Annotated in this window: 51 protein-coding genes, 2 tRNA genes and 2 pseudogenes (1 of these 55 cut by a window edge); 31 read left to right on the top strand and 24 right to left on the bottom strand. The window is 65.1% G+C overall.

Going from position 1 to position 56386, the window contains the following annotated elements:
• From PIGHUM_RS23270 to PIGHUM_RS23210, 13 genes are all read left to right on the top strand, one after another.
• Nucleotides 1–1076 carry the 3' portion of an ABC transporter substrate-binding protein gene (locus PIGHUM_RS23270; protein WP_124082095.1) on the top strand. It extends 136 nt beyond the left edge of the window, so the window shows 1076 of its 1212 coding nt (coding positions 137–1212); the start codon falls outside the window, past its left edge; the stop codon is at nucleotides 1074–1076.
• Nucleotides 1077–1079: 3 nt separating this feature from the next.
• Nucleotides 1080–2990, top strand: a complete 1911-nt coding sequence (locus PIGHUM_RS23265) for an ABC transporter permease (RefSeq protein ID WP_124082093.1) — start codon at nucleotides 1080–1082, stop codon at nucleotides 2988–2990.
• A complete protein-coding gene (locus tag PIGHUM_RS23260; protein WP_124082091.1) occupies nucleotides 2987–3742 on the top strand; it encodes an ABC transporter ATP-binding protein in 756 nt (251 codons plus the stop codon). The genes PIGHUM_RS23265 and PIGHUM_RS23260 overlap by 4 nt, the downstream gene beginning before the upstream one ends.
• Nucleotides 3739–4413 (top strand): ABC transporter ATP-binding protein, encoded by a 675-nt coding sequence (locus PIGHUM_RS23255; RefSeq protein WP_124082089.1) that lies wholly within the window; start codon nucleotides 3739–3741, stop codon nucleotides 4411–4413. Before PIGHUM_RS23260 ends, PIGHUM_RS23255 begins: the two co-directional genes overlap by 4 nt.
• A gap of 100 nt (nucleotides 4414–4513) precedes the next feature.
• Nucleotides 4514–5281, top strand: a complete 768-nt coding sequence (locus tag PIGHUM_RS23250; RefSeq protein WP_124082087.1) for an enoyl-CoA hydratase/isomerase family protein — start codon at nucleotides 4514–4516, stop codon at nucleotides 5279–5281.
• Nucleotides 5274–6923: an AMP-binding protein gene (locus PIGHUM_RS23245; RefSeq protein ID WP_124082085.1), complete on the top strand. Its 1650-nt coding sequence runs from the start codon at nucleotides 5274–5276 to the stop codon at nucleotides 6921–6923. The genes PIGHUM_RS23250 and PIGHUM_RS23245 overlap by 8 nt, the downstream gene beginning before the upstream one ends.
• Nucleotides 6920–7903 (top strand): hydroxymethylglutaryl-CoA lyase, encoded by a 984-nt coding sequence (locus tag PIGHUM_RS23240; RefSeq protein ID WP_124082083.1) that lies wholly within the window; start codon nucleotides 6920–6922, stop codon nucleotides 7901–7903. Before PIGHUM_RS23245 ends, PIGHUM_RS23240 begins: the two co-directional genes overlap by 4 nt.
• Nucleotides 7896–8366 carry a PaaI family thioesterase gene (locus tag PIGHUM_RS23235; RefSeq protein ID WP_124082081.1) on the top strand — a complete coding sequence of 157 codons (471 nt, stop codon included), beginning with the start codon at nucleotides 7896–7898 and terminating at the stop codon, nucleotides 8364–8366. Before PIGHUM_RS23240 ends, PIGHUM_RS23235 begins: the two co-directional genes overlap by 8 nt.
• Before the next feature lie 79 nt (nucleotides 8367–8445).
• On the top strand, nucleotides 8446–8946 hold the full coding sequence (locus PIGHUM_RS23230) for a MarR family winged helix-turn-helix transcriptional regulator (RefSeq protein WP_124082079.1): 501 nt from the start codon (nucleotides 8446–8448) through the stop codon (nucleotides 8944–8946).
• A 151-nt stretch (nucleotides 8947–9097) separates the two neighbouring features.
• Nucleotides 9098–9829 (top strand): enoyl-CoA hydratase/isomerase family protein, encoded by a 732-nt coding sequence (locus PIGHUM_RS23225; protein WP_124082077.1) that lies wholly within the window; start codon nucleotides 9098–9100, stop codon nucleotides 9827–9829.
• Nucleotides 9826–11025, top strand: coding sequence for a CaiB/BaiF CoA transferase family protein (locus PIGHUM_RS23220; RefSeq protein ID WP_124082075.1), 1200 nt, complete (start codon nucleotides 9826–9828; stop codon nucleotides 11023–11025). The genes PIGHUM_RS23225 and PIGHUM_RS23220 overlap by 4 nt, the downstream gene beginning before the upstream one ends.
• Nucleotides 11026–11120: 95 nt before the next feature.
• Nucleotides 11121–12083, top strand: a complete 963-nt coding sequence (locus PIGHUM_RS23215; protein ID WP_124082073.1) for a Bug family tripartite tricarboxylate transporter substrate binding protein — start codon at nucleotides 11121–11123, stop codon at nucleotides 12081–12083.
• Between the two features lie 141 nt (nucleotides 12084–12224).
• A complete protein-coding gene (locus tag PIGHUM_RS23210; RefSeq protein ID WP_124082071.1) occupies nucleotides 12225–13352 on the top strand; it encodes a mandelate racemase/muconate lactonizing enzyme family protein in 1128 nt (375 codons plus the stop codon).
• Between the two features lie 104 nt (nucleotides 13353–13456).
• Here PIGHUM_RS23210 and PIGHUM_RS23205 read toward each other — a convergent pair whose 3' ends face one another.
• From PIGHUM_RS23205 to PIGHUM_RS23190, 4 genes are all read right to left on the bottom strand, one after another.
• Nucleotides 13457–14410: an NAD(P)H-dependent flavin oxidoreductase gene (locus tag PIGHUM_RS23205; RefSeq protein WP_124082070.1), complete on the bottom strand. Its 954-nt coding sequence runs from the start codon at nucleotides 14408–14410 to the stop codon at nucleotides 13457–13459.
• Between the two features lie 159 nt (nucleotides 14411–14569).
• On the bottom strand, nucleotides 14570–15316 hold the full coding sequence (locus PIGHUM_RS23200) for an enoyl-CoA hydratase/isomerase family protein (protein ID WP_124082069.1): 747 nt from the start codon (nucleotides 15314–15316) through the stop codon (nucleotides 14570–14572).
• A gap of 89 nt (nucleotides 15317–15405) precedes the next feature.
• Nucleotides 15406–16275 (bottom strand): alpha/beta hydrolase, encoded by an 870-nt coding sequence (locus PIGHUM_RS23195; protein ID WP_124082068.1) that lies wholly within the window; start codon nucleotides 16273–16275, stop codon nucleotides 15406–15408.
• 108 nt (nucleotides 16276–16383) lie between these two features.
• Nucleotides 16384–16794, bottom strand: coding sequence for a YchJ family protein (locus PIGHUM_RS23190; protein WP_124082066.1), 411 nt, complete (start codon nucleotides 16792–16794; stop codon nucleotides 16384–16386).
• A 17-nt stretch (nucleotides 16795–16811) separates the two neighbouring features.
• Here PIGHUM_RS23190 and yaaA point away from each other — a divergent pair, with 17 nt between their 5' ends.
• Complete coding sequence (gene yaaA / locus PIGHUM_RS23185) at nucleotides 16812–17585, top strand: peroxide stress protein YaaA (protein ID WP_124082064.1); 774 nt, start codon at nucleotides 16812–16814, stop codon at nucleotides 17583–17585.
• A gap of 22 nt (nucleotides 17586–17607) precedes the next feature.
• Here the strand turns inward: yaaA and PIGHUM_RS23180 are convergent, their stop codons facing one another.
• Nucleotides 17608–19860: a heavy metal translocating P-type ATPase gene (locus PIGHUM_RS23180; RefSeq protein ID WP_246013462.1), complete on the bottom strand. Its 2253-nt coding sequence runs from the start codon at nucleotides 19858–19860 to the stop codon at nucleotides 17608–17610.
• Nucleotides 19861–19977: 117 nt separating this feature from the next.
• Between PIGHUM_RS23180 and cadR the strand changes: the two genes are divergently transcribed.
• Nucleotides 19978–20430, top strand: a complete 453-nt coding sequence (gene cadR, locus PIGHUM_RS23175) for a Cd(II)/Pb(II)-responsive transcriptional regulator (RefSeq protein ID WP_124082061.1) — start codon at nucleotides 19978–19980, stop codon at nucleotides 20428–20430.
• A 20-nt stretch (nucleotides 20431–20450) separates the two neighbouring features.
• Here the strand turns inward: cadR and PIGHUM_RS23170 are convergent, their stop codons facing one another.
• From PIGHUM_RS23170 to PIGHUM_RS23990, 3 genes are all read right to left on the bottom strand, one after another.
• Nucleotides 20451–22670 (bottom strand): FUSC family protein, encoded by a 2220-nt coding sequence (locus PIGHUM_RS23170; protein WP_124082059.1) that lies wholly within the window; start codon nucleotides 22668–22670, stop codon nucleotides 20451–20453.
• A gap of 79 nt (nucleotides 22671–22749) precedes the next feature.
• Complete coding sequence (locus PIGHUM_RS23165) at nucleotides 22750–23952, bottom strand: MFS transporter (RefSeq protein WP_124082058.1); 1203 nt, start codon at nucleotides 23950–23952, stop codon at nucleotides 22750–22752.
• Between the two features lie 104 nt (nucleotides 23953–24056).
• The gene (locus PIGHUM_RS23990; protein WP_160142403.1) at nucleotides 24057–24227 is read right to left on the bottom strand and encodes a hypothetical protein; all 171 of its coding nucleotides are present in this window, start codon (nucleotides 24225–24227) and stop codon (nucleotides 24057–24059) included.
• Between the two features lie 14 nt (nucleotides 24228–24241).
• Between PIGHUM_RS23990 and PIGHUM_RS23160 the strand changes: the two genes are divergently transcribed.
• Nucleotides 24242–24790, top strand: coding sequence for a Dps family protein (locus PIGHUM_RS23160; protein WP_124082057.1), 549 nt, complete (start codon nucleotides 24242–24244; stop codon nucleotides 24788–24790).
• Nucleotides 24791–24844: 54 nt separating this feature from the next.
• Here PIGHUM_RS23160 and PIGHUM_RS23155 read toward each other — a convergent pair whose 3' ends face one another.
• From PIGHUM_RS23155 to PIGHUM_RS23985, 8 genes are all read right to left on the bottom strand, one after another.
• Entirely contained in the window at nucleotides 24845–26059 is a 1215-nt protein-coding gene (locus tag PIGHUM_RS23155) for a glycosyltransferase family 4 protein (RefSeq protein WP_124082056.1), read from the bottom strand.
• Between the two features lie 210 nt (nucleotides 26060–26269).
• Nucleotides 26270–26345: transfer RNA gene (locus tag PIGHUM_RS23150), tRNA-Ala, on the bottom strand.
• Between the two features lie 144 nt (nucleotides 26346–26489).
• Nucleotides 26490–26621 (bottom strand): hypothetical protein, encoded by a 132-nt coding sequence (locus tag PIGHUM_RS24375; protein WP_281279094.1) that lies wholly within the window; start codon nucleotides 26619–26621, stop codon nucleotides 26490–26492.
• Complete coding sequence (locus PIGHUM_RS23145; RefSeq protein ID WP_124082055.1) at nucleotides 26618–27514, bottom strand: recombination directionality factor; 897 nt, start codon at nucleotides 27512–27514, stop codon at nucleotides 26618–26620. Before PIGHUM_RS23145 ends, PIGHUM_RS24375 begins: the two co-directional genes overlap by 4 nt.
• A gap of 13 nt (nucleotides 27515–27527) precedes the next feature.
• On the bottom strand, nucleotides 27528–28529 hold the full coding sequence (locus tag PIGHUM_RS23140; protein WP_187697820.1) for a YqaJ viral recombinase family nuclease: 1002 nt from the start codon (nucleotides 28527–28529) through the stop codon (nucleotides 27528–27530).
• A 76-nt stretch (nucleotides 28530–28605) separates the two neighbouring features.
• On the bottom strand, nucleotides 28606–28860 hold the full coding sequence (locus PIGHUM_RS23135; RefSeq protein ID WP_124082054.1) for a hypothetical protein: 255 nt from the start codon (nucleotides 28858–28860) through the stop codon (nucleotides 28606–28608).
• A 33-nt stretch (nucleotides 28861–28893) separates the two neighbouring features.
• Nucleotides 28894–29856: a DUF932 domain-containing protein gene (locus PIGHUM_RS23130; RefSeq protein WP_124082053.1), complete on the bottom strand. Its 963-nt coding sequence runs from the start codon at nucleotides 29854–29856 to the stop codon at nucleotides 28894–28896.
• A gap of 102 nt (nucleotides 29857–29958) precedes the next feature.
• Complete coding sequence (locus PIGHUM_RS23985) at nucleotides 29959–30102, bottom strand: hypothetical protein (RefSeq protein ID WP_160142402.1); 144 nt, start codon at nucleotides 30100–30102, stop codon at nucleotides 29959–29961.
• A gap of 331 nt (nucleotides 30103–30433) precedes the next feature.
• Here PIGHUM_RS23985 and PIGHUM_RS23125 point away from each other — a divergent pair, with 331 nt between their 5' ends.
• The 4 genes and pseudogenes from PIGHUM_RS23125 to PIGHUM_RS23110 form a co-directional block, all read left to right on the top strand.
• Nucleotides 30434–31591 (top strand): DUF3800 domain-containing protein, encoded by a 1158-nt coding sequence (locus tag PIGHUM_RS23125; protein ID WP_160142401.1) that lies wholly within the window; start codon nucleotides 30434–30436, stop codon nucleotides 31589–31591.
• Between the two features lie 63 nt (nucleotides 31592–31654).
• The gene (locus PIGHUM_RS23120; RefSeq protein ID WP_124082051.1) at nucleotides 31655–32920 is read left to right on the top strand and encodes a RelA/SpoT domain-containing protein; all 1266 of its coding nucleotides are present in this window, start codon (nucleotides 31655–31657) and stop codon (nucleotides 32918–32920) included.
• A 289-nt stretch (nucleotides 32921–33209) separates the two neighbouring features.
• Nucleotides 33210–33818, top strand: a complete 609-nt coding sequence (locus tag PIGHUM_RS23115; protein WP_160142400.1) for a DUF445 domain-containing protein — start codon at nucleotides 33210–33212, stop codon at nucleotides 33816–33818.
• A gap of 454 nt (nucleotides 33819–34272) precedes the next feature.
• Nucleotides 34273–35224: pseudogene (locus PIGHUM_RS23110) on the top strand (transposase); the annotation flags it as partial.
• Nucleotides 35225–35228: 4 nt separating this feature from the next.
• Here PIGHUM_RS23110 and PIGHUM_RS24470 read toward each other — a convergent pair.
• The 6 genes and pseudogenes from PIGHUM_RS24470 to PIGHUM_RS23085 all read right to left on the bottom strand — a co-directional run bounded on the left by PIGHUM_RS24470 (nucleotide 35229) and on the right by PIGHUM_RS23085 (nucleotide 41007).
• Entirely contained in the window at nucleotides 35229–38243 is a 3015-nt protein-coding gene (locus PIGHUM_RS24470) for a DUF927 domain-containing protein (protein WP_124082049.1), read from the bottom strand.
• Nucleotides 38240–38590 (bottom strand): helix-turn-helix domain-containing protein, encoded by a 351-nt coding sequence (locus tag PIGHUM_RS23100; RefSeq protein WP_124082048.1) that lies wholly within the window; start codon nucleotides 38588–38590, stop codon nucleotides 38240–38242. The genes PIGHUM_RS24470 and PIGHUM_RS23100 overlap by 4 nt, the downstream gene beginning before the upstream one ends.
• A 113-nt stretch (nucleotides 38591–38703) precedes the next feature.
• Nucleotides 38704–39501: a DUF6387 family protein gene (locus PIGHUM_RS23095; RefSeq protein WP_124082047.1), complete on the bottom strand. Its 798-nt coding sequence runs from the start codon at nucleotides 39499–39501 to the stop codon at nucleotides 38704–38706.
• Between the two features lie 13 nt (nucleotides 39502–39514).
• On the bottom strand, nucleotides 39515–40534 hold the full coding sequence (locus PIGHUM_RS23090; RefSeq protein ID WP_160142399.1) for a site-specific integrase: 1020 nt from the start codon (nucleotides 40532–40534) through the stop codon (nucleotides 39515–39517).
• 114 nt (nucleotides 40535–40648) lie between these two features.
• A pseudogene (locus PIGHUM_RS24390) lies at nucleotides 40649–40822 on the bottom strand (DUF6538 domain-containing protein); the annotation flags it as partial.
• A gap of 109 nt (nucleotides 40823–40931) precedes the next feature.
• Nucleotides 40932–41007 (bottom strand) — tRNA-Ala (locus PIGHUM_RS23085).
• A 278-nt stretch (nucleotides 41008–41285) separates the two neighbouring features.
• Here PIGHUM_RS23085 and PIGHUM_RS23080 point away from each other — a divergent pair.
• The gene (locus PIGHUM_RS23080; protein ID WP_124082045.1) at nucleotides 41286–42062 is read left to right on the top strand and encodes a ferredoxin--NADP reductase; all 777 of its coding nucleotides are present in this window, start codon (nucleotides 41286–41288) and stop codon (nucleotides 42060–42062) included.
• A 1-nt stretch (nucleotide 42063) separates the two neighbouring features.
• Here PIGHUM_RS23080 and PIGHUM_RS23075 read toward each other — a convergent pair whose 3' ends face one another.
• On the bottom strand, nucleotides 42064–42552 hold the full coding sequence (locus PIGHUM_RS23075) for an SRPBCC family protein (RefSeq protein ID WP_124082044.1): 489 nt from the start codon (nucleotides 42550–42552) through the stop codon (nucleotides 42064–42066).
• Between the two features lie 62 nt (nucleotides 42553–42614).
• A complete protein-coding gene (locus PIGHUM_RS23070; RefSeq protein WP_124082043.1) occupies nucleotides 42615–44585 on the bottom strand; it encodes an APC family permease in 1971 nt (656 codons plus the stop codon).
• Nucleotides 44586–44781: 196 nt separating this feature from the next.
• Here PIGHUM_RS23070 and PIGHUM_RS23065 point away from each other — a divergent pair, with 196 nt between their 5' ends.
• The 10 genes from PIGHUM_RS23065 to edd form a co-directional block, all read left to right on the top strand.
• Entirely contained in the window at nucleotides 44782–45171 is a 390-nt protein-coding gene (locus PIGHUM_RS23065; RefSeq protein WP_124082042.1) for a Rid family detoxifying hydrolase, read from the top strand.
• Between the two features lie 28 nt (nucleotides 45172–45199).
• A complete protein-coding gene (gene recG, locus PIGHUM_RS23060; protein ID WP_124082041.1) occupies nucleotides 45200–47260 on the top strand; it encodes an ATP-dependent DNA helicase RecG in 2061 nt (686 codons plus the stop codon).
• A gap of 163 nt (nucleotides 47261–47423) precedes the next feature.
• On the top strand, nucleotides 47424–48368 hold the full coding sequence (locus tag PIGHUM_RS23055; RefSeq protein ID WP_124082040.1) for a LysR substrate-binding domain-containing protein: 945 nt from the start codon (nucleotides 47424–47426) through the stop codon (nucleotides 48366–48368).
• A gap of 106 nt (nucleotides 48369–48474) precedes the next feature.
• Complete coding sequence (locus PIGHUM_RS23050; protein WP_124082039.1) at nucleotides 48475–49011, top strand: Dps family protein; 537 nt, start codon at nucleotides 48475–48477, stop codon at nucleotides 49009–49011.
• Between the two features lie 208 nt (nucleotides 49012–49219).
• Nucleotides 49220–50854 carry an AMP-binding protein gene (locus tag PIGHUM_RS23045; RefSeq protein ID WP_124082038.1) on the top strand — a complete coding sequence of 545 codons (1635 nt, stop codon included), beginning with the start codon at nucleotides 49220–49222 and terminating at the stop codon, nucleotides 50852–50854.
• A gap of 49 nt (nucleotides 50855–50903) precedes the next feature.
• On the top strand, nucleotides 50904–51788 hold the full coding sequence (gene ubiA, locus PIGHUM_RS23040; RefSeq protein WP_124082037.1) for a 4-hydroxybenzoate octaprenyltransferase: 885 nt from the start codon (nucleotides 50904–50906) through the stop codon (nucleotides 51786–51788).
• A gap of 71 nt (nucleotides 51789–51859) precedes the next feature.
• Complete coding sequence (locus PIGHUM_RS23035) at nucleotides 51860–52558, top strand: YggS family pyridoxal phosphate-dependent enzyme (protein WP_124082036.1); 699 nt, start codon at nucleotides 51860–51862, stop codon at nucleotides 52556–52558.
• A gap of 13 nt (nucleotides 52559–52571) precedes the next feature.
• Complete coding sequence (gene proC / locus PIGHUM_RS23030; RefSeq protein WP_124082035.1) at nucleotides 52572–53402, top strand: pyrroline-5-carboxylate reductase; 831 nt, start codon at nucleotides 52572–52574, stop codon at nucleotides 53400–53402.
• On the top strand, nucleotides 53386–54627 hold the full coding sequence (locus PIGHUM_RS23025; RefSeq protein WP_124082034.1) for an MFS transporter: 1242 nt from the start codon (nucleotides 53386–53388) through the stop codon (nucleotides 54625–54627). The genes proC and PIGHUM_RS23025 overlap by 17 nt, the downstream gene beginning before the upstream one ends.
• Nucleotides 54628–54672: 45 nt before the next feature.
• The coding region (gene edd, locus PIGHUM_RS23020; RefSeq protein ID WP_124082033.1) for a phosphogluconate dehydratase at nucleotides 54673–56386 on the top strand (1714 nt) is incomplete at its 3' end.

Genomic DNA, 56386 nt, shown 5'->3' with positions numbered 1-56386 from the left:
GCAAGGCCATGATGCTCGCGCTCGAGGAGGTCAACGCCGCGGGCGGAGTGCACGGACGCCCCCTGGAACTGGTCATCCGCGACGACAACGGCACGCCGGGGGATGCGGTGCGCGCCGCCGAAGAACTGGTGTCGCGCGAGCGGGTGGCGATGCTGGCGGGGGGCTTCCTGTCGAATGTGGGGCTGGCGCTGGGCGACTATGCCCGCCAGCGCAAGATGCCCTTCCTGGCCAGCGAGCCGCTCACGGACAAGATCACCTGGGCCAACGGCAACCGCTATACCTTCCGCCTGCGCCCTTCGACCTGGATGCAGGTGTCCATGCTGGTGCCGGAGGCGGCCAAGCTGGGCAAGAAGCGCTGGGCCATCGTCTATCCCAACTATGAGTACGGCCAGTCGGCGGTGCAGACTTTCAAGTCCCTGCTCAAGGCGGCGCAGCCCGACGTGGAGTTCGTGAGCGAGCAGGCCACGCCGCTGGGCAAGCTGGACGCGGGTCCGGTGGTCCAGGCGCTGGAGGCCAGCAAGCCCGACGCGATTTTCAACGTGCTGTTCGCCACCGACCTGACCAAGTTCGTGCGCGAAGGAAGCACACGCGGCCTGTTCAAGGGCAGGGAGGTGGTGAGCCTGTTGTCGGGCGAGCCGGAGTATCTCGAGCCCTTGAAGGACGAGGCTCCCGTGGGGTGGGTCGTGACCGGCTATCCCTGGTATGCGATCAAGACGCCGGAGCATCAGCGCTTCCTGGACGCCTATCGGAAGAAATACGGCGAGCCGCCGCGCCAGGGGTCGGTGGTCGGCTATGTGACCATCCATGCGGCCGCCGAGGCACTGAAGCGGGCGCGCAGCACCGACCCCGAGAAGATCGTCGAGGCGTTCCATAACATGCCGCTGTCGTCGCCCTGGGGCCCGATCGTGTTCCGCGCGCAGGATAACCAATCGACGCTGGGCGCCTATGTGGGCCGCACCGCGCTGCAAGGCAGCGGCGCGCAGCGCACCGGGGTGATGGTGGATTTCCACTATGCCGATGGCGCCAAGTACCAGCCCTCCGATGCCGAGGTGGTCAAGCTGCGCCCGGCTCGTTGACCGGTGCTGGCGCAACTGCTGAACGGGCTGGCCAGCGCCAGCAGCCTGTTTCTGCTATCGCTCGGCCTGACGCTGATCTTCGGTGTTTCCCGGGTGGTGAATTTTGCCCACGGCTCGCTTGCGATGCTCGGGCTGTACCTGGGCGTGAGCCTGGCGGGCTGGATGATGCCCTGGCTGGGCGGGGCCGGATTCTGGGGCGCCGTAGCCGGGGCGACGGTGGCGGTGGCGCTCGTGGGCGCGCTGGTCGAGCGCCTGCTGCTGCGGCGCCTGTATGGCCGCCCCGAATTGTTCCAACTGGTGGCGACGTTCGCGCTGGTGCTGATCGTGCGCGACGCGACCCTTTGGTTCTGGGGAGCCGACGATTTGCTCGGGCCCAAGGCGCCTGGGCTGGATGGGGTGTTCGCGCCCGGGGCGCTCAACCTGCCTTGGTACGACCTGGCGCTGATGGCGGCCGGTGTGGCGGTATTGGCGGCCGTGCGCTGGGTCATGGCGTCGACGCGCTGGGGCCTGCAATTGCGCGCCGCGACCGAAGACCGCGAGATGGCGCTGGCGATAGGCGTGGATGAACGCCGCCTGTTCACGCAGGTATTCGCGCTCGGCGCCGGGCTGGCGGGCCTGGCCGGCGCCTTGCAGATGCCGCGCGAGCCGGCGGCCCTGACCTACGACTTGCAGGTCGTTGCCGAAGCCTTCGTCGTGACGGTGGTTGGCGGCATGGGCAGCGTCGCCGGGGCTTTCGTGGCGGCCATGCTGATCGGCGTCATCAAGGCCGCCTGCGTGGCGCTGGGAACGCTTCAGGTGGGCGGGTTCGAGCTGGTCTTGCCCAAGCTCACGCTGGTCATCGAATTCCTGTTGATGGCCGTGGTGCTGGCCTTCCGGCCCTGGGGCCTGTTCGGCCGCCCGGCCGCGCCGGCCCGTGCCGCGCGCGCGGAATGGACGCCGCTGCCGGCGCCGGCGCCGCGCGCCGTGTGGGGGGCGCTGGCGCTGCTGGCCGTGCTCGCCGCGCTGCCATGGATGGCGGCGGATGCGCCCTACGTACTCGTGTTGGCGGTCGATGTGCTGATTGCCGGCCTGTTCGCCGCCAGCCTGTTTGCGCTGATGGGGCCGGGCGGCATCCATTCGTTCGGCCATGCCGCGTTCCTGGGCCTGGGCGCCTACGGAGCGGCGCTGGCCGCGCCGTTGCTGGCGGACGCCTTGCCTGGAATGGAAGGCGCCGGCGGAATGCTGCAGGTCGTGCTGGCCATGTGCGCGGGCATGGCGCTGGCGGTGGCCGGCGCCGCGCTCTATGGCTTCGTGGTGTTGCGCGCGGCGGGCGTCTATGCGGCGATGCTGACCCTGGCCTTCGCGCAGATCACCTGGTCCATCGCTTTCCAGTGGGACGGCGTGACGGGCGGCAGCAACGGCCTGTTCGGGTTCTGGCCGCAGGGGTGGCTGGGCAGCCGCGAGGGCTATTACTGGTTCGTGCTGGGTATCGCCGCGCTGGCGGCCTGGCTGCTGCGGCAGGTATTGCATGCGCCGTTCGGCGTGACGCTGCGCATGGTCAGGGATGCGCCGCTGCGGGCCGAGAGCCTGGGGCTGCCGGTGTTCGCGGTCCGTTGGACGGCGTTCATGCTGGCGGGCGCGCTGGCCGGCGCCGCGGGGGCGCTGACGGTGTTCGCCAAAGGTTCGCTGTCGCCCGACCTGCTGGCGATACCGCGCTCGGTCGATGCGCTCGTCATGGTGCTGCTGGGCGGCCTGCAGTCGCTGGCCGGGCCTTGGCTGGGCGCGCTGGCGTATACGGTAGGGCAAGATTTCCTGGCGCGCGCGACCGAATACTGGCGCGCGGCCATCGGCTTTGCCATGCTGGTCCTGGTGCTGCTTGCTCCCGGCGGGTTGACCGGCTGGCGCTGGCCGGCCGCGGCAAGGAGGCAGGCATGAGACTGGAGGTGGAACACCTGTCCCGTTCGTTCGGCGCGGTCAAGGCGGTGAGCGATGTCAGCTTCGGCCTGGCGGCGGGCCGGATGCTGGCCTTGATCGGCCCCAACGGCGCGGGCAAGAGCACGTGCTTTCAATGCATCAACGGTCAATTGCGCCCGGATGCAGGCCGAGTGGCGCTGGAAGGGCGCGACATCACGCATGCCAGCGTGGCGTCCCGGGCGCGGCTGGGCATGGGACGCACGTTCCAGATCGCGCAGGTGGCCGCTTCGCTGACGGTGCGCCAGCATATGGCGCTGGCGCTGGCCGCGCGCGACCCGGCTGTATGGCGCAGCGTGACCGGCCGTGCGCAGCGCGAGGCGCTCGAGCAGGCAGACGCCTGGCTGGCGCGTTTCGGCCTGGCAGGGCAGGCCGAGCGCTTGTGCGCGGAGCTTCCCTACCCCGAACTCAAGCGGGTGGAGCTGGCGAGCGCGCTGGCCCTGCGGCCGCGCGTGCTGCTGATGGACGAACCCACCGCCGGCATGACCCGGGCGGACCGGCGCGCGCTGATGGCGCTGGTCAGGCAGGAGGTCGAGGCATCGGGGCTGGCCGTGCTGTTCACCGAGCACAGCATGGACGTGGTGTTCGGTTTCGCGGACGCCGTCCTGGTGCTGGTGCGCGGCCGCGTCATCGCGTCGGGCACGCCGCAGGAGGTCGCAGCGGATCCCGCCGTGCGCGCGGCCTACCTGGGAACGGCGGCGGAGACGGCGGCATGACGGCTCTGCTGCGGGTGCGCGGCCTGAACGCTTTCCACGGACGCGCGCAGGCTTTGTTCGACGTCTCGCTGGACGTGCGGGGGGGCGAGATCGTCGCCCTGGTCGGGCGCAACGGCGCGGGCAAGACCACGCTGATGCGCGCGCTGGCGGGGCTGGTGCAGGCCACGGGCGAGATCCGGCTGGATGGCCGCCGCATCGATGGCTGGCGCGCCGACCGGCGCGTGCGCGCCGGCCTGGCCTGGGTGCCGGAGGACAGGCGCATCTTCCAGCAACTGACCGTGGCGCAGAACCTGGAAGTGGCCGAAGCCGCGGCGCGGGACGGCGCGCCGGCCTGGAGCGCGGCGCGGGTCTACGGCCTGTTTCCGGAACTGGCGCCGTTGGCGCGCCGCCTGGGGGGAGCGCTCAGCGGCGGCGAGCAGCAGATGCTGGCCATCGGCCGGGCGCTGATGACCCAGCCGCGCGTGGTCATGCTCGACGAGCCCTCCGAGGGGGTGGCGCCCATCGTCGTCGAACGCCTGGTGCAGGCCATCCGGGCCTTGCGCGGCGAGGGACTGGCGGTGCTCTTGTCCGAGCAGAACGAGGCGCTGGCCGCGCCGCTGGCGGACCGGGCGCTGGCGCTGGAAGACGGGATGCTGGCCACGGTCAGCGGGGCGGACGCGGGCCGGCCATGAGGCCGGTGCCGCCGGATGTGCTTCCGCATATAGTTGTTAACGTCAACAAGATAGTGTATAAAAACAACTATCAATGGCGACACAACATGCAGGGGTACGTATGGGCAGTGCATTTTCCACCATCAGGCTCGAGGTAGACGACCACGTCGCCACGCTGACGCTGAACCGGCCCGAGAGCCGCAATGCGCTCAACGTCGCCATGTGCGGCGAACTGCTCGCGGCGACCGAGCGGCTGGCGGCCGACGAGTCCGTCCACGTGGTGCTGATCCGCGGCGAGGGACCGGTCTTCTGCGCCGGCGCCGACCTGAAAGAGCGGCAGGGCATGTCCACTGCCGAGCTGACGGCGCGCCGCGTCAAGGGGTTCATGGCCTATGCCGCGATCGAGCGCCTGCCGCAGGCCGTCATTTCGGTGGTGCACGGTCCCGCCTTCGGTTCCGGCTGCGAGATCGCCGGCGCCAGCGATTTCATCCTGGCCTCGACCGAGGCGAAGTTCCGCTATCCCGAAGTGAGCTGGGGCACCATAGGCGCGACCCAGCGCCTGCCGCGCATGGTCGGCACCCGCATGGCCAAGGAGCTGCTGTTCACCGGCCGTACGTTCGATGCCCAGGAGGCCAAGGAGATCGGCCTGGTGAACCACGTCTACGCGCCCGACCAACTGGTAGCCGAGGCCGTGGCCATGGCCCGCCATATCGCGGCCGCGGCGCCGCTGACGGTGCGCCTGACCAAGCGCTGCGTGGACCAGGGCGTGGAAACGACGCGCGAAGGGGCGATGGCGGTCGAGCTGCTCGCCATCGAGGAAAACCTGCGCAACAGCGACTGGAAGCGCGCCATTGCCGGTTTCGGTTCGGGAGCGAAACAAAATGCTTGAGCGTCCGACCACGCTTTACCGCGCCCTGGAACGCACGGCCAGCCAGTATGGCGAGCGCGATGCCTTCATCTGCCAGTCCGACCGGCTGAATTGGAACGAAGTGCTGGCGGGCACGCGCCGCGTCGCCGCCGCCTTGCACGCCAGCGGCATCCGCAAGGGCGACCACGTCGGCATCATGCTGGGCAACGGCGCGACCTGGCTGCAGATATTCTTCGCCTGCGCGACCGTCGGCGCCGTAACGGTGCCGGTCAACACCCGCTTCAAGACCGATGAGCTGCAGTTCTGCCTGAAGCAGGCCGACGTGAAGATGCTGTTCTTCGCCGACCAGTTCCTCGGCATCGATTTCGTCGAATTGCTGACCGCGGTCGAGCCGGCGTTCGAGGGCAGCCTGCCCGGCGCGGCGCTGCCGGAGCTGCGCCAGGCCGTGATGGTGGGCAACGGTCCGTGCCCGGCGGGCGCCGGCCGCTATGTGGATTTCCTGGCGCGCGGCGAGAGCGTGCCGGCCGGCGAACTGGAGGCCGCGGCCGGCCAGGTCGAGCCCGGCGACGTGCTGCTGATGCAGTTCACGTCCGGCACGACGTCCTTCCCCAAGGGCGTCATGCTGACCCACGCCAACATGCTGACCAATGCCTGGGCCGCGGGCCAGCGCATCGGCGCGCGCTACGACGACCGCTACTTCAGCATCCGACCGTTCTTCCACGTGTCGGGCTCGACGCTGTCGGTGCTCATGAGCCTGGTGTTCGGCTGCTGCCTGCTGACCCTGCCCAAGTTCGACGTGGCCGAGACGCTGCGCATCATGGACGTCGAGCGCTGCACGCTGACCTCGGGCAACGACACGATTTTCCTGATGATGATGGGCCATCCCGACTTCGACCGGAACAAGCTGCATCTGCGCGGCGGCTGGGCGGCGGCGGGGCCGGAGGTCATGCAGCAGATCCGCGACGTCATGGGCGTGGACGGCGTATGCAACGCCTACGGGCAATCGGAGGCGTCGCCCAACGTCATCATGTCGTCGTGGGACGATCCCTTCGAGTTCCGCGCGCACGGCTGGGGCCTGCCGCATCCGGGCACCGAGGTGCGCATCGTCGACGAGGAAACCGGCCAGGTGCTGCCGCCGGGCGGCCAGGGCGAGATCCAGGTGCGCGGCTGGCACGTGATGCGCGGCTACTACAAGATGCCCGAGGCGACCGCCAAGGCGCTGACGCCCGAAGGCTGGCTGCGTACCGGCGACCTGGGCGAAATGCGTCCGGACGGCCGGCTGCGCATGGTGGGCCGCCTCAAGGACATGTACCGCGTGGGCGGCGAGAACGTCGCGCCCGCCGAGGTGGAAGAGACCCTGCACGCGCATCCCGCGGTCCAGATGGCGCAGGTGGTCGGCGTGCCCGATGCGCGGCTGGGCGAGGTGACGGCGGCTTTCGTGCTGCTCAAGGAGGACAAGCATGCCGAGCGCCAGGAGCTGATCGACTGGTGCAAGGCGCGCTGCGCCAACTTCAAGGTGCCGCGTTATCTCGACATCGTCGAATCGTTCGACAATATCGGCATGACCGGCAGTTCCAAGGTGCAGAAGAACAAGCTCAAGGCGCACGCCATCGAGCTGTTCGGGCTGGGCGGCGTGAAGGCCGCGGACGGAGGAAAGGCATGAGTGTTGCCCAAGGCGGAGCGGGCGCGCGCGCAGGCGCCGACGTGGTTCTGTGCGAATGCTTCGCGCGCGACGGTATGCAGCACGAAGAGGGCTTCATCCCCACGGCCACCAAGGTGGCCTTGATCGACCGCTTCGCGCGGATCGGCTTCCAGCGCGTGGAGGCCACGTCCTACTCGAACCCCAAGGTGGTGCCGCAGTTCGCCGACGCCAGCGAGCTGCTGCGCACGCTGCCGCGGCGCGAGGGCGTCTGGTACAAGGCGACCTGCGCCAACGTGCGCGCGGTGGAGCGCGCGGTGGCCGACCTGGAGGCCGGCTTCGGCGCCAACGAAATCAGCCTGCTGGTCTCCGCCAGCGAGTCGCACTCGATGAAGAACCTGCGGCGCACGCGCGCCGACCAGTGGCAGAACGTGGCCGACATGGTGGCGGCTTCGCAGGGGCGCTTCCGGATGATAGGCACGGTGTCGGTCGCCTGGGGCTGCCCGTTCGAAGGCCGGGTGTCGGCGGACAGCGTGGTCGAAGACGTGAAGCGCTTCGCCAGGCTGGGGGTGATGCACGTGGCGCTGGGCGACACCACCGGCATGGCGGCGCCGCAGACGGTTCGCCGGCTGATGGAGGCCGTGCATGCCGAGGCGCCCGAGGTCACGGCGGTGGCGCATTTCCACGATACGCGCGGCACGGGCCTGGTCAACTACGTCGCGGCGCTGGAGGCCGGCTGTCGCTATTTCGACTGCGCCTTCGGCGGAGTCGGCGGCCATCCGGCCAAGGTCAAGTACGGCGGCGGCCATACCGGCAACGTATCGACCGAGGACCTGGTCAACCTGTTCGAATCCATGGGCGTGGCGACCGGGATCGACCTGGCCGGCCTGATGGAGACGGCCGAGCTGTGCGAGCAGGCGCTGGGTCGCAGCCTGCACAGCCGCGTGGCGCAGAGCGGCCTGAACCCGCTGCTGGCCGCCGCGCGGGAGGCCGCGCATGGATAACCGGCAAGCCACGGCGGACGCAACGGTGTCCGGGGACGAAGCGATCCAGCCCGGCGTGATCCAGGTCGGACCGTTGACCGGATCCGCGATCGCGCCGTTCGCGACCTGGCTGGGCATCGAGGTGCTCGAGGCCGACCACGGCAAGTCCGTGCTGGCCATGCGCGCGAGCCAGCGCCTGGCCAATCGCCGCGGCGTGGTCCATGGCGGCGCGATCGCCACGCTGGTCGATTCGAGCATGGCGATCGCCACGCGCACCATCGAAGCCGGCATGGAGACCAGCGGGACGGTAGACTTGAACATCCATTTCGTTGCGCCCGGCCGCGGCGAATTGATCGCCCGGGCGGAGGTCAAGCATGCGGGCGGCTCGATTTCGTTCTGCCAGTGCGAGGTGCGCGACCTGGACGGCACGCTGGTGGCCACGGCCATGAGCAGTTTCAAGCTCAGGCGCCCCAAGCACGCCTGAGCGCCCGCGCCGGGCGGTGCGGCGCCGCCTGGCCGACTGAGGTACATTGCTGCGGTCAACTTTTCGAGAAGCACACAGCATGGCACGACCCGCTCCCGAGAATCTGAAGGAGTTGTTTTCCTACCGCCTGAACCGCCTGGCATTCGTTTCCAGCCGCATCGCCGCGCGGGTGAACGAAACCCAGTACGAGCTGGGGTCGCGCGACTGGCGCATCATCGGTCTGCTGGGCGCCTTCGCGCCGCTGTCGCTCAATGCGCTGGCGCACGAGGCCAACATCGACAAGAGCCAGGCCAGCCGCAGCGTGGGCGAGCTGATCGAGCGCGGCTACGTCAAGCGCGGTGCGGACGAGTCCGACGGCCGGGGTGTGCGGCTGGATCTGACGCCGCAGGGGCGCGCCCTTTACCGCAAGGTCTTTCCCAAGGCCGTCGAGCGCAACGACCGCATGCTCTCCATCCTGACCGAGGAGGAGCGCGACGTGCTCGAGCGCGCCCTCGACAAGCTCACCGACCATACGATCGCGCTGCTCGACGAACTCAAGCCCCGCACGCCCAAAGAGAAGAAGTCCGCCCGGGGTCGCTAGGGAAGCGGTGCGAGGCCGCCTTTCGCGTTGACGGGCCCCCGGCCTCGCCTGTCTTGTCTGGTCCGCCCGAAGCCGTCCGCGCTTATAGTTGAAATTGTCAATTAGATAGTATATAAAATCAACTATATTGCAGACGAGGCAAGACCAGAGCATGAGCGAACTCCTGATAGAAAATCACGGCGCCGTCCGGGTGCTGACCATGAACCGGCCGGAAAAGCACAATGCGCTCAACACGGCCCTGACGCAGTCGCTGCTGGACGCCTTGCTGCAGGCCGATGCCGATCCCGGCGTGCACGCCGTGGTGCTGACCGGCGCCGGCAAATCCTTCTGCGCTGGGGCGGATACCTCGGAGTTCAGCGCGCTGGTGCCCGAGGATCCCCTGGCCGTCAACGCGCGCGCCGACCTGACCACGCGCCTGCACCTGACCTTCTCGCGCATGGCCAAGCCGGTGGTGGCGGCGGTGCGCGGCAACGCGCTGGGCGGCGGAGCGGGGCTGGCCATCGCCTGCGACCTCGCCGTCATGGCCGACAACGTCCGTTTCGGCTATCCCGAACTCAAGCACGGCATCGTCGCCGCGGTGGTGATGTCCAACCTGGCCCGGCAATTGGGGCGCAAGCACGCGTTCGAACTGCTGTCCATGGGCGAGCCCATCGATGGCGCGCGCGCCCTGGCGCTGGGGCTGGCCAACCGGGTGGAGCCCGCCGAGCAGGTGCTCGACGCCGCCATGGAGGTCGCCGCCAAGCTGGCGAGCTGGAGCCCGATCGCGATGGGCACGACCAAGAAGCTGTTTCACCGCGTCGCCGACCTGACGCTGGAGGAAGGCCTGGCCGCGGGGCGCGACGCCAACGTGATCATGCGGGGCTTCCGCAAGGCGGCCAAATGACGCGGCCGCTGGAGAACATCACCATCCTGGACCTGTCGCGGGTGCTGGCGTGCCCGTTCGCCAGCATGATCCTGGCCGAACTGGGCGCCACGGTGATCAAGGTCGAACAGCCGGGCGCGGGCGACGAGACGCGCAGCTTCGAACCCCAGGTGGAAGGCGAGGGCGGCACGGAGTCGGCCTATTACATGGCCTTCAACCGCAGCAAGCAGTCCATTACCGTCAACCTGCGCAGCCCGGAAGGGCAGGAACTGGTCCGCAAGCTGAGCGCGCAGGCCGACGTGGTGCTGGAGAACTTCCCGGTCGGCACGCTCAAGCGCTACGGCCTGGACTATGCGCGGCTGTCGGAGCACAACCCGGGGCTGGTCTATGTCTCGTGCACGGGATTCGGCATGACGGGCCCCTATGCGCCGCGCAAAGGCTACGACACGGTGTTCCAGGCCATGGGCGGCATCATGAGCCTGACCGGGGAGCGCGGCGGCGGCCCGGTCAAGCCGGGGCTGCCGGTGGCCGACCTGACCTCGGGCCTGTGGGTGGCCATCGCCATCCTGTCCAGCCTGATGGGCCGCCATGCCACTGGCAAGGGCTGTCACGTCGATTTCTCCATGTTCGACGGGCAGGTCGGCCTGCTGTCGCTGGCCGCGGCGCGCTTCTTCGCGCTGGGCGAGGTGCCGCCGCGCCTGGGGACCGAGCATCCGGGACGGGTGCCGTCGGCGGCGTTCCGCTGCCGCGACGGCAAATGGGTGCAGGTCACCGGCAGCGACCAGCACTGGAAGCCGCTGTGCGACCTGCTGGGCCTGCACGACTGGGCCGAGGATCCGGCGCTGTCCAGGAACATCGAGCGCGTGCGCCGCCGCGAAGAGGTCATGGCGGCGCTGTCCGCGGCGATCGGCCAACTGGACCGCGACGAGTTCTGCCGCCTGTGCGATGCGGCCAAGGTGCCCGCCGGCCCCATCCTGAACGTCGACGAGGTGCTGACCAACGAGCATGTGCTGGCGCGCGGCATGGTGCGCGAATTCGACCATCCGCAGGTCGGCGCGTTCAAGGCCGTGCCGGTGCCGTTCAAGTTCTCCGGCTACGACGATCCCAGCCTGGCCCGCCCGCCCTTGCTCGGCGAGCATACCGACCAGGTGCTGGCAGGCCGGCTGGGCATGACGCGGGAACAGATCGCCGCCTTGAGAGACAAGCAGGTCATTTAACTCAACGGCGCCTCCGCGGGAGCGGCCGCCTCCCGTGGATGGCGCATCAGCCGGAAACGCCGGCCATCCACAAAACGATCCACCAGGAGCGAGACATGAAATACCTCAAGCATTCCATGCTGCTGGCCGCGCTGGCCATGGCCGGCGCGGTACAGGCCCAGTCCTATCCCAGCAAGCCCATCGTGCTGATCAACCCCTACGCCGCGGGCGGCCCGGCCGACCTGGTCGCGCGCAGCCTGGCCAAGGAGCTGGGCACCGAACTGGGGCAGCAAGTGGTCATCGAGAACAAGGCCGGCGGCGGAGCGACCATCGGCGCGGCCCTGGTGGCGCGCGCCGAGGCGGACGGCTACACGCTGCTGTTCGGCACTGCCGCCGCGCACATCGTGACGCCGCTGATCCAGGCCACGCCGTACGACGGCATCAAGGATTTCGCCTTCATCGCCCTGGCTGCCAACCAGCCCAACCTGCTGGTGGTGAATCCCTCCGTCAAGGCCAATAGCGCCAAGGAGCTGATCGAACTGGCCCGCAGCGCGCCCGGCAAGCTGAACTACGGCTCGTCCGGCACGGGCACCTCGCCCCACCTGGGCGGCGAACTGATCAAGCAGCAGGCCAAGATCGATATGGCGCACATCCCCTATGGCGGCGCGGCGCCGGCGATCACCGACCTGGTCGCGGGCCGCCTGCAGGTCGGCGTGATGAACCTGTCGGGCGAACTGCCCTTCGTGAAGGCCGGCAAGCTGCGCGCGCTGGCCTATGCCTCCACGTCGCGCTCGCCGCTGCTGCCCGACGTGCCGACCTTCGCCGAGGCCGGGCTGGGCGGCGCCGAATCGGCGTCGTGGTATACGGTGGCCGCGCCCAAGGGCACGCCGGCCGCGGTGGTCAACAAGCTCAACGAGGCGATCAACGCGGTGGCGCGCAAGCCGGAATACCGCAAGCTGATGGAGGCCCAGGGCACCGAACTGGCGACCCTGACGCCCGAGGAAACCACCCGCTTCGTGATGGACGACGCCAAGCGCACGGTCGACCTCATCAAGGCGGCCAATCTCAAGTTGGACTAAGAAGAGCCCACCCCCTACCCACGTACGCGGGCCCCCTCAAGGGGGCGAAACTGGCGGACTGGCAAAGCCAGATCCGCGGTTTCCCTGGCCTAAAGTAGAACTACAGGCGGACGCAGTGTGACGCCCAGCTCTAGAATTGATATGACCGACTCCCACCGCCCCGTGGCGGCGCCGCTTGCCGCGGGGCCGGGCACGATAGAACGCATCGACATCATTGCCTGCTCGCAGCGCCAGGACGATCCGACCTGGCGCTTCGCGCGCGGCGTCATTACCCATGTGGACGGCTGGATCATCCGGCTGGTTTCGCGCCGCGGCGAGGCGGGCTTCGGCCACGTGCTGGGCACGCCGATCTTCCAGCCCGACGTCGCGCGCATCGAGCCGGTGCTGGAGGCGCTGCGCCGCGAAACCGTGGGCCGCAACGTCTTCGAGCTCGAAGCGCTGCACCGGCGCCTGGAGGGCGTGGCGGGCGCCGAAGTCTGCGCGCTGTCGGGCTTCGTCTGCGCCGCCTACGACCTGCAGGCGCGCATGCTCGGCCTGCCGCTGCATGCGCTGCTGGGCGGCAAGGTGCGCGCAGGCATCGAGGCTTCCCGCATCGTGTCCATCAAGGCTCCCGACGAGATGGCGGCGCAGGCCGCGAGGCTGGCGGGGCAGGGGTATCGCAATCTCAAGCTCAAGCTGAGCGGCGAGCCCGGCCTGGACGTGGCGCGGGTGAGCGCGGTGCGCCAGCGGGTCGGCCCGCAGCTCACGCTGACCGTGGACGCCAACCAGGCCTACGATGCCGACACGGCCATCCGCGTGTGCCGGGAATTGCGGCCGCTGGCGGTGGAAATGATGGAGCAGCCCGTGCCCGCGGCCGACGTGGACGGATTGTGCCGGGTGCATGCGGCGGGGGAACTGCCCATCGAGGCCGACGAATCCATCGGCGACCTGGCGGGGCTGATGCGCCTGATCGCATTGAACGCAGCGGATTCCTACAACCTGAAGCTGCATTACCTCGGCGGCATCCGCAACACCCTGACCGCCATGCGCATCTGCGAAGCCGCCGGCGTCGGCTATCGATTCGGCGCCATCTTCGGGCCGCGCCTGCTGGCGGCCCAAGGCGTGCACCTGGCGAGCCTGGCCGCCACCATCCATGCGGGGGCGGAGCTGGCCGAGTTCGATCATCTGCTGGACGATCCGTTCACCGGCCTGGATGTGAGGAACGGCGAACTGGCGGTGTCCGATGCGGTGGCGTCCGGCGTCGAATTCACCGCCGGGACACCCGCCTGAACGCCGGGGAAGCGCTCGGCGCGCTTCGTCGGCAATGAAAAAGGCATGCCGCGCGGCATGCCTTTTTATCGGCCGCATTCCTTTGCGGCACTGGACGATGCGGTTCAGCGCAACAGCGAAGCCGCGCCGCGCAAGGCAGTTTCGGTTTCCTGCACCAGCCGTTCCACCAGCTCGCCGGCCGGCACCAGGGCGTCGATCAGTCCCGCGCTTTGGCCCGCCTCGACCTTGCCTTGCGCCACGTCGCCGTCCTTGGCCGCCTGGCGCAGGGAACTGCGGCCAAACAAGGCATCGAGTTCGCTATCGGAAGCGCCCGCCCTGGCGGCGGCCTCGTACTCGGCGGCGAAGTCGTTCTTCACCATGCGGATGGGCGAGCGGCCGCGGCCGATCACGGCCGTATCGCCGATGTCGGCCTGCAGCACCAGGTTCTTGTAATGCTCGTGCAGCCCGGATTCCGGCGTGAGCAGGAAGCGCGTACCCAGTTGCGCGCCGCTGGCCCCGAGCGCCAGCATGGCGGCGATGCCGGCGCCATCGGCAATGCCGCCGGCGCCGATCACCGGTACCGAGACAGCCTGCACCGTGGCGCGCACCAGCACCAGGGTGCTGACTTCATCGGGGCCGGGATGCCCGCCGGCCTCGCCGCCCACGGCGATCACCGCATCGACGCCGGCGTCTTCCGCCTTGCGCGCGTGGAGCGGGTTCGCCGTCACTTGTATCCAGGTGACGCCGGCTTCCTTGAAACGGCCGATATGGGCCTTGGGTCCGCCTTGCGAAGCGATGATGACGGGAACCCGCGCTTCCAGCACGATATCCAGGAACTCGGCCGAACGCTTGTTGTAGAGCGGCACGTTGACCGCGAAAGGCGCATCGGTGCCGGCCTGCACCTTGGCAATGGCCGCGCGCAGATCGTCCGGGTACATCGGCCCTGCGGCGATCACCCCCAGCCCTCCGGCCCGGGACACCGCCAGCGCCAGCTCGGCATTGGAAGACGCCCAGCTCATGCCCCCCTGGACGATAGGGTGGCGTATGCCAAGCAAAGCAGTCAAACGCGTCGAAAGCATATTGAAACTCTTCCAGAAAACAGTAAAGCAACTCAGACCCAGGGCACAGCGGATCCGGCTTTGCCGGTCCGCCGGTGCCGCCCCTCGAGCGGCGCGGCGCAGCCGCGAGGGGTGGGCTTCCCTGCCGGTCCGCCACTGCCGCCCCCTGGGGGGCGCGCGTCAGCGCGTAGGGGGGAGCCTCATATTCACGTCGCGCTGGGCCTGCACAGCTTCGGCCATCGGCATGTCGTAGGCCTGCTGGAACGCCCGCTTCGACGCCATCAGCCCGGCCGGGGGAAACTGCGCCAGCCGGCCTGCCAGCGCCAATGCGGCGTCGAGCAGTTCCTCGGGCGCAACGACGCGGTTGACCATGCCCAGCGCATAGGCGCGTTCGGCGCCGATGGGATCGCCGGTGGCGATCAGTTCGAAGGCGGCCTTGGGGCCGACCTGCCGGATCAGGTTGGGAATCAGGATGCCGGCCGAGATGCCGTGCTTGACTTCGGGGTAGCCGAAGCGCGCCGCGGACGAGGCCACCACCAGGTCGCTGCCCAGGGAGAGGCCGGCCCCCGCGCCGATGGCCGGGCCGTTGACCGCCGCGACGACGGGCGTCTGCATGCTGGCCACGATGGTGTTCAAGTCCACCAGTATTTGCGCCCGTTCCTGCAGGCGGGCGGTTTCACCCTGGCTGGCGAGGGCGCGCGCTTCCTCCAGGTCTGCGCCGGCGCAGAAGCACGAGCCGTTCGCCGCCAGCAGCACGCAGTGGATTTCCGGGTCGGCATCGGCCTGGCGCAGCGTATCGAGCAGGGTGCGCATCAGCGCGGTGTCCAGCGCGTTGCGCTTGGGATGGCGGTTCAGCGTCAGCAGCAGTACGCTGCCGTGCCGCGCCTGCAGCAGTTCCTTGTCCTCGGCCACGGTGGCTGTCCTCATGAATATAGTTGATAAATTAAACTATATAGTTAATTTCGTCAACTTTATGGCCGTTGGAAAGGGAGCGGCATCCGCTCCCCACGACCGGCTCAGAGGCCCAGCAGCTCGCAGGCCGCGCCGAACAGCGCCTCGGACGGATCGGCCAGGCGGTCGCAGATGTCCAGGTGATTGCAGTCGGGAACGACCAGGGTGCGCCTGACGTTGCGCGGCCAGCAGGCGGCGATCAGCGAAGTCTGCCGCTGCAGCTCCGGGGTCTCGCTGCCGCCCACCGCGGCAATCAGCGGCGTGGGCAGGTCCGGCGTGAAATAGGCGGGAGAGAGTTGCCGCACCCGGTCCGGGGTGAGGCCGAGATTGGCCAGGAACGGCGCTTTCGCGACCGGTTCCAGGTCGAACAGGCCGCTCAGCGACAAGCCTCCGCTGATCAATCCGGCCGGCAGGCCGGACTCCCATTCGTTCCAGCGCGCGCCCAGCAGCATCCCGGTCAGTTGACCGCCGGCCGAATGGCCGCTGGTGACGATGCGGCGCGCATCGAAGCCGAGCTCGCCGGCATGCCGGTACAGCCAGGCGTGGGCGCGCAGCATCTGGCGCGCGATGTCTTCGAGCGGCGTGGCGGGCGCCAGGCCGTAGCCGACGATGGCCACGGCGGCGCCGCGCGCCACGTAGGCCGGGGCGAGCCAGGAAAAACAGGACTTGTCCAGCGCACGCCAGTAGCCGCCGTGGATGAAGACCAGCAGCGGCGCGCCCGGTTTGCGCGATGGGAAATAGTCCAGGGTTTCGGCCGGGGCATCGCCGTAGCGCAGGCCCAGTTGGCAGGCCTGTCCGCGGCGCGCGAGCGCAGCGTCGGAAGCCCAGCGGGAGAAGTAATCGAGATGGTCGGGAATGCGGACGAGGTTGTTGTAGCCGCTTTCGCAGAACTCGGGGGTATAGGCAGGGTGGTCGTGCAGCGGGTGGACGGACATGGCGAACGCAATGGAGTCGGGGCCGCTCGGGCCCGGGCAGGGCGCCGGAGCGCCGCTCTTGCAGCGGCCTGCGGTGCGGTGGCATCGCGGGACCGTGCAGGCGGAAGTTTAACTCCGGCCCGGGAAAGTGCCGTCCAGGTAGTACCACTGCCCCGCTTCGCGCACGAAGCGGCTGATTTCATGCATCCGGTGCGCGCGTCCGCCGAGCTTGCTGCGCGCCACGAATTCCACCGTGGCATGGTCGGCATCGCGCTGGGCGCTGCTGCGCACCTCCAGGCCCAGCCATTTCATGCCGTCGGGGTCGGGTTCCAGGGCGGCGGGCCGGGTCGAGAGGTGCCAGGTGTCGAGCAGGTAGCCGTGCAGGCCGAGCACGTAGGCGCTGTAGCGCGAGCGCATCAGCGCCGGGGCGTCCGGCGCCTGGAGCCGCTGCGCGCCGTGGTGCCAGCGGCCGCAGCAGCGCGCATAGGCCTGGCCGAGCCCGCATGGGCACAATTGGTCTACATTAACGCCTGGGTTCATTTGTTCCGGTATACGCCATGCTGTTTCTGCTTTCCCCCGCCAAGAAGCTGGACTACGACACGCCCCCGCACGTCGAGACCGCCACCCAGCCGCTGTTCGTCGACCGGGCCAAGACGCTGATCTCGACGCTCAAGGCCAAGTCGGCGCAGGACGTGGCCGAGCTGATGCACCTGAGCCCAGCGCTCGCCGAGCTGAACGTGGCGCGCTATGCGCAGTGGACGCCGAAGTTTACGGCGGAAAATGCCAAGCAGGCCGTGCTGGCTTTCAACGGCGACGTCTACGAGGGGCTGGACGCCGGCTCGCTGACCGGCAAGCAGCTCGAGTGGGCGCAGGACCACGTCGTGATCCTGAGCGGGCTGTACGGGGCGCTGCGGCCGCTGGATCTGATGCAGCCCTACCGCCTGGAGATGGGCACGCGCCTGGGCACCGCCAAGGGCAAGAACCTGTACGAATACTGGGGCACCGGCATCTCGGAGTATCTGAACCAGCGCCAGGACGGCGCGAGGCAGCCGGTGATCGTCAACCTGGCGTCCGAGGAATATTTCAAGGTGGTCGACCGGCAAGCGCTCAAGGCGCGGGTCATCCAGTGCGTGTTCGAGGATTGGAAAGGCGGCGTCTACAAGGTCATCAGCTTCCACGCCAAGCGCGCCCGCGGCCTGATGGCGCGCTACGCGATCCAGCACCGCGTGGCCAAGCCCGAGGGGCTGCAGGGCTTCGACGCCGAGGGCTATGGCTACGACGCGGCGGCGTCGCAGCCGGACCGGCTGGTCTTCCGCCGCAAGGCCGCCTGAGGCAGTCCGCTTTCTGCACGCCTCAGGCAGCGCTGCCGCGCAGTTGCGCCGGCGCCTGTTCGGGATGACGCGAAGGCGCGGCGCGCAACAGCCGCAGGCCGTTGAACACCACCAGCAGGCTGGCGCCGGCATCGGCGAACACCGCCATCCAGAGCGTGGCTTCGCCGGCGAAAGTCAGGGCGAAGAACACCAGCTTGATGCCTAGCGCGAATACGATGTTCTGCCACAGCACGCCCGCCGTGCGGCGCGACAGCCGGATGAATTCGGGGAGCTTGCGCAGGTCGTCTTGCATCAGCGCGACGTCCGCCGTCTCGATGGCGGTATCCGTGCCGGCCGCACCCATCGCAAAGCCGATGTCCGCGCGCGCCAGCGCCGGCGCATCGTTGACGCCGTCGCCCACCATGCCGACCGGGCCCTGGCCGCCGAGCGCCTCGATGGCGGCCAGCTTGTCCTCGGGCAGCAATCCGCCGCGCGCGTCCGCAATGCCCAGGTCCGCGCCCACGGTCCGCACCGTGGCGGTGTTGTCGCCCGACAGGATCACCGGTTCGACGCCCAACCGGCGGAGGTCGGCGATGGCTGCGCGGCTGGTGTCGCGTATCGTGTCGGCCACCGCGAGCAGGGCGACGGCGCGCGGCCCCTGGCACAGGATCATCGTGGTCTTGCCCTGGGCTTCGAGGGCTTGCATCTCCGCTTCCAGCTCGGGCGTGGCGGCGCCGAGCTCGCCGGCCAGCCGCAGGCTGCCCAGGCTGTAGTCCTGGCCCTGCATGCGGCCGGCCACGCCGCGTCCCGGCAGCGCGCGGTAATCGGCAACGTCGAGCACCTGGCCCGTGTGGGCCGAGACCACGGCATGGGCCACCGGATGCGGAGACAGCGCCTCCAGGCTGGCGGCCCACTGCAGCGCCTGCGCCCGCGAGGCCGGCGAGGCGCCCAGCGGGACCACGTCGGTCAGCACCGGCTTGCCGTGGGTGAGCGTGCCGGTCTTGTCCAGCGCCAGGTGGCGCAGGTGCCGGCCTTGTTCGAGATACAGGCCGCCCTTGACCAGGATGCCCCGCCGCGCCGCCGAGGCCAGGCCGCTGACGATGGTAACGGGCGTGGAAATGACCAGCGCGCAGGGGCAGGCGATCACCAGCAGCACCAGCGCCCGGTAGACCGCGTCCAGCCAGGTCATGCCCAGCAGCAGCGGCCCGCCCAGCGCGACCGCGATGGCCACGGCGAATACCGCCGGCGTATAGACGGCGGCGAAGCGGTCGATGAAGCGCTGCGTGGGCGCGCGCTTGCCCTGGGCCTCCTGGATGGTGTGGGCGATGCGGTCCAGCATGGTGTGGCCGGCCGCGGCGGTGACCCGGTATTCCAGCACGCCCTGCTGGTTGACGGTGCCGGCATAGACCGGATCGCCGGATTGTTTGTCGGCGGGCATGCTTTCGCCGGTGATGGGCGACTGGTCCACGCTGGAGCTGCCCGCCACCACCTCGCCGTCGAGCACGATGCGCTCGCCCGGACGCGCGCGTACGACGGCGCCCATGCCGATCTGCCCGGCGGGCAGGTCCAGCCATGCGCCGTCGGCCTGGCGCACCGAACCTCGTTCCGGCGCCAGGGCGGTGAGGGAGCGGATGGCATGGCGCGCGCGCGTCAGGCTCATGGCTTCGATCGTCTCGGCCAGGCCGAACAGCCAGATCACCATGGCGGCTTCGGGCCATTGGCCCAGCACGGCGGCGCCGATCACGGCCACCGTCATCAGCAGGTTGATGTTGAGCGTGAAGTGGCGCAGCGCCAGCCAGCCCTTGCGCAGCGTGCCCAGGCCGCACAGCAGGATGGATCCGAGCGCCAGCGCGACGACCGGCAGCGAACGGTCGGTGCCGGTGGCATAGGCGAGCGCCTCGGCGGCGATGGCCAGCACGCCGGCGGCGCCCATCCGCAGCCACGGCGGGCGCGAGGCGACGGCTTCTTCGGCCTGGTCCGCGGCGGGCGCGGCCGCGTCCAGCAGCACGGGCGACATGTTCAAGGCGGAGATGGCGGCCTGGATGGGCTGGACGTCGTCCAGATCGTGGCCGACCTTCAAGGTGCGGCCGATCAGGTCGAATGACAGCGAACGCACGCCCGGCATGCCCTCGAGCGCCTTGCGCAGCAGGCGCTCTTCGGTCGGGCAGTCCATCTGTTCGATGCGGAATCGCGTTTCCCGCCGGCTCAGGCCCTCGGCGCCCGGCGCATCGCGCTCGGCCGTGGGCGCCGCCGGTTCGGGGTGGTCGCAATGGCAGTGCTGGCAAGAGTCGGACATCCGCAGGCTCCGTGTAGGCATGCTTCGATTGGAAACCCTGTAGTGGGTACAGGGTCAAGCGGGGTGCCGCCCGGCTCCGGCAGTATGCTGAGAGCATTCCCGCCTGCTGGAGTCGTGATGAAAATCGGTGAACTGGCCGCGCGCACCCATACGCCGGTCGAAACGATCCGCTACTACGAACGCGAAGGGCTGCTGCCCGAGCCCGCGCGCACCCTCGGCAATTACCGCGTCTATGGCGAGGCGCATGCCGAGCGGCTGCTGCTGGTGCGCAACTGCCGGGCGCTGGACATGACGCTGGACGAGATCCGGCGCCTGCTGCAGCTGTGCGTGGATCCGGTCGGCAACTGCGGCGAAATCAATACGCTGCTCGACGAGCACATCGGCCACGTGGCGGCGCGCATCGCCGAACTCAAGGCGCTGCAGAAAACGCTGAAAGACCTGCGCCAGCTATGCGGCAGGCAGGATGGCCAAGGCGATTGCGGGATCCTGCAAGGGCTGGCGAGCGCGCCGGGGAGCGTGCGCCGCGAGAGCGGCCACAAGCATGGACGGCTGGGGCCGACGCATGGCTGAGCGGCGGCGTCCGCCGGGCGCTACGCCAGTTCGCAAGCCGTGGCGCGCACCAGGACAGCCGTCTTGAGCATTTGCTTGACCTGGTAGACCAGTTGCTGCAAAAGCAGCGCGCGTTCGGCCTCGGCCGGCTCGGGCCTGGCCTGGGCGTCGGCCACGGCGGCGTCGAGTTCGCGGGAGAGCCGCTTGGCCTGTTCGGCCTCGTCCTCGGGCGCCGGCCTGCGGGCGGCGGCGCTGCGCAATTGCCGGTCCAGCGTCTCGAACGCCGTGCCCAATGCCGGCGGCAGCGCGGGCAGGGCCGCGACCAGCGGGGCGGCGGCGCCGATCTGGGCGGACAGGTCGTGCAACTGGATGACCAGGCTGTTCAACTGGGCGGCCGAGCGCTGCTTGGATTTGGGCTCCAGCATCATCCGGTAGAACGAATTGGTGAAGTTGCCGAAGGCGATGTGGACGTTCTTGCGGGCGATCCGGTAGTCCACGTCGCCCAGTTTCATGTCGACGTTGTCCACCGAGGCGCCGAGCAGCCGGCGGCTGGCTTCCAGGTAGCTGCGGTTGGCGTCGATGGCATGGCGCAGGAGCGGCCGCAGGAAGCGGTATTCCCAGTACGGCAGCACGTAGCTGCAGGCCAGCGCGATGATCGAGCCGATCAGCGTATCCAGGACGCGTTCGCCCACGACCAGCAGCGAACCCGGCGCCAGGAAGTGGAAGCTCAGCAGCACGAAGGCGGTATTGAAGGCCGAACTGCCCACGTAGTAGAGCAGAACCAGGCTGTTGGCCATGACTACCGCGACGAACATCGCCGCCAGCAGCACGAACTTGTTGTGCACGAAGAACAACAGCGCCAGCACCAGCGCGCAACCGATCAGCGTGCCGCCCAGGCGCTGGAAATTGCGCTGCCAGGACAGGCTGAAGCCCGGTTTCATGATGACCAGGATGGTCAGCAGTATCCAGTAGCTGTGGACGATGTGATGGGGCATCAGCCATTCGCTGGAAACGGTCATGCCGATGGCGGCCGCCAGCGTGACCCGCAGCGCATGGCGGAAATAGGGCGAGCCCAGGCGCAGATTGCTGGTCAATCGGCCCAGCTTGAAATCCTGGCGCGAGAGAAAGCGCTGCAGCGAGGCGTCGATCTGCAGCGAGCTCGGTTCGTCCACGTTGGCCAGGTCGGTGTGGCGGTGCAGCCGCTCCACGATGTAGGCGGCGTTGCGGGCGCGCCGGAAGGTGGAGATCAGCGCCGCGTAGGCCTCCGGCTCGGCCTGCGGAAAGCCTTGCTGCTTGAGCAGTTCGATTTCGTATTCGATGGCGCGGATCTCGGCCTTGACCGAGATCCGGCTGCGGCTGGGTTCGCCCTGCGTTACCGCCAGCCCGACCGACTCGGTATCCTGCGACAGCTTGTGCAGCATGTCGCGGAAGAACACCAGCAGGTCGGAATCCTTGAACACGCGCCTGATCTGCACGTAGTCGGTGTGCACGGCCACCATGGTCTCGTGCAGATCGACGATGTCGATGAACAGGTTGAACAGTATGACCCGATGCCGGTCGCGCGCCAGGTCGGCGCTGCGCGGCAGTTCGCGCAGGACCACGTCGCGCGCGGCTTCCTGCTGCTCGGCCACTGCGGCCTGCTTGACGATCAACTGGCCGTAGTTGTCGTCGATATCGATGTCCGGGTCGTAGAAGCGTGCCTTGACCTCGAGGTATTCCGCGGAGGCGAACACGCAGACCGCAATGGCCTGCTGCTCCTGGCGATACCACAACAGCCGGTTGACCAGCAGGCTGAACGCCGTGTACCAGAGGCCGCCGCCCAGCGCCGCGGCGGTATGGACGACGGCGCCGCGCGCATCCATGGTGTCGTGCATGGTCATCGTCATCAGCAGCAGGCAGCCGAAGCTGATCAGCGCTCCCTTGCGGCCGAACACGGTCAGCAGCGAGAACACGAAACACTGCGCGATCACGGCCGCCCACAGCACGAACGGATAGGGCGTGGCCAGCGCCGTCACGCCGGCGGCGATCGTGCCCAGCAGCGTGCAGCCCAGCATTTCGTTGCGGCGGTGGCGATAGGGGCCGGGCTGGTCGACGATGGCCACGCACATGGCGCCGAATGTGGCGGCCAGGCCCAGCGCCGCATGGTGGAAGATGCCCAGGATGAGGATCGCAGGCATCAGCACGCCCAGCGCCTGGCGTACCCCCATGTAGAAATACTGGCTGTAGATGAATTTCTTGATGTTCTTGGTGGAGTAATCCATCGGAACCGATCCGCCGTCTTTTGCGGCAGTCTAGGGGAAATCGCGGCGGCGCGGGGGCTGCGCCGGCCGGCTTTTCGGCCTAGACCAGCCGGCGGCGCGCGATCGCCGCGAAACAGGAAGAGGCGGCGATCGCGGTGACCAGCAGCGTCATGGCCGCGGCCATGGGGCCGGCATGATCGGTGAGGTAGCCGAGCAGCAGGGGCCAGCCGTTGCCGACGTAGCCGGCGATGTAGAACAGCGAGACCATCAGGCCGCGGCGCTGCGGCGGGGCGATGTGATTGACGATGCCGGCCGCGCCGATGAAGGTGGCGCCAAAGCCCAGGCCGGTGATGAACACCGCGATTCCCATCAGCCAGCTTTGCGTGGCCAGCAGCGAAGCCACCGCACAGACCAGTCCCGCCGTGAACGTCATGTGGCCATAGCGGAACGCCGAGGAACTGGACATGCGCCGGCTGAAGAACTGCGCCGTGCCGGCACAGGCGGCCAGCAGCGAACTGGCGTAGCCGCTGAGCGCGTAGTCGTGGATGCCAAGCAGTTTCTCGCCCAGCGAGGGGCCCACGGCCATCAGCGAGGAACCGACTCCCCAGACGAAGAACAGCGTGCCGCAGCTCAAGGCCATGAGCCGCGCAACCCGGCGCGCCGGCAGCGGGTGGACGGCGGCGTGGGCCTGCGGCGCGGCGTTGCCGGTGGCGGCGGCCCGCGGCAGCGGCTGGCGCCAGAGCCCGTAGCCGGCCAGACCGGTCACGGTGACGATGAACAGAAAGGGGGCGACCGTGGGATAGAAGCCGCTTTGCAGCGCCACGCCGCTGAGGATGGGGCCGACGATGGAGCCGAGCGTGAAGGCGACCGTGCCGAGCAGCGCCGCGCGCTGCTTGTGCTGGGGCGGTTCGAGCTCCATCAGCGCGGCGTTGGCGGCACCGGTCAGCGTGCCGGTGCCCAGTCCGGCCAGCAGCCGGCCCGCCAGCAGCATGGCCAGCCCGTGCGCCAGCGCAAGCAGCGTCGCGCCCGCGGCCACCATGGCCAGGGCCGGCAGCATCAGGCTGCGCCGGTCCTTGACCCGGTCGGCCAGCCGTCCGCCGATCAGCAAGGCGCTCAGCACGCCCACGACATAGGCGAAGAAGATGGCCGTGGTGGTGAACGAAGGCAGGTGCAGCTTGGCCTGGTAGAGCGGGTACAGCGGCGTGGGTACGCTGCTGCCCAGCACCCCTGTCATCAGCGAGCCGGTGATCAGCAGTCGGGCGCGCCACGAGGCGCGGGAGGATAGGGCGGGATCGGCGTTCAAGAGCGGGCGGTATCGATGGCGGTTGCCAGGCGGGGGCCAAGGCCGTCGTGGAACTTGCAGCGGGCTAGTCTACACGGTTTCGCGCATGGACCTGGGGTTAACCATTAGAACGGGATGGGCAGGCCGGGCAAAAACCCCCGGTCATCGGCCAGGAATAGCCGGGCGCCGTGGTTGATCCGGCGGGGCATGGCCGACATAATCGGTATCGCGGTGGCGGCCATGGCATCGCAGCCGGGTGCGCTTTCGCGAGGGTTGGTCAGATCCGATATACCCATCAATGGAGTTCTCCATGAAGCGCATCGATCCCGAACGCCAGGCCAAGCTGAAAAAGCGCCGCGCCGCCCCGCTGGCCACGCCCAGCGACCTCAGCGCCGAGGCCACCCGCGACCTTAGCGGCGTGATGAACGCGATCCTGGCGGATGTTTTCGCCCTCTACCTGAAGACCAAGAACTTCCACTGGCACATGAGCGGTCCGCACTTTCGCGACTACCACGTGCTGCTGGACGAGCAGGCCACGGAAATATTCGCCATGACCGACGACATCGCCGAGCGCGTGCGCAAGATCGGCGGGCCGACGATCAAGTCCATCGGCCACATCGCGCGCCAGCAGCGCATTCTCGACAACGACGCGGATTTCGTGCAGCCGCTGGACATGCTGGCCGAACTGCGGGAAGACAACAAGCAGCTCTCCGGCAACCTGCGCGAAGCGCACGAGATGTGCGACACGCACCGGGACATCGCCACCGCCAGCCTGATCGAGAACTGGATCGACGAGACCGAGCGCCGCACCTGGTTCCTGTTCGAAGCCAGCCGGGAGGCCGACAGCACCGGACATTGAGCAGCGCCGCGGGCCGGAGCCCGGGGGCCGGGCCGCGGCCGGCAGCGTTGATCGTCAGGCGGCCGCGGGCGGCGGATAATCCACGCTGCCCAGCAAGGCGGAGGCGGGAATGCCGGTGATCGCGGAGACCGTCGCCGCGCCGCTGTGCATCCAGTCGAACCGTTCCAGGTGCCGCTGCATCGCCGGTTGCAGCGATTGCCGCCCGGCCTGGCCGAGTGCGGCCAACGCCAGCAGGCCGTCCCGGATCGCGGCGACGTCGCGGGGATCGTCGACGTAGCGGGCCGGTTCCCCCGCCGCTTCGGGCACCGACGCGACCCGGCTGGCAAGAACCGGCGTGCCGCAGGCATAGGCCTCGAGCGGCGGCATGCCGAACCCCTCGTACAGCGGCACGAAGGCCAGCGCCTGCGCGCCCGTGTAAAAAGCCGCCATGTCCTCGTCGGCCACGAAGCCCGACGGCTGCACGATACGCGCGCCAGCCTTTCTGGCCTGCTCGATGCGCGCCTGCGTCGCGCCGTTGTCCCAGCCCTTGGCGCCGATCAGCACCAGCGCGTAATGGCGTCGCTCGGCCGGCGGCAGCGCCGCGAAGGCGTCGATCAGGTTCAGCAGGTTCTTGCGCGGCTCCAGCGTGGCGACGCTCAGGAAATAGGCCTCGCAGTCCACCCCGTAGCGCTCGCGCGTCGCGCGGGCCTGCACGGGATCGACAGGGCGGTAGACCCGGCGGTCCACCGCGGGAGGCGCGACGTGGATCCGCGCCGGATCCACCTGGAAATGATGGACGATGCGCTGCCGGGTGAACTCGGATACGGCGATCAGGCTGCGCGCCTGCGCGACCGAACGGGGCAGCGCATAGTCCAGGAACGCGACGTTGCCGGCTTCGACGCACTCGGGAACGTCGAGGTGGGCCAGGTCGTGGATGACCACGCTCGTCGGGCGCGCCTTCATCGGCAGGACCTTGAAGGCGGGAAAATAATACGCGCCCTCGGGCAGCAGCCAGTCGATCGACAGGCCCAGCCGCCGCTTCAATATCTGGTGGGTCAGCTTCTCCGCCAGCCGGCCCACGGGCACGGCATCCCGGCAAGCGCGCAGCGGCAGCGCCGGCACCCGCCCATACAGCTTGCGAGGCGCGATCAGGCTATAGGAAAACAGCCCGCCCGCGGCCAGCCGGTCCATCGCCTGCGCGATGCCCAGCCCATAATGGCCGATGCCGCTGAGGCGTTCGGCAAGCATGGTCTGGGTGTCGACGACGATGTGCGGGGTGGAGAGGGGCATCTGGAGCTTGGGGGAGAGTGCGTCATGTTACAGCGAAGCGTGCGCGACGCTCACGAGTGCCCCGGCCTCATGCGCTCTTCCACGGATCGATGCCAATGGCCTTGCCCGCGCCATTCGGGATCGGCTGATGAGTCGGCCTGGCCCGCGGCTGATCTGAAATGCAAAAACCGACCTGATGGTCGGTTTTTGCGCTTTTCGTACTGAGATTCTTGGTGGAGCGGAGGAGGATCGAACTCCCGACCTTCGCATTGCGAACGCGACGCTCTCCCAGCTGAGCTACCGCCCCACGTGCAGACCGCGACGGATCGTGCCGTAAATTCGTTAGGAACTATGTTGCTTGTCAGTGTAGCAATTTAAAAAGGCTGGAACCAGAGAGATCCCTATTGGCCGAGGGTAAAAAAACCCCGTCACAAGCGGGGCAAGGAACGCCTCAGCGTCCGAACAACTTGGCCAACACAGCCCAGACCACGAGCAGGAGCATGACACCACTCCAGATCAAGAAGATCGGCGCAGCCAGCAGCAACAGCACGGCAACAACCATGTTCACGATCAGGGCCTTCATGATGTCGAGCCCCGTTCAACCTGGGTTCGCCGCGTTAGCTTGTCCCGCAGCAGTTCGTTGACAGCCATGCTTCCTGGACTGACTTCGTGGGATGCTGAATCGGGGTAGAACTCTTCGACAACCGCCGGCACATCCTCAGCGGACTCTTCGAATGCCCCGTTACTGAAGCCATCCCGAGCCGCTTGATCGAGCGCCGCTTGATCAACCCCGGCTGCGATTCGCTGCCGCTTCGTTTCGTGGGCTTGCGCAACCGCGTTCTCCAACGTTTCGCCTGACTTCAGCACCAGGTCCACGTAGTAGATGGGCGTCCGGTAGCTCTGCGTCGTGGACTTGCCCCGCAGCTTCAATTCGAGCGGCATGGTCGCGAGTGCGCCGCCCGAGACCGCATGGAAGTAACGTAGCCTGGCGGCCAGCGTCCGAATCGAGTTGAAGGACGTTGTTCGAAGCACAAACGCCGCCATCTCCTCCTCGCCCAGCATGACGTAGAGACGACCGTAGGGCTTGCACCCGGCCTTACGTCCCAAGGCGCAGAGATCGGGCGAGAGGCAGGGTTGCGTCTCGATGCCTTCCGCACTGGCCCGGCGGCATGTCTCGCCGTTGCCAACGCATTGCGGCCTGCCGGTTTCCCGGTCGAAGAGCGCATATTCGGCCCGCAGGTTCAAGTCGGGATCGTCGAACAACATCCACACCGGAATCGAGCGCAGCTTGCCCACGCAGGACTTACGCAAGGTGTCGTCCAGGGGGTGAAGCACCCAGCCGTCATGGTTCTGGACCTGCGTGGTCACGGTGAACTGATCGTCCTTTTCCGGCAGGCGCTTGCCGTTCTTCTCCACGACCCGACCGATCGAGATACGGCCGATGACGGGAGGCGTAATAGCCAAACCTTTCAGCATGGTTCTTGCTCCTTCAAGCCAGGATGGTGAATCGGCGTGAACCGGGTTTGGTCATGGCGTACTGTTCCCGCAATGCAGGGTGGTCACCAAGAATGCGTTCGAGGTCGATGCTCCTGCTGTCCTTGCTGCGTTTCCAGGAAATCTCTCCAGTCTCGAAGATCGCTTTGGTGGCACCGCCCATGGCCTGCTGTAAACGTTGCTTGAGCTTGGCTTCTTCGCCGGCCAGATCGTCGATCTTCTGACGGACCGATTGCAGGTCAGCGAAAGCCGCAGAGAGGATGCGGTCATGGCTGAAATCGATCGTGGTACCGGTATCCTGCGGATAGAGGCATCGCAGCGCTTTTTCCGCTGAGTCAGATCCATCGGCGGGGGGAGGCGTGTCGCTGGTCACATAGGCCCAGAACTGCGCTTCCAATTCGATCAGCCGGGCGATCAACTCGTCGTCACGATGGATGCGAAAGACCTCCAGCTTCTGACCGCACAGCAGCACGGCAACGTCTGCCGCTTGCTTGCCCGTCACGGCCAATTGATGCTGAACCTGGAGCTGCACATACTCGGGTACCCCATTGCGCCACAGCCGGGCTCCGAACTCTCCCGCCGTTTTGCACTCCAGAATCTGCACCCCGGGAACGCCGACCACTTCCCGGTCCAGATTGGCGAGCATGAATGGCACGGTGGGGTGCTGGAGCACGGCGTTGACCTTGCGCACCCGCCTGCCCGTTTGCTGGGTATAGGCGGCAGCCACGATGGGCTCCAACAACGAACCCCAGAACACCGGCTGTGTGGTGTCCTTCGGATCGGGTTTTTCCAGATTCGCATCCCGGCCGGTCTTTTCGAGCCAAAGCGCCAACGCGCTCTTGTAGGGATTCAGGCCAACGGCGGCTGCGGCATCGGATCCGCCTATGCCCGCTTTGCGAACCTCCAGCCAATCGTCGCGCTCGATGCGGCGGGTATCGACCAGACGCAAGGCCGGACGAGGCCTGGCCGGGCGAACCGATTCAAGAGAACTTCTCATGTCATGGACTCCAGAAAATGAAAAAGCCCGGCGAACCGAAGTCCGACCGGGCGTGTTGAAGAAGAAGGAGAAACTGCTAGGCCAACGGCGCTGCGGAGCGTGAAGGCTTGGGAATACGCTGCGCTTCCGCCAAGGCGTTGATGCGTTCGAAGACGGCAACCACAGTCTTCTCCGAAGGCGAGGCGAACAGCGCCGTGCAGATCACCAAGGCAGCACGGAGACGCTGATCAACCGTGGTGGCTGCCGAGATATCCGTGCCGGGCGCACCGCTTTCCTGCTGCTGCTCTAGCCAATCTCCAAACGAGGTGGGTAGGTCACGTGGGAAGAACATGTTGAACTCCAGGGGTGTGCGAAAGTCCCGCAGTCATGCGACAAGCTGCATGGCCTCCTCCCAGGCTCGTTGCTTGAGGGTGGCTCCCGTTCCGAACCAGGCAGCATCCAGACGATGGTCCAGACTGCGGGCTCGTCGCTCGTGATCGACAAATTGCGTGACGGCATTGAGCAATCCCCAGGCCGTCCCCGAGGCCGAAGGCAGATCCGCTCCCATGCCCTTGCCCGTGAAGAGACCGTAGAGGGCCTCAGCTGTCCGATCAGGACGGGCGGAAGGGGCAGGCATGGGCGAAGCTTCTGGACGGGCTAAAACCCGCCGATAGTAGGTTTGCGCCATGGAAGGTGAGACCTTGCAGTCGGCCAGGGTCTTGATCCGGCTCATGAACGCATCCCACGAAGAAATGGCGATACCAAGCTGGCGCTTGACGGCCTGGGGATCGAACTGGCTGCGATGGGGAACCTTGATCGCTCCCTGGCTTGCTCCCAGGGCAATCGCCAAGGTGTTGTTGCAGACGACCCGCACCGAGGTGAATTGAGCGGTCGTGGCCAGGGTGCCATCGCACGCCGTTGCCAAGAGCAAATAGCCATTGACTTCGTCGTTGCCCCGGAGCTGGGTGGACTGGCCGGTGCGAGCAAGCGCCCAGAACTTCTTGCCGCCTTTTAGGACGCCTGCCGTTTCCAGCTCGTAGCCGCCAACCTCGGTCAGATCCCGATAGAACTCCAAGACTTCACGGGGCTGCACGACTTGGTAGCGGTTGGACACGACCGACAAAGGGGCTCGGGTATCGCTGCGATACAGGACCTTTTGCTCGGGGTAGGCATGGACCGGATCGGCATCATGATCGCCAGCGGCATACCGGACTTCGGCCTGATCGATTTGCCAGTCCATACCCGCTTGCCTGGCCCAGACTTCGAGCGGTTGGCGGGGTTGAAGAGGATTGCCCAGGCCGTGCCAGGGCTGCGGGCCGGTATAGGCCATGCTTTGAACGAGGTGCATAGGGACTCCGAATAGGCGAACGCCTTCGGCCTGGGGCGTAACTGCCAGGCTGGGGACTATGGAAGGAAGGAGGAAGCTGGCCGAATGGCCGATTGGAAGTAGCTAGACGAACTTGGGATGGTTTTCCCAGAGCGGGTCATCGAAGCGGCGTAGGATCGTTTCGACGTAGTGCTTGAGGTACTGGACGATAGCGCCTGCCGCTTCGAGCAGCAGGGCCAGAAAAATGCGAGCCGTGGTGGTGCGCATGAGGTTCTCCTAGTCAGAAGGGAAAATATCTCCCCCCATTTCTTATACCAAATAAGATTACCTATAGTGATCTAGTGACCATAGAGCGCACGCATTAACTGCACACTCATTAAATTGCCCAGCTCTTCTTAGCGTCAAGAAGTATATGAAAAATTAATCTATGAAAAACATACCAACAAAGGATGTTGGCAAGTAATCACTAATATTGAGCCTGGGAAAGCGTATCTTGAAATTAGGGTTATCCCCGCAGGCTGCCATCCGTAGAAATTGCAGATGCAAAAGGTGCGACTATGAGCTATCTTGGTATGCCTTTTGTTCTATGGGAGCCAATGTGAATGGCCTAACACTAGAGAATGTGCCAGAGTCGACCAACGACGGTCTGCATGAAGATAGCGGGGGGAACGCTGATAGGGTAGCCGCGTTGCATGGCGCTGTAATCTCTGAACGCGTACAGAAGCTCGAGAAAGAAAAACGACAACTGATAGCTGCACTAGATGGAGGGGATTTTTCCAGCCAAAGGACTCGGGTTGCTTTTGTGTTGAACCTCTATCCGTTAACGCGAAATAGCGACGTGGCGTTGACTCTAAAATATTGGGAGATTTTTCAGCCTGATATCTACAATGAGCATGGAATTAAACCGGAGGATCTATTCAAGCTGGAGCGCATCCCCGTCATTGTGAGGGCACGAGCGAAAATTCAAAATGAATACGAGTTGTTTCAAGCCGACGGAAAGGTAAGGGCAAAACGGCGTGACCGAGAAAGTGAAGTTCGAGAAGCTGTTCTGAAAGACGCTCCACCTATACAAACCGTACAGGTTTTCTCGGATGAAGCAGGAAAGACTGATTCATTTCTTATCGTTGGGTCTGTATGGGCTTTGAATGGCCGAGCTGTATATACGGTAGATAGGGCAATTAATGAGTGGAAAAGCACTTCTAATTTTTCAAACAAAGAGGTTCATTTCTCACGCTTTGGTAAGGGAGACTTTGACTCAATTGATAAATATCTGGACATCATACAGTCCCACCGAGAATTCCTAAGCTTTAAAGCAATAGCAATCTCACGCATCAATCTAAAGCGCTCTACTGAGCAGGCTGTTCAACGCCTGCATGAGCTAATGTTGATCGAGGGAATTAAGCATGAAATTGACAGTGGGCGTATAGGGTTGCCACGTCGAGTAAGTGTCACACTAGACGAAGAGCAGTCTCTAGATAGGTTTACCTTGAGAGATATGAAAGAACGGTTGCGTGGTGAGCTGGCATCTAAGTATGGGGAAGACATAACACTTGAACGAGTTGCCAGCATCTCTTCTAGAAACAGTTCGTTTGTGCAAATTTCGGACGTTATTGCTGGGGCGGTTAATCGTCGACTGAACTTCTCGGGAGAGAGGAATCATAAGGATGAAATCGCCGACTTAATAATTCGCCGTCTTGGGCTTGATTTTGACAGAGAAAAGACCGATCTCGATGCAGCCGTAATGCTAAAAGTATAAGGAGCGTGTTGCCATCGTCGCTAAATTCCAGCCTCCTCAGTACTAAAGAAAGGCATAGAACCTATGCAAATGTCTAAATCTAGAATTGACCGTGCCGGGAACGCAATAGCTCGTAGCATATATCGCAGTGATGACGAGTATATTGAACTTGAAGATGTCTTTGATGAGTATCGAAAGAATCATCTTCAACCTTTGTCAGAAACGACCCTAGAAATTCAGGGCTGGCTCAATGGCTATAGACGTCCATACTATATAGCGCAGCGCCTAAAGCGAAAACCTCAAATTATTCGAAAACTAAAGAGACTCAAAGTACGCTTGAGCCAGCTTCAAGATATTGGTGGACTACGAATTATTGTTCCGACGAATGCTGACGTAGACCGACTCTATCGTTACCTGGAAGGTCAACTCGGTTGTCAGAAGGGCTTTAAAATTGAGAGAGAGACAGACTATCGAGAGAAAGGACGTGATACGACAGGGTATAGGGCTCTTCACCTGATTTTATCTCGGGACGGAGTTTCCCTTGAACTACAAATCCGAAGTCGAATTCAGCATTATTGGGCTGAAAGCATCGAACGCACCTCTGTGATCTATGGATATCACCTGAAAGAAGAAGAGGGGGATCCTGCTGTCCTGCGCTATTTCCAGTTGCTTTCGGATGCGTTTTACGAAATAGAGGCCGGAAGAACAGCAAGCCCGGATCATCGGCTTGAAATCGACGCGCTGCGTACAACTTGCGAAAAAATTATTGAAGCATCACCTCTAGGAAAAATTCTCGATAGTTTCATCAACGAAGGGGTTATTCGTACTCTTACAGAGAAGGAGAGCCGAGGTGGGTACGGTCTGAATAACTGGATCATAGTGTTTGACTGGAATACGGGGCAATTCGTTAGTTGGGATATCGTGGGCCGCAGTCCTGACGAGGCTGTAGCCTCATACATTCAAACCGAACGGGCATTTCCTCCCAACGAAGGCTTTGAAGTAGTTCTAATCGGTTCGTCAGAGGTGGCAACTGTTCGAGAAACGCATAGCCATTACTTTGGGATTGAGGCTTACGAGACCATACTCGAGTCTCTAGATACCTCTATCGTAGGTTTTAGACGAAAAATTGATCTTGATGTAGGGGCCAGGCAAATTCTACTTGTCCTCTACAGGAAGCATTTTTGGGGAGGAAAAACCGTCTCACGGGAAACGCTTAAGAACCATTATTGCCGAAGTGTATTAACTTTCGATTTGTCTCTAGATGCTCTTGTGGAAAAAAACCTAATACACAGCAATGCTGGAATATCTTTGAATTTACGAGTAAAAAGTGAAATTGAGTCTTACTTGTAAATTATTATTCTCTCTCGCGCTAAGCTAAGTTTACATCCAGTGCTCACTTTTCTGCGAATCAAAGAGCTACGATACTTACTAACACAGTTAATTAATGCAGGTAGATAACGGGGCTCACCGCCTTACTTAATCTAATCTGTCGGGCAGGCTGAGAAATTGGCCCCAGCAATAATTAGCGGTTTGAGTGCGCTTTGGGTATCCATACTTCCTCATCTAGCACGAACTGTTCAACCAGTTCAAGAACCAGTCGACGACGTGCCTCAGGAAGAGAGCGCAACCTGCGCACCAGTTGACTTTCTTCGACAGTAAGCGTGACGGATGGCATTTCTGTCTGACTAGCCCGTTTTTTGCTTGGTCGGGGGAGCTGGTCACCGAAATCGACACGGATCCACAACATCCGTTGCGGTCCAGGTTCCACCAGGCGGTGGAGGGCTTGATCGGACAATTGCAAAGCGATCCGGGGTTGCGGAGCAAAATCGAACACTACCAGCAGGAGTTCGCTGAAAATCGGGAACTTGCCAGCTACGTGGATGGCCTTTGGCAGGACGTGCACGCTTGGCTGAAAGCCGACCTGAGCAGCGATGCGTCCAGTATTCGTGCCAAGGTCACCGAATTAGTGATCGAACTGGGGCAGGAGTTGCTGAAGAACGAGCCGCTGAGGGAGAGCATCGACGGCTATATCGTGGAGACCGTCCCGACTGCCTTGGAATCGGTGCGTCCCAAGATCGGTGCCTTCATCTCCAGCAAGATGCGGGAGTGGAAGGACCACGAAATCGTCGAGAAGCTTGAGCTGAATATCGGCCCCGACCTGCAATACATCCGCCTCAACGGCACCTTCGTCGGTGGGCTGATGGGTTTGTTGATCCATGCAGTCACGGTTATGGTGGCGGCCCACTAAGGCTGTTATGGCTATTGAACGCCCCCACGGACGCCCTTTTCGCGTTACCCCGTAACCTGGCCGAGGCCGCTGGGGGTTACAGGCCGAGGGGCCGATAGTTCCCTACAGCGCCTAGACTTTTCTTGCTTTGTAACCCTGTAACCTGTGTAACCCAGAAAAAGAAAGGCCTCTGGTCTAGGGAGGGCTCCCCACGATTGCAGGAAAATCCAAGCGGATTTCTGAAACCCTTGCCTTCCATTCCGGCTGCTGACGGCTTGCCCTTGCTGGGTAGGGTTACGGGGGTAACAGGGGTAACACCCCCGAAAAGTCCCGCAATGGCAAGGCTTTCGACGAAGTCCACGTGTTACCCGGAGCGTTACCCCGAAGCCAGCGGGGTTACATACATATGCACCGGCGCTGGGAGTGTCATAAATTTTGTGAGTGAGGCCGAACATACCGGTCGTGGGCCACATGTATGGCCGCAAAGAAGAAACTTCCCGTGCCAGAGCTGCCGTCGATCTCGGCGGACTTGGTCGATCAATTCGTTAAAGGCCCGATGACCGCCGAGGCGGTGCAGGACCTGTCGATGGCGTTCAAGAAGGCGCTGATCGAGCGAGCCCTGGGCGCCGAGCTTGGGCATCACTATGCCCGGGGCAGGAGCGCCCCGAGGCTGCGACCAGCGCAATGGCAAGAGCCGCAAGACGGTGCTCACCGACGACTGCCCTTTGCGGGTGGACATTCCCCGAGACCGGGACGGCAGCTTCGATCCGATCCTGATTCCCAAGCACGAGCGACGCTTCACGGGGTTCGACGAGCGGATCATCGCCGTGTATGCCCGGGGCACGTGCGTGCGCGAGATCCAGGCGTTCCTGGCCAAGAGCTACGGCACCGTGGTCTCGCCGGACTTCATCAGCTCAGCCACCGACGAGGTCATGGCCGAGACGATCGCCTGGCAGAGCCGTCCGCTGGAGGCGCTGTACCCGGTCCTGTTCTTCGATGCGCTGCGGGTCAAGAGTCAGCGACAAGGCCAACTACCTGGCGCTGGGAGCGCTGCCGGACGGCACCCGGGACATCCTGGGCCTGTGGATCGAACAGACCGAGGGCGCCGAGTTCTGGGGGACTACGCCAGTTGGAAGGATCGGCACACGGTGGCGGCGGCGCTCAAGCCCATTTACACCGCGCCTACCATGGAGGCCGCTCTGGCGGCCGGCAGAGTTCGAACAGGGGCCGTGGAGGCAACGCTACTCGCCGATCGTGGACGCCTGGCGCCGGCCTGGGACCGAGTGATCCCATTCTTTATGTTCCCGCCAGCCATCCGCAGGGTGATTTACACCACCAACGCTATCGAGAGCATCAATGCGCAGTTGCGCCGGGCGGTCAAAACGCGGGACCACTTCCCCAGCGACGAGGCGGCCGCCAAGCTGCTCTCTGCTAGCCTCCAAAAATCGTGGAACGGATGTGGTAGACCTTGCACACGCCCATTCCCGGCAACCGCTTGGCGACCTGAGCTTTACCGTCGTTGGCTATCACGAGGTGCCCGGCGTTCCGCAGCGCCGTGATCACTTGGCGCAATTCTCGGCCACTGCACACATCCCGCTTGAACGCCTCGGGCAGCACGTAATAGTCTGTCTGGCCGTCGTCGTTCATCTGCCGGAAGCCGGCACGTTGGAGCGTCATGCGATGATTGTCGTCCACGCACTCTTCGCCACCGCCTATGCCGGGGTGCCCCATGGGCGTGAACCTGGCTTCTCCGTGCAATTCGAAAAAGCGCCGCACCTGCTCGAGAATCTGATCGGACTCTAGGCTGCCAGAGCCGCCTCGACGGTTCAACCAGTCGGTGAAGCCGATCCGAGCAGCCCGTGTTGCTTCACCTTCGTCCCATGGAAGGATCCCGACTTGCTGGCACACCTCGCCTACGGCTGCAATCAGCCCAAAGCGTCGGGCAACCCGCTGTACTTGACCATCCGCCCCGTGCGGGGTGTTGTTGCGCACAAATTCGTCGGTGTGAGCCTTGATGGAATCCAGTATCCTTGCCCGCCGATCAGGATCAGCGAGAACCCCCGCCCAGGTACGACCGGCAATGCCGTGAAACCGCTCTGCCGCATCCTTCAGCATCAACGAGAACTCGGCGCCATTGCTGGCTCCATGAAGGGCCTCGTAGATGCCGTGTCCACCTCCCGCGTCCGCCTCAATGTCCACGACCCGGGTTTCCTGGCCAGCCATGGGGCGCTCGCCACCACTTTCGATGTGCGCCCTCAATCCGATCTCGCCCGACGACAAGAACATCAAGCGCCAGTCCGACGCGGCCCGAGCGGCGCCTGTTTGAGTGGCTCGGGATTTTCCCTGCGAGTTCGATAGCATGTATACGGCTTGCCCGACCTCGTGCGGGCTGATCTGGCTCATTTCGTCCAAGACCAGCAGCATGTCGTGATGTTGCACGGCAACCGCCTCAAGACCATTGGCAGTCGCCCGCCAAGGTCGGATGAACTTGGTTGGCCTGCCCCACACACTGCTTGCAACCAGCAGAATCGTCGTCTTACCGATCGAGCTGTTGCCCCGAAAATGAAAACCGCCGCTTTCCTCACCGAGCCAGTGCAAGACCGGGCCGGTGAACGCTACGCTCATGGCAATCTGTAGCCGAGAATTCCCCCGGCACTTCGCCGCGACTTCACGCTGCCAATCGGCGAGGGTGCCACGAGCTTTTACGAAACCACCAAGCAGGGGGTCCGACATCTGCAATGCTATCGTCTCGCCATTCCCTACTCCCGCACCCGTACCGTCAGGCAGGACGAATCTGTTGTCATGCCAGCCCGGCTTCGACACTGCGAGGCATCGGGACCCCGGTTCGACGGACATCAAGTAACGCGCCAAGTCGTCGCGATCACGCTTTTGGGCCGATACGATAGCGCCCATGCCCATCAACGTTTTGCAGAAACCGGACGGGTCTCCTCCAAGCAGATTCCACGGAATGCACCACTGGTGCCATACGCCATCCCGATCCTGGAACCGGATCAGGGAACCCCATTCCTCGCTCTCGGCACTCCGAGCCAGGGCAATGACGTCGATACGGGACGAAATCCATACCTCGATCAATTCACCCTTGATGTTCCGCCGTACGAACACCCCTTGGCTATTGACGAAAAAGTCGTCATGGGCGAAATCGTTCGGCTTCTGACTGCCAAGTCCAAGTTCTTCGGCGGTAAAGTGTTCCGTAGGCGGGCCGTAGTCGGGGCATCGGATTTCAATAGGCCGACCCGGCGTCACCGGCGGTGACAGCATTAACTCGATCTCATATCTTGCCTCACTACTCCAGTTGGCGTAGTCGCTAAATAGCCACCTCTCTCCCGATGGCACAGAACCATAAGATGTTTTTCCCGGCGTCGAGAGAATCTTGACGTTGGAACGAAATACCTGAATGGCAGGATTTCGAGCCCATAGGCAGGCCGCCATCTGTTCAAAGTACGCATCTCCGTCGGTCCCTAGCGGGGCGAGGACATCCGCCGTTTGCTGTGCGCTTAGGCGCTGCCAATCGATTCCCTCTGAAGCCGCCTGGCGCACGCCAACGGCTACGAACCCTGACCGGTTGGCAAGACCTCCGAAGTTCAGAAGGTCCGCAGACCGCTCGTCTGGAACGATGAGTATCCGGGCTTCCGAATTCATGGCGAGAATGTCGGCGCCATATAGACCTAACGCCTCGGGGCTAAACCTGGTTCGCCACGCCCACGAGCCGTCTGCCTTGGTCCACAGTGTCAGCGGAATGAGCCTCGGTCGTCCCAGCCCGCTTCGCCCGCCCCCCAAAGAAAAATCTTCGAACCGCAGCACATACCCGGTCAGTTGTCCGCCTCCGTTGCGGTACTCGTAGATGGTGGAAGGTGCGCCCAGCCAACCGAAGACCGCTGGTATCGGCGGGGCATCGGCAGGAAGGGGGTAAACGACGGACTCGACAGCAGCGTCATCAAGCCCAATATCCGAAACACGCTCCAGGTCCTCGCCGACATCCAGCGCTGCAAGGAATTTCTTCAGCTGTCGAGCCGCCTCTAGCAGGGGGAGTTGGCGCACGTGGGCAACCAGGGAAATCATATGGCGGCCACGCGGGTTCCCCTGATTCGTTTCCCAGCCTCCATCAAGCAGTTCGAGCAGCATGGCCATACGCCCGAAACCGGCAGTCGGGGGCAGGATTCCCTCGAAATACCCGCCTGCACCACTCCCCGAGACGCCGAGCCAAAGCAGCACCCAGCGGGCCTCGGCCACCGCTCGATGGTTCAACTTCTTCGGGTCGTTACGACGGGCCTCGTCACGGGTAAACCACCGCTCATATTCCAAGTCGCTCTGCTTGATGGCTTGTTCGTACTCGACGCTGCCCGGCCGCAGTCCGGAGGGGCTCGCCGCCGGTTCGAACTCGACAGGTTCGTTCATGTCATCGTCGGAAAAATTGATTTCGCTCATACGGCCCCCTTGCCTTGCGCATAAGCAAACACGCTGGCGGAGGTCGCCATCGACGCAGCTTCGACTTGGTGGAGGTTACGCTCCAGAAAATCGTCGAGGTCAGCCTTGCGATACCTCACCGCCCTGCCGATCTTGACGTAGGGGATGGGATGAGTCTGGCGGCAAGCCCACGTCGCCAGCGAACTCGGACTTACGCCGAGGTTGCCGGCTCCTTGGAAGCGCCTCACATGCTTGTGTTTCTGTTTGGTTCGGATGATGGCCAATTCGTAGTCAGTCGCCTGCCATCCTGCGATTCGGTATGCCTGCTTGCTGGATCCCGAAAGATTGTTGACGATACTAAATTTCATGCAAATTCCTAAAAAAGAGGTTGGTGGCAATTTTTGGCCACACCTGCATTTTCAGATGCAAAGTCCGTCATATTCCACGGGGAGTTTTGGCTCATATTTTTCCCCCGTTTAATTTACTCGTCAGATATGATTGAATTCAACAGTATATCTACGCCTGGACCGGTAAAAATTATTTTCGCGTCTTTGCGCAAATCATCAAGCTGGGTATCGGATAATGGTTCCCACTTCTTATAAGGACGATGAAATCCCAATAGCTCTTGAAAAACATTTCTGGGTATGAATTTTTGGTGCAGGTTTGCAAAGGCTTCCATGTCGACGAAAGGGATCAGAAGGTGTCTTGCCCATCCGGCAGTTTTTTTCCCCAGCGCATTGCCCTTGAGTTGATTGTTCTTTTTAAGTTTCTCGCTGATTCGCCATTTTTTTAGCCAAGTTCGAAAATCTTTTTCAAGCTGGATATCAGATGCGTTTAGGTCAATACTTAAATGAGCGTACCGTTGCCATAACCCTCCCCAGGGCCCCTGACGTAGGGTGATGTCAATAATTCCACGTGTATTCTGTGCGCAGCATCGGCTTTCTTCGCAAAGCTGTTGAAGGAGTGTTGCTCGGTCCTCCGTTAATAAGCTAATGTGTGGTTGTTCAGACTGATGTCGTTGAATTCGCCGTTTGCTAAAGCCGAGCGGCTGTAAAGGGGTGGCCTTTACTTTTTCAACGAGTTGCTCAGCGTATTGAAACTCTTGGGTTCCTTTGCCGTGCTCTGCACCTAAAGCGACAAATCGACGCAGCTCAACTCGGTCATGTGCGATTTGTGCCCATTGCGATATAGAGGCGCTATTTAATAGTGCGTAATTCGCAAGGTTAAGCCAAGAGAAGTCTGCGAGGGAAAGTTGGTTATCTCTTGAATGGCGTGGCATAGTTTTTCTGCGATCAGCTAGTTGGTCGATTTGGCTTCAGGTCACGTTTTTCATGACTTGGAAGGCGCAGTCCCGGAACTTTGTATTTTTGCATCGCTTCTACCAAAGGTCGTAGCGGATAGCTCACACCGCCGTATCGACGCGACTCTTTGCCGTTGCTGTGCCCCGATAATGCATCCGATACCTCCTCCAAAATTTCCGCCTCCCGGCAGTAGTCCTTGAACGAATGGCGGAAACTGTGGAATACCATTTTCCTGTTCGCCACGCCGCACTCTTGGCGTAAGTGCTTGCTGAACCACTTTCCGAATGCAGCGCCCTCATCGCCGTGCTCGTCGGGTTTGAGCCGCCAGAATAGCCGGGCCTTGCCTCGTTGCGCCTTGGCGAACTCGACGAAGCCAAGCTCCAGCAGCGCTGAATGCAGCGGTACCCGCCGAACGCTGTTCGCGTTCTTTACGCCCTGATCGTCGCCGCCGTCCGTGATCCGCAGCACCCAGCAGCGAGCATCCTTGTCGTTGGCGCCTCGGTAGACTTCCTCGTACACGTCCTCTGGCCGAAGCTGGCATAGCTCTTCACGGCGTGCGCCGTAGAACAGGCCCAGAAGGGGGATCCAGTAGGCCGCCTCGAAGCCGATGTGCTCGGGCACCCCTTTTTTGTCGCTGTATACGGAGCTGCTGAAAATGGCTTGGAGGGCGGGTAGGTCGAACGGGTGCCGGGCGTCTTTGGCCTTGCGCTTGACTGCGACCCGAATGCCTCGTATCGGGTTCATGTCCAGATCCCCGTTGCCCACGCCGTAATTCAGCAGGGCGTTGAACACGTCGAATTGCTTGTTCGTGTTCACGGCAGTCTGGCCGGACTCCAGCAGCTTGTCTTTGAACTGGACGCCATGAGCCTTGGTGATGCCGGGGGCAGAGATCTTACCCACCATGGCTTCAAAGCGGGCGATGACTCTGCCCATGGCCGCTACGGAGCGTCCTGAAGGCCTGCGCTCGGCTTCCCACTTTTTGGCCAGCTTCGTTAGGGAGATTCCGTCCATAGCGGGCTGCGGGGCTGCTGGAAGAGGCTGTGCGCTCGTCGGCGGAATGACGATAGGCGAGGAACTGGCCGGAGGCCGTGGATGCTCCATGGGCTTCCCGGCACGAATGGCTTCAAATTCTTCGTCGAGTTGAGCGCCCAGTCGCCGACAGCGCACCCGGGCTTCGGTGTAGTCGCTCGTGCCGAGGGCTCGGGTGAATTCACGACGCCCGTAGGCAGGCACTAGATCGATGGGGATGACACGGCGAAGGTAGTAACGGTTGCCGCGTCTTTGGAGGTGCGTACACATGGCTGCATGTCTTCCAACATGTAGCACGATCATGTAGCAGTTTCGCTGGTCAGCTAGGGGCGGCCAATAAAAAAGCCTTGAAAATCAACCACTTGCTGACGCTGCATATTGGTGGAGCGGAGGAGGATCGAACTCCCGACCTTCGCATTGCGAACGCGACGCTCTCCCAGCTGAGCTACCGCCCCACGTGCAGACCGCAACTATACCGGATTTCAAAAAAATTCGCATGGGTGTTCGAAAATTGCCGCGGCCGAGCAGCGCCGCAGGTAGGACTTAGCGGTTTACCAGCTTGATCCGGCAAGCGTTCCTGCCTGAGGAAATATGCTTAAAACAAGCCTTCATAACGCCCGGCCTTTTCCGCTCTTTTTGCCGCCAAACCTCTTGAAAACAAGGGTTTACGCAGCTTTCCCGCGGCATCGTTTGGTAAACTCCCCGGGACTATCTACACGGGATCCTACAGCCCATGGCCGCTTTCAATACCGAACGCGTCACCAGCGTTCACCACTGGAACGATACGCTTTTCAGTTTTCGGACGACGCGCGATCCCGCTCTGCGGTTCCACAATGGGCACTTCGTCATGATCGGCCTGGAGGTCGAGGGCAAGCCGCTGATGCGCGCCTACAGCATCGCCAGCGCCAACTACGAAGAGCACCTCGAGTTCCTCAGCATCAAGGTGCCCAATGGTCCGCTCACGTCGCGCCTGCAGCACCTGAAGGTCGGCGACTCCATCCTGGTCAGCCGCAAGCCCGTAGGCACGCTGGTGGTCGACGACCTGCTTCCCGGCCGCAACCTGTACCTGTTCGGCACCGGCACCGGCCTGGCGCCGTTCATGAGCATCATCAAGGACCCGGACGTCTACGAGCGCTTCGAGAAAGTGGTGCTGGTGCACGGCGTGCGCTGGTTGAGCGAGCTGGCTTATGCCGACTACATCGGCAGCGAGCTGCCGGACAACGAGTATTTCGGCGAGATGGTGCGCGACAAGCTGATCTACTACCCGACGGTCACGCGCGAACCGTTCCGCAACCAGGGCCGCATCACCGATCTGCTGACCAGCGGCAAGCTGGCGGCCGACGTCGGCCTGCCGCCGGTCAATCCCGAGACCGACCGCGCCATGCTGTGCGGCAGCCCGCACATGCTGAGCGACATCAGCGCCATCTTGGACGGCCTGGGGTTCAAGGTGTCCGAGGGAACGGGCCAGCCGGGCGACTACGTGGTCGAACGGGCCTTCGTGGAAAAGTGAGCTAGTGCGGCAGCCGCCCGCTTTCCGCCAGTTCGCGTATGCGCTGCACGGTGTCCATGTCGGCGGCGATGTAGGCCTGCTTGCGTAGCTCGACGGCAGTTTCGTCGAGTTCGCTGTGGCCTTCCTTCAGCTCCAGTTCGTAGGTGAAGCGCAGGAACAGGCTGCCTTCCTCGGGCTCTTCGATGTTTACGGCCGCCGTGCTGCGCGGCCACAGCTCGGTGGCCGCAGCCACGATCCGGACGCCGTCCATCGGCGTCAGGGTGACCTGGTCGTGGACCTGGAACGGGCCGAAGTCCAGCACGCGGGTCAACACGGTCTGCTCCGGGCCGACCGTCTCGTTCTCGATCGTGCAGCTTTCCAGGCCCATGACGAACTCCGTCGGCTGGTGGGCGCGTATGTAGAGGCCGCGCCAGATCTGCTCCCGCGTCAAGGGCGTCAGCAGGGGCATGAGCGGATCGTTGATCTGGATGAGGTGTTCGAATCTGAGCATGAGGGGCAGGCAGGACGGTTTGCATAAGCATACCGCGCCTGCCCCGGCCGCCCTGCGCGGCGCTAGTCGATCAGCATGGGCAGCACCATCAACTGCTGTCCGTTGACGTGCATGCGCCGCTGCAGCGAAGTGATCGCCTGGTTGTGCAGCAGGCGGGTGATGAAGTTCTCGTGCTTGAACACCAGCTTGCTGGCGAACACGATGGTGTTCGGATATTCCTGCAGCAGTTCGGTGATCTGTTTTTCCAGCGTCTGGACGGCATCGGTGCCGAAGGCCAGGCGGCTGGTGGCGGCCATGCCGTAGCTGTTGCAGAAGCGTTCGAAGAACTTGAGCGAAGTGGTGGCCTGCAGCTTCATGGCCTCCATGGCTTCCGCGCCGCCATAGACCTGGGCGTCCACGGTGCGGGCATTGATGAAGATGAAGTTCTTGAAGTGGTCGGGAAACATGCGCTGCACCCACAGAAGCGCGTGCAGGCCGCCGCCGCGGCTGGAGCCCACCACGAAGGCCGCGGTGGGGGAGTAGGGGTCGAGCGCCGGCGGCGAGCAGTCCGAGCCGAAGGCCTGGTCGGCGAAGATTTCGTCGATCAGCGCGATGCGCCGGCGCACTTCGCGGTAATGCGCGCGCACCCACAGGCAGGCGCCGATCAGCACGCTGGTGATGAGCAGCGTGGCCCATCCGCCTTCGAAGAATTTCTCGACGATGGTAATGACCAGGATGGAGCTGGTGATGGCCAGGCCGGTCAGCGACAGCGCCAGCCGCCGGCGCCAGTGGCCCTTGTGCAGCGGCTTCTTGCGGTTGCGTATCCAGTAGCGCGACAGCCCGGCCAGCGACAGCGAGAAGGTCAGGAACACGTTGATCGAGTAGAGCACCACCAGCACCGAGACGTCGCCGCCGGTCAGCAGCATGATGGCGAAGGCGGCCAGGCCCATCAGCAGGACGCCGTTCTCGGTCACCAGCCGGTTGGACAGGTAGCGGAAGCGGTGCGGCACCCAGGAGTCGGACGCCATGTTGGACAGCACCGAGGGGCCGCCCAGGAAGCCGGTATTGGCGGCCACGAACAGCAGTCCGGCCTCGAAGGCGAGCACCAGGGTCAGCGAGGCGAACAGGCTGCCGCCGTCGAAGCCCATTTCCCGCAGTACGTTGCCGAAGACCACCGCGTTCAGCGTCTGGCCTTCGACGGGGGCGGCGTTCCACAGCAGGTAGAGCAGGATGATGCCGCCGGCGGTGAAGGCCAGGCTGATGGCCATCAGCATCATGGTGGCCTTGCCGGTATGGACCACGGGCTCGGCCAGCCGGTCGACGTTGTTGGAGACGGCCTCGATTCCGGTATAGGTTCCGCCGCCCAGGGAGTAGGCTTTCAGGAACACGGCCAGCACGAAGAACCAGCCTGCCTCTTGCGAGAATTCGCGGACTTCGCGCAGCGTGTCCGGGATCAGCAGCGGCAGGCCCTCGGCGTGGGCGAAGATGCCCCAGCCTATCAGCAGCGCATGCGTGACCAGGAAGCCGACGAAGATGGGCAGCAGCACGCGGATGCTTTCCTTGGCGCCGCGCAGGTTCAGCCAGATCAGCAGCAGCACCATGGCGCAGGCGGTCCACAGCTTGAAGGCCTGCCAATCGGCCGGCAGCAGCGAGAACAGCGCGTCGGTGCCGCTGGCCACCGAGATGGCGATGGTCAGCACGTAGTCGACGATCAGCGCCGAACCGGAGACCAGGCCGGCGGTGGGGCCGAGCAGCGCGGTCGAGACGCGGTAGCCGCCGCCGCCCGTGGGGAAGAGTTCGATGACCTGGTTGTAGGCCAGCGCCACCACGAATACCGTGACGGCCGTGGCGATCGCCAGGAACAGCGCCAGGTGGGTATGCGAGCCGAGCGCCCGGAAAGCTTCTTCAGGGCCGTAGGCGGAGGACGAGAGGCCGTCCGCGCCCAGTCCCACCCAGGCCAGGAAGGCGGCCAGCGCGATGGAGTGCCGCGTATCCGGCGAAAAAGGATCGCGAGCCTTGCCCAGCAGACGCTCGCGCCACGATGATGCTTTCATACAAAGGGTGTTCCTGCTCTTTGTTTTGCAGTGCGGCGGCAGCGTACGCTTTTGCGCTGCAACAGGGGTGAAAATCCATTCTGGTAATAGGGAATTTGTTACCCGAGGTCCAATGGGTGCCCTATTGCAATCGAATTTCTGATAGCTTTATGCATAGGAAGCCGCAAGCATCCCTACCCAGATTCCAGAGGCAAGCATGAGCAAGCAGATCATCCATACCGACGCCGCCCCGGCCGCCGTCGGCCCGTATTCCCAGGCCGTCGCCGTGCCGGCCTCGGGCAAGACCGTCTATCTGTCGGGCCAGATCGGACTCGCGCCGGCCACGGGCGAACTGGTCACCGCGAGCTTCGAGGCCCAGGTGCGCCAGGCCTTCGCCAATATGGAAGCGGTGGTGCGCCAGGCGGGCGGCACGCTGGATCAGGTCGTCAAGCTGACCTTGTTCCTGACCGATCTCTCCAAGTTCGGCACGGCCAACGAGATCATGGCCCAGATCATTCCCCAGCCCTTCCCGGCGCGTTCGACCGTGGGCGTGGCGGCGCTGCCCAAGGGCGCGGAATTCGAGGTCGAGGCGGTGCTGGTGATCTGATCCCCATCGCCGATCGCGCAGGTTCCGCATGGACCGCTCTCCCGCCCGGGAAGACGCCGCGCTGACCCCGCAGCAGCGCAAGATGCGCAAGCTGGGACTGGTCGCGGCGGACGATTTCGTCCTCCACCTGCCCCTGCGCTACGAGGACGAGACGCAGGTGACGCCGATCGGCCGCCTGATCCCCGGCATGTGGGCGCAGGTCGAAGGGGAGGTGACGCGCTGCGAGGTCGCTTACCGGCCGCGCCGCCAACTGGTGGCGGCGATCCGGGACGAAACGGGCGAACTGGGGCTGCGCTACCTCAATTTCTATCCCAGCCAGCAGAAGCAGTTGGCGGTGGGGCGCCGCATCCGTGCGCGCGGCGAAGCCCGCGGCGGTTTCTTCGGTATGGAGATGGTGCATCCGCGCACCACCGTCGCCGGGGACGACGCCCCGCTGCCCGACCGCCTGACGCCGGTCTACCCCACCACCGAGGGGCTGCCGCAGGCCACGCTGCGCAAGGCCATCGCCGCGGCGCTCAAGACCGCCGATCTGGCCGATACCTTGCCCCAGCCGCTGCTGCAGCGTTACGGCCTGATGCCGTTCGGCGAGTCGGTGCGGCTGTTGCACGCGCCGCCGCCCGAGGTCGCCACCGAGTCGCTGGTGGACCGCGCGCACCCGGCCTGGCTGCGCATCAAGTTCGACGAATTGCTGGCCCAGCAGCTGTCGCTGGCGCGCGCGCGCGCGGCGCGGCTGGACAAGCGCGCGCCGCCGCTGGCGCGTTCGACCGCGCCGGACGGGCTGGTGGCGCGCCTGCTGGCAACGCTGCCGTTCGCGCTGACCGGCGCGCAGCAGCGCGTGCGCGAGGAAATCGCCGCCGATCTGGCGCGGCCTCACCCCATGCAGCGCCTGCTGCAGGGCGACGTCGGCAGCGGCAAGACGGTGGTGGCGGCGCTGGCCGCGGCGCAAGCCATCGACAACGGTTTCCAGGCGGCGCTGATGGCGCCTACCGAGATCCTGGCCGAGCAGCATTTCCGCAAACTGGTGGGATGGCTGGAGCCGCTGGGCGTCACGGTGGCGTGGCTGACCGGCAGCCTGGCCGCCAAGGCGCGGCGCGAGGCCGCCGCGCTGATCGAAAGCGGCGAGGCCCGGCTGGCCGTGGGCACGCAGGCGCTGATCCAGCAGCACGTGCAGTTCGCGCGCCTGGGCCTGTCCATCGTCGACGAGCAGCACCGCTTCGGCGTGGGCCAGCGGCTGGCGCTGCGCAACAAGGGCGGCGAGGACGAGATCTTCCCGCACCAGTTGATGATGTCGGCCACGCCGATTCCGCGCACGCTGGCGATGACTTTCTTCGCCGACCTCGACGTGTCCGTGATCGACGAACTGCCGCCGGGGCGGGTGCCGGTGATCACCAAGCTGCTGTCCGATGCGCGCCGCGACGAGGTGGTGGCGCGCATACGCGAAGCGGCGCGGGCAGGGCGCCAGGTGTATTGGGTCTGTCCCCTGGTGGAAGAGAGCGAGACGCTGGAGCTGCAGACGGCGGTCGATACGTACGAAGCGCTGCGGCATGCGCTGCCCGAGTTGCGGGTGGGCCTGGTGCACGGCCGGCTGCCCACGGCCGAGAAGGCCGCGGTGATGCAGGCTTTCAAGGACGGCGAGGTGGATCTGCTGGTCGCCACCACGGTGATCGAAGTCGGCGTGGACGTGCCCAATGCGTCGCTGATGGTCATCGAGCATGCCGAGCGCTTCGGCCTGGCCCAGTTGCACCAGTTGCGCGGCCGGGTGGGCCGGGGCGCGGCCGAGTCCGTGTGCGTGCTGCTGTACCAGGGGCCGCTGTCGCAGGTGGCCAAGGCCCGGCTGCGGACCATGCACGAGACCACCGACGGTTTCGAGATCGCCCGGCGCGACCTGGAGCTGCGCGGCCCCGGCGAGTTCCTGGGGGTGCGCCAGTCGGGGCTGGCGCTGATGCGTTTTGCCGACCTGGAGAACGATCTCGAGATCGCCGAGCAGGCGCACGAGGCCGCGGCGCAGTTGCAGGCCGAAGCCCCGGATGTCGTGTCCGCCCATTTATCGAGATGGATGCGCGGAAGAGAAGATTTCCTGAAAGCCTGAGATGAAGACCCCCCTACGCGCTTACGCGCGCGCCCCTCAGGGGGCGAAACCGGCGGACCGGCGGAGCCGGATCCGCAGTTTCCTGGGGTGGGCGGCGTACTTTCATGCACTGCGGGTGGCGTGTAGCGCCATGGACGACTGAAGACTTCGAGAGAGACTTGTCATGACCCTCACCGAGTTGAAATATATCGTGGCGGTGGCGCGCGAGCGGCATTTCGGCCGGGCGGCCGAGGCCTGTTTCGTAAGCCAGCCGACGCTGTCGGTCGCGATACGCAAGCTCGAGGACGAGCTGGGCGTGACCTTGTTCGAGCGCGGCGGCACCGAGGTCGGGGTGACGCCCATCGGCGAGCGCATCGTGGCGCAGGCGCAGAAGGTGCTGGAAGAAAGCGCGAACCTGAAGGAGATCGCCAAACAGGGGCATGATCCCCTGTCGGGCGCGCTGCGCGTGGGCGTGATCTATACCATCGGACCTTATCTGCTGCCGCAGCTCGTGCCCAAGCTGATCGAGATCGCGCCGCAGATGCCGCTGCTGCTGCAGGAGTACTTCACCGTCCGGCTGCTAGAACTGCTGCGCCAGGGCGAGATCGACTGCGCCGTCATGGCCTTGCCGATTCCCGACGCGGGGCTGGCGATCCAGCCGCTGTACGACGAGCCCTTCATCGTCGCCGTGCCCAAGGGCCATCCGCTGGCTAGCCGCGAACGCGTCGATGCCGAGGAGCTCAAGAGCGAGACCATGCTGCTGCTGGGCACCGGCCATTGCTTTCGCGACCAGGTGCTGGAGGTGTGTCCCGAGCTGTCGCGTTTTTCCGCGACCAACGAAGGGATCCAGCGCACCTTCGAAGGCTCGTCACTGGAAACCATTCGCCACATGGTGGCCTCGGGCATAGGCATTACCGTGCTGCCCACGTCGTCGGTGCCGGCCGTGCCGGACGAGCGCGATTTGCTGCGCTACGTTCCCTTCGAAGAGCCCGTGCCCGATCGGCGCGTGGTGCTGGCCTGGCGCAAGAGCTTCCCGCGCACGGCGGCGATCGATACCCTGATCACCGCCATCCGTGCCTGCAGGCTCAATGGCGTGACGATGCTGGATCCGCAAGAGCAGGATGCTTGAGCCGAGGGCCGGCCCGGGGACTTGTCATTCCGCGATCGGGCGCCATCTAGTATGCTCGATATCGTGTTCCGTGATGTCGTACCGACTTTGATAAAGGGAGTTAGCCATGGTTAAAAAAGCAAGCCCGAAGAAGAGCGCCGCAAGTGCAGAGACCGCCCGGTCCGCAGCGGGCGTGCTGCGCATCGACATCGGTATCTCGGACAAGGATCGCGCAGCCGTGGCGGGAGGCTTGTCCAAGCTGCTGGCCGATACCTATACGCTGTACCTGATGACGCACAATTTTCACTGGAACGTGACGGGGCCGATGTTCAACACCCTGCACAACATGTTCATGACCCAGTACACCGACCTGTGGACGTCCATCGACGACGTGGCCGAGCGCATCCGCGCCCTGGGCCATGTCGCGCCCGGCACCTACCGCGAATTCGGCAAGCTCAGCACCATCGCCGAGCCGGCCGAAGTGCCCGAGGCGATGGAAATGGTGCGCCTGCTGGTGGCCGGCCACGAAGCCGTGGCCAAGACCGCGCGCAATGTGCTGAAAATGGCCGACGCCGCCAGCGACGAGCCGACCGCCGACCTGCTGACCCAGCGCCTGGAATTCCATGAGAAGACCGCCTGGATGCTGCGCAGCATCCTGCAGTAAATCCCGCGAAGCTTGCCGGCTCTTGCAGGGGCCGGCGCATCGAACTTCGGGAAATCCCTGTACCGCCTGCCGTGCGATACAGGGATTTTTCTATTTCCCCAGCGCCTTATCTGCTGCAAAATTACTTGAGGTTTAAAAATTTTAGGTTAAAGCAATTCAGCCGATCTATCGCCGCTCCCCGGAGCGCGCGCACTGCCGGAGTAGTGACATGGAACGCTCGGGACACCGCGACACGTTTACCCGTGACCATCTTCCGCCACCGCAGGAATGGCCGGATTTCCTGCTCGACCACCCCGCGCTGGCCTATCCTGTGCGCCTGAACAGCGCGGCCGAGCTGGTGGACGGCGCGATCGCGGCAGGGTGGGGCGACCGTCCGGCCATCCGTACCCTCTCCGACGGACAACTGGCGTCGATCACTTATCGCGAGCTGCAGGAACGGGTCGACCGCACCGCGCGGGTCCTGGTCGAGGAGATGGGACTGGTGCCGGGCAACCGCGTGCTGCTGCGCGGGCCGAACAATCCCGCCATGGCGGTGGCATTGCTGGCCACGATCAAGGCGGGGCTGGTGGCCGTACCCACCATGCCCTTGCTGCGCGCGGTGGAGCTCAAGCCCATCCTGGACAAGGCCGAGGTCGCCGCGGCGCTGTGCGACGTGCGCCTGCGCGACGAACTCGAAACCTGCATGCGGGCCGGGCCGCTGCACAGCCCCACCCTGAAGCAGGTCCGGTACTTCAACGACGATGGTCCGGATTCCGTCGAAAGCCTGGCGGCCCGCAAGTCCGGCGGCTTTCCCGCCTGCGATACGGCGGCCGACGACGTCTGCCTGATCGCCTTTACCAGCGGCACTACGGGCAGCCCCAAGGGCTGCATGCATTTCCACCGCGACGTGCTGGCCATGTGCGACCTGTTCCCGCGTTCGCTCCTGCAGGCCGGGCCCGACGACATCTTCTGCGGGACGCCGCCGCTGGCGTTCACGTTCGGGCTGGGGGGCATGCTGTGCTTCCCGCTGCGCGCCGGCGCCTCGACCGTGCTGGCCGAGAAGCTGACGCCGGCCACGCTGCTGGAGACCATCCAGGCGGCCAGGGCGACCGTGGTGTTCACCGCTCCCACGTTCTACCGGCAGATGGCGGCGCTGGCGTCCGGCTACGATTTGTCGAGCCTGCGCCATACGGTATCGGCCGGCGAGGCCCTGCCCGATGCCACGCGCCAGAGCTGGAAGGCGGCCAGCGGCGTGGAAATGACCGACGGCATAGGCAGTACCGAGATGATCCACATCTTCATCTCCAGCGCCGGCGGCCAGGTCCGGCGCGGCGCCATCGGCAAGCCCGTGCCGGGCTACGAAGTGCGCATCGTGGACGAGGGCATGCGGCCGCTGCCGGCGGGCACCGTGGGCCGGCTGGCGGTCAAGGGGCCCACCGGGTGCAAGTACCTGGCCGACGAACGGCAGGCCAGGGCCGTCCGGCAGGGCTGGAACCTGACGGGCGATTCCTTCCTGATGGACGACGACGGCTATCTCTACTATCAGGCGCGCACCGATGACATGATCATTTCGGCCGGCTACAACATCGCCGGGCCGGAGGTCGAAAGCGCGCTGCTGCAGCACGAGGCGGTGGCCGAATGCGGCGTGGTCGGCATGGCCGACGAAGAGCGGGGCGAGGTCGTGGCGGCCTACGTGGTGCTGCGCCCGGGCGCGCAGGCCGGAGACGCCATGGCCAAGACCCTGCAGGATCACGTGAAGCGCACGATCGCGCCGTACAAGTATCCGCGCGTCATCCGCTTCGTCGAGGCGCTGCCGCGCACCGAGACCGGCAAGCTCAAGCGCTTCGCGCTGCGGTCGATGTAAGGGCAGGGCGGCCGCCGCGTCCGGCGGCGTGCTTGGTACCATACGGGGCATGAACCGTTCCCTGCCCCTGACGATTTCCCAGCGCCTGTCGCTTTACGCCCGCCTGGTGCGGATCGACAAGCCCATCGGCAGCCTGCTGCTGGTCTGGCCCACGCTCTGGGCCCTGTGGGCGGCCAGCGAGGGCCGGCCGTCCTGGTATTTCGTCTTCGCCTTCGTGGCAGGCACGGTGCTGATGCGTTCGGCCGGCTGCGCGGTCAACGATTATTTCGACCGCGACGTGGACAAGTACGTCGAGCGCACGCGCGAACGCGTACTGACTTCGGGACTGATTTCGGCCCGTGAGGCCCTGAGCGTGGCCGCCGCGCTGGCGCTGGTCTCGCTGCTGCTGATCCTGCCCATGAACCGCCTGGTCTGGGCGCTGTCGGTGGTCGCCGTGTTCCTGGCCGTGAGCTATCCCAAGTTCAAGCGCTTCTTCGCCATTCCGCAGGCCTACCTCGGCATCGCGTTCGGCTTCGGCATCCCCATGGCCTATGCGGCCGTGCTCGAGACCGTGCCGCTGGAAGGCTGGATCATGCTGGCGGCCAATATCGCCTGGGCGGTTGCCTACGATACCGAATACGCGATGGTCGATCGGCCCGACGACCTCAAGCTGGGCCTGAAGACTTCGGCCATCACCTTCGGCCGCTGGGACGTCCTGGCCGTCGGCCTGTGCTACCTGGCGACGCTGGCGCTGCTGGCCGTGGCGGGCGCGAGGCTGGGCTACGGCTGGCCTTTCGCCGCCGGCCTGCTGGCCGCCGCCGGCGTCGCGGCGCGCCACCTGTGGTGGATACGCGGGCGCGACCGCGCGGCGTGTTTCCGCGCCTTCCTGCACAACACCTGGTTCGGTTTCGCCGTCTTCGCCGGCATCTTCGCGCAGACCACCGTGCTGGGGTGAGATTGCGCCGCGGGCGGCGCGCGGAAGCCCGGCCGCGCCGCATATAATCCTGCCTTTGCCCCGTCCCCGCCATGCCGCCCATCGCCGACCAACTCCGGTCAGTCCGCCATCGTATCGAGCTCGCCTGCGGCGCATGCGGCCGCGGCGCGGACGAAGTCGAGCTGCTGGCGGTCTCCAAGACCTTTCCCGCGGCGGCCGTCCGGCAGGCCTACGCCGCCGGGCAGCGCGCCTTCGGCGAGAGCTACGTCCAGGAAGCAGTCGGGAAGCTGGAGCAATTGCAGGACTTGCGCGCCGACACGGCATGGCATTTCATCGGTCCCTTGCAGAGCAACAAGGCCCGCCACGTGGCCGAGCATTTCGACTGGGTCCATAGCGTGGACCGCCTCAAGATCGCCCAGCGCCTGTCGGACCTGCGTCCGCAGCAGGCGCCCGATCTGCAAGTGTGCCTGCAGGTCAACATCGACGGCCAACCCACCAAGAGCGGCGTGGCGCCGGCGCATTTGCGCGAACTGGCGCTGGCGGTGCGTGAGCTGCCGCGCATCGCGCTGCGCGGGCTGATGTGCATTCCCGCCCCGCAGCGCGATCCCGCCAGCCAGCGGGAAGTCTTCGACCGCCTGGCCGGCCTGCTGCACGGCCTGAACGAAGAAGGGCTGGGCCTGGACACCTTGTCCATGGGCATGTCGGACGACCTGGAGGCGGCGATTGCGGCCGGTGCGTCCATCGTACGCGTGGGCACTGCCATCTTCGGCGCCCGCGATTATTCGTCCTGAGTCCGGAACCATCATGAATCCTGAACTTTCGATTGCGTTCATCGGCGGCGGCAACATGGCCGCCGCGCTGATATCCGGCCTGGCCGGCAAGTTCTGCCCGATCGGCAACATCCATGTCATCGATCCGGTCGAAGACACCCGCAAGGCGTGGGCGGGGCGGGGCGCCACGGTCGCGGCGGCGCCCGACGAGCAGTTGTCGCGCTGCAATATCTGGGTGCTCGCGGTCAAGCCCCAGATCATGAAGAGCGTCGCGGCCGCGGCGCAGCCCTGGCTGCGGGACAGCCTGGTCATCAGCATCGCCGCCGGCATCCGCGCCGCCGACCTGGCCGGCTGGCTGGGAGCGGAGTCGGCCGCCTGGCCGCGCGTGGTGCGCTGCATGCCCAATACGCCGGCGCTGATCGGCCAGGGCGTCACCGGCCTGGCCGCGCTGGACGGTGTCGGCAGGCAGGACCGTGAACTGGCCGACGCGGTACTCAAGGCGGTGGGGCAAACCGTATGGGTGGACCGGGAGTCCGACCTGGACGGCGTGACGGCGCTGTCTGGCAGCGGTCCGGCCTACGTCTTCCTGTTCCTTGAGGCCTTGATCGAAGGCGGCCAGGCGGTCGGCCTGAGCGCCGAGCAGTCGCGCGCGCTGGCGCTGGCCACGTTCACGGGCGCCGCGAGCATGGCCGCGGCGTCCGCCGAGCCGCCCGCGCTGCTGCGCGAACGCGTGACCTCCAAAGGCGGCACCACCGCCGCGGCGCTGGACGTGATGGCCCAGGCCGATTTCCGCCGGATCGTGGCGCGGGCGATGCAAGCGGCGGCCCACCGGGCGCAAGAGATGGGCGATGAGTTCAGCAAGTGACGCCACGACGGGCCAGGCCCCGGTAGTCTCGGTCGCGCGCCATCCGCCTTTCATCCTGTTCTGGTTTGGCCGGGTCATGTCGACCCTGTCGTTCCAGATGCTGTCGGTGGCCGTGGGATGGCAGGTCTACGAGATCACCGGCAGCGCCTTCGATCTCGGCCTGGTGGGGCTTGCGCAGTTCATTCCCATGGTGCTGCTCACCTTCGTGGTGGGACAGGTGGCGGACCGCTACGATCGGCGCGCCATCGCCAGCATCTGCATGATCGTCGAAGCGCTCGCCGCGGGCGCGCTCGCCCTGGGCACCTATCAGGGCTGGCTCACCCGCGAACTCATCCTGGCGCTGGTCGCGATAGGCGGCGCGGGGCGCGCCTTCGAGTCGCCGACCATGGCGGCGCTGGTGCAGGGCGTGGTGCCGCGCGAACTGATTCCGCAGGCCGCGGCCTGGACCACCTCGGCCACCCAGACCGCGCAGATCCTCGGGCCGGCGCTGGGCGGCCTGCTGTATGGGTTCGGTTCCATGACGGCCTATGTGGTGGCCTGTGTGTTCTTCTCGGTCGGCGGCGTGCTGGTGGCCCTGATACGCGCCGAGCGCGTCGTGTCCACGCGCGAACCCGCTACCTTGAAGACGATGTTCTCGGGCTTGTCGTTCATCCGCAGCCGGCCGATCATCCTGGGGACGCTGTCGCTGGACCTGTTCGCGGTGCTGCTGGGCGGCGCCACGGCGCTGCTGCCCATCTATGCGCGCGACATCCTGGAGACCGGCCCATGGGGCCTGGGCCTGCTGCGCACTTCGCCCGCCGTCGGCGCCCTGACGATGTCGGTGGTGCTGGCGCATTTCCCGATCAGGCACCACGTCGGCAGGGCATTGTTCGCGTCGCTGGTCGTATTCGGCCTGGCCACCGTCGTGTTCGGCCTGTCCACCCATCTGCTCGTGTCGATGGCGGCCCTGTTCGTGCTGGGCGCCTCGGACGTCATCAGCGTGGTGATCCGCTTCACGCTCGTGCAATTGCAGACGCCGCCCGAGATGCTGGGCCGGGTCAGCGCGGTGAACTCTTTGTTCATCGGCACCTCGAACCAGTTGGGCGAGTTCGAATCGGGCGTGACCGCGGCGCTGTTCGGCGTGGTGCCCGCCGTCCTGATCGGCGGGGCGGGCACGATCGCTATCGCGCTGCTGTGGATGGTATTGTTTCCACAGTTGCGCAAATTGAAGTCGCTGGAAGGATAGCCAGGGCACCGGCGGGTCCGGGGCGCTGGCCTGGAGGAGACCCGCATGGCTTTGCATCCTGTGCTCGAGCAGGTTACCGACCGCATCATCGCGCGTGGCGGCGACAGCCGCCGGCGCTGGCTGGACGAAATGCGCGCGCGTGCCGGCGCCAAGGTGGAGCGCAGCCATCTGGCCTGTACCAACCTGGCGCACGGCATGGCGGCCATGCCGGATCGCCCCAAGCTGCTGCTCAAGCAGATGGAGCGGCCCAACGTGGCCATCGTGTCGGCCTACAACGACATGCTTTCCGCCCATCAGCCGCTGGGCGCCTATCCCGCCTGGATCAAGGAGGCCGCGCTGGAGGCCGGCGCCACGGCGCAGTTCGCCGGCGGCGTGCCCGCCATGTGCGACGGCGTGACCCAGGGGCAGGCGGGCATGGAGCTCTCGCTGTTCTCGCGCGACGTGATCGCGATGGCGACGGCGGTCGCGCTGTCGCACCAGATGTTCGATGCCGCGCTATACCTGGGCGTGTGCGACAAGATCGTGCCGGGCCTGGTCATGGGGGCGCTGTCCTTCGGGCACCTGCCCGCTTTGTTCGTGCCGGCTGGGCCCATGACCACCGGGGTCGGCAACGACGAGAAAGCGCACATCCGCCAGCTCTACGCCGAAGGCAAGGTCGGGCGCGACCAGTTGCTGGAAGCCGAGAGCCGCGCCTACCACGGTCCCGGCACCTGCACCTTCTACGGCACCGCCAATTCCAACCAGATGCTGATGGAATTCATGGGCCTGCACCTGCCCGGCGCATCCTTCGTCAATCCCGGAACCCCGCTGCGCGAAGCGCTCACCCGCGAAGCGGCCCGCCACGTCGTCTCGCTCTGGCACGGCGGCGGCCGCTACATGCCGATCGGCGAGGTGCTCGACGAGAAGGCGTTCGTCAACGGCATGGTCGGGCTGATGGCCACCGGCGGCTCGACCAACCACACCCTGCACCTGGTCGCGATGGCGCGCGCCGCCTGTATCGAGCTGAACTGGGACGACTTCCACGCATTGTCGGAAATCGTGCCGCTGCTGGCCCGCGTCTATCCCAATGGCAAGGCCGACGTGAACGGCTTCCAGGCCGCCGGCGGGCTCCAGTTCGTCATACGTGAGCTGCTGGGTGCCGGGCTATTGCACGACGACGTGAATACCGTGGTGGGAAGGGGGATGTCCGACTATTGCCGCGAACCCTGGCTGCAGGACGGCAGGCTCGCCTGGCGCGACGGCTCGGCGACAGGCGGCGATGCAAGCATCGTCCGGCCGGCCGCGCAGCCTTTTTCGCCGAACGGCGGCCTGCGCGTGCTGGCGGGCAATCTCGGGCGTTCCATCATCAAGATATCCGCCGTCGACCCGGCGCATTACCGCATCGAAGCGCCCGCCATCGTCTTTGCCGACCAGGAGGACGTGCTGGCGGCCTTCCAGCGCGGCGAACTGGACCGCGACTTCGTCGCCGTCGTGCCCTGGCAAGGCCCCGCCGCCAACGGCATGCCCGAACTGCACAAACTCACGCCCGCCCTCGGCGTTCTGCAAAGCCGCGGCTACCGCGTCGCCCTGGTCACCGACGGACGCATGTCCGGCGCCTCCGGCAAAGTCCCCGCCGCCATCCACGTCACGCCCGAAGCCCTGCACGGCGGCGCCATCGGCAAGGTGCGCACCGGCGACCTCGTCAGGCTGGACGCCGAAAGCGGCACGCTGGACATCCTCACCAACCTCGACACCCGCCCCCCCGCCGAACTCCCCGACC

Origin of the sequence: Pigmentiphaga humi (assembly GCF_900606115.1) — a bacterium.
GTDB lineage: Bacteria > Pseudomonadota > Gammaproteobacteria > Burkholderiales > Burkholderiaceae_B > Pigmentiphaga > Pigmentiphaga humi.
Note: the sequence above shows the minus strand (reverse complement) of the source record. Positions and strands in the feature narration are given on the sequence as shown.

Bases quoted from the DNA above. Each gene is read 5' to 3' on its own strand.
- PIGHUM_RS23210 (WP_124082071.1), top strand. From the start codon at position 12,225: ATGACCGACTCCCACCGCCCCGTGGCGGCGCCGCTTGCCGCGGGGCCG.
- recG (WP_124082041.1), top strand. From the start codon at position 45,200: ATGGACCGCTCTCCCGCCCGGGAAGACGCCGCGCTGACCCCGCAGCAG.
- PIGHUM_RS23100 (WP_124082048.1), bottom strand. From the start codon at position 38,590: ATGAAATTTAGTATCGTCAACAATCTTTCGGGATCCAGCAAGCAGGCA.
- PIGHUM_RS24470 (WP_124082049.1), bottom strand. From the start codon at position 38,243: ATGAGCGAAATCAATTTTTCCGACGATGACATGAACGAACCTGTCGAG.
- PIGHUM_RS23080 (WP_124082045.1), top strand. From the start codon at position 41,286: ATGGCCGCTTTCAATACCGAACGCGTCACCAGCGTTCACCACTGGAAC.
- yaaA (WP_124082064.1), top strand. From the start codon at position 16,812: ATGCTGTTTCTGCTTTCCCCCGCCAAGAAGCTGGACTACGACACGCCC.
- PIGHUM_RS23130 (WP_124082053.1), bottom strand. From the start codon at position 29,856: ATGCACCTCGTTCAAAGCATGGCCTATACCGGCCCGCAGCCCTGGCAC.
- PIGHUM_RS23155 (WP_124082056.1), bottom strand. From the start codon at position 26,059: ATGCCCCTCTCCACCCCGCACATCGTCGTCGACACCCAGACCATGCTT.
- PIGHUM_RS23090 (WP_160142399.1), bottom strand. From the start codon at position 40,534: ATGGACGGAATCTCCCTAACGAAGCTGGCCAAAAAGTGGGAAGCCGAG.
- PIGHUM_RS23050 (WP_124082039.1), top strand. From the start codon at position 48,475: ATGGTTAAAAAAGCAAGCCCGAAGAAGAGCGCCGCAAGTGCAGAGACC.
- cadR (WP_124082061.1), top strand. From the start codon at position 19,978: ATGAAAATCGGTGAACTGGCCGCGCGCACCCATACGCCGGTCGAAACG.
- PIGHUM_RS23070 (WP_124082043.1), bottom strand. From the start codon at position 44,585: ATGAAAGCATCATCGTGGCGCGAGCGTCTGCTGGGCAAGGCTCGCGAT.
- PIGHUM_RS23135 (WP_124082054.1), bottom strand. From the start codon at position 28,860: ATGTTCTTCCCACGTGACCTACCCACCTCGTTTGGAGATTGGCTAGAG.
- PIGHUM_RS23025 (WP_124082034.1), top strand. From the start codon at position 53,386: ATGAGTTCAGCAAGTGACGCCACGACGGGCCAGGCCCCGGTAGTCTCG.
- PIGHUM_RS23190 (WP_124082066.1), bottom strand. From the start codon at position 16,794: ATGAACCCAGGCGTTAATGTAGACCAATTGTGCCCATGCGGGCTCGGC.
- PIGHUM_RS23260 (WP_124082091.1), top strand. From the start codon at position 2,987: ATGAGACTGGAGGTGGAACACCTGTCCCGTTCGTTCGGCGCGGTCAAG.
- PIGHUM_RS23140 (WP_187697820.1), bottom strand. From the start codon at position 28,529: ATGAGAAGTTCTCTTGAATCGGTTCGCCCGGCCAGGCCTCGTCCGGCC.
- PIGHUM_RS23250 (WP_124082087.1), top strand. From the start codon at position 4,514: ATGGGCAGTGCATTTTCCACCATCAGGCTCGAGGTAGACGACCACGTC.
- PIGHUM_RS23230 (WP_124082079.1), top strand. From the start codon at position 8,446: ATGGCACGACCCGCTCCCGAGAATCTGAAGGAGTTGTTTTCCTACCGC.
- PIGHUM_RS23200 (WP_124082069.1), bottom strand. From the start codon at position 15,316: ATGAGGACAGCCACCGTGGCCGAGGACAAGGAACTGCTGCAGGCGCGG.
- PIGHUM_RS23170 (WP_124082059.1), bottom strand. From the start codon at position 22,670: ATGGATTACTCCACCAAGAACATCAAGAAATTCATCTACAGCCAGTAT.
- PIGHUM_RS23235 (WP_124082081.1), top strand. From the start codon at position 7,896: ATGGATAACCGGCAAGCCACGGCGGACGCAACGGTGTCCGGGGACGAA.
- PIGHUM_RS23055 (WP_124082040.1), top strand. From the start codon at position 47,424: ATGACCCTCACCGAGTTGAAATATATCGTGGCGGTGGCGCGCGAGCGG.
- PIGHUM_RS23205 (WP_124082070.1), bottom strand. From the start codon at position 14,410: ATGCTTTCGACGCGTTTGACTGCTTTGCTTGGCATACGCCACCCTATC.
- PIGHUM_RS23035 (WP_124082036.1), top strand. From the start codon at position 51,860: ATGCCGCCCATCGCCGACCAACTCCGGTCAGTCCGCCATCGTATCGAG.
- PIGHUM_RS23255 (WP_124082089.1), top strand. From the start codon at position 3,739: ATGACGGCTCTGCTGCGGGTGCGCGGCCTGAACGCTTTCCACGGACGC.
- PIGHUM_RS23215 (WP_124082073.1), top strand. From the start codon at position 11,121: ATGAAATACCTCAAGCATTCCATGCTGCTGGCCGCGCTGGCCATGGCC.
- PIGHUM_RS23245 (WP_124082085.1), top strand. From the start codon at position 5,274: ATGCTTGAGCGTCCGACCACGCTTTACCGCGCCCTGGAACGCACGGCC.
- PIGHUM_RS23095 (WP_124082047.1), bottom strand. From the start codon at position 39,501: ATGCCACGCCATTCAAGAGATAACCAACTTTCCCTCGCAGACTTCTCT.
- PIGHUM_RS23990 (WP_160142403.1), bottom strand. From the start codon at position 24,227: ATGGGTATATCGGATCTGACCAACCCTCGCGAAAGCGCACCCGGCTGC.
- PIGHUM_RS23160 (WP_124082057.1), top strand. From the start codon at position 24,242: ATGAAGCGCATCGATCCCGAACGCCAGGCCAAGCTGAAAAAGCGCCGC.
- PIGHUM_RS23240 (WP_124082083.1), top strand. From the start codon at position 6,920: ATGAGTGTTGCCCAAGGCGGAGCGGGCGCGCGCGCAGGCGCCGACGTG.
- PIGHUM_RS23075 (WP_124082044.1), bottom strand. From the start codon at position 42,552: ATGCTCAGATTCGAACACCTCATCCAGATCAACGATCCGCTCATGCCC.
- ubiA (WP_124082037.1), top strand. From the start codon at position 50,904: ATGAACCGTTCCCTGCCCCTGACGATTTCCCAGCGCCTGTCGCTTTAC.
- PIGHUM_RS23045 (WP_124082038.1), top strand. From the start codon at position 49,220: ATGGAACGCTCGGGACACCGCGACACGTTTACCCGTGACCATCTTCCG.
- PIGHUM_RS23145 (WP_124082055.1), bottom strand. From the start codon at position 27,514: ATGCTGAAAGGTTTGGCTATTACGCCTCCCGTCATCGGCCGTATCTCG.
- PIGHUM_RS24375 (WP_281279094.1), bottom strand. From the start codon at position 26,621: ATGAAGGCCCTGATCGTGAACATGGTTGTTGCCGTGCTGTTGCTGCTG.
- PIGHUM_RS23180 (WP_246013462.1), bottom strand. From the start codon at position 19,860: ATGTCCGACTCTTGCCAGCACTGCCATTGCGACCACCCCGAACCGGCG.
- PIGHUM_RS23195 (WP_124082068.1), bottom strand. From the start codon at position 16,275: ATGTCCGTCCACCCGCTGCACGACCACCCTGCCTATACCCCCGAGTTC.
- PIGHUM_RS23120 (WP_124082051.1), top strand. From the start codon at position 31,655: ATGCAAATGTCTAAATCTAGAATTGACCGTGCCGGGAACGCAATAGCT.
- PIGHUM_RS23220 (WP_124082075.1), top strand. From the start codon at position 9,826: ATGACGCGGCCGCTGGAGAACATCACCATCCTGGACCTGTCGCGGGTG.
- proC (WP_124082035.1), top strand. From the start codon at position 52,572: ATGAATCCTGAACTTTCGATTGCGTTCATCGGCGGCGGCAACATGGCC.
- PIGHUM_RS23225 (WP_124082077.1), top strand. From the start codon at position 9,098: ATGAGCGAACTCCTGATAGAAAATCACGGCGCCGTCCGGGTGCTGACC.
- PIGHUM_RS23985 (WP_160142402.1), bottom strand. From the start codon at position 30,102: ATGCGCACCACCACGGCTCGCATTTTTCTGGCCCTGCTGCTCGAAGCG.
- PIGHUM_RS23065 (WP_124082042.1), top strand. From the start codon at position 44,782: ATGAGCAAGCAGATCATCCATACCGACGCCGCCCCGGCCGCCGTCGGC.